Annotated in this window: 54 protein-coding genes, 2 pseudogenes and 1 other annotated feature (2 of these 57 running past the window's edge); of the genes and pseudogenes, 25 read left to right on the top strand and 31 right to left on the bottom strand. The window is 64.0% G+C overall.

The annotated features are described in order from the left end of the window. From JVX98_RS09815 to JVX98_RS09805, 3 genes are all read left to right on the top strand, one after another. Positions 1-334, top strand: the 3' portion of a protein-coding gene (locus tag JVX98_RS09815; RefSeq protein WP_205238461.1) for a GFA family protein. It extends 68 nt beyond the left edge of the window; 334 of the gene's 402 nt are visible here — the last part of the coding sequence; its start codon lies beyond the left edge, outside the window; its stop codon occupies positions 332-334. 146 nt (positions 335-480) lie between these two features. Further along, a complete protein-coding gene (locus tag JVX98_RS09810; RefSeq protein WP_205238460.1) occupies positions 481-1005 on the top strand; it encodes a hypothetical protein in 525 nt (174 codons plus the stop codon). Positions 1006-1092: 87 nt separating this feature from the next. Beyond that, positions 1093-1148, top strand: a sequence feature (sul1 is cis-regulatory element that is thought to sense ions involved in sulfur or methionine metabolism; They are found in Alphaproteobacteria). Between the two features lie 71 nt (positions 1149-1219). Further along, entirely contained in the window at positions 1220-2704 is a 1485-nt protein-coding gene (locus JVX98_RS09805) for a SulP family inorganic anion transporter (RefSeq protein ID WP_205238459.1), read from the top strand. A 33-nt stretch (positions 2705-2737) separates the two neighbouring features. On the opposite strand, the gene JVX98_RS09800 is transcribed toward JVX98_RS09805, so the two are convergent. Both JVX98_RS09800 and JVX98_RS09795 read right to left on the bottom strand, forming a co-directional pair. Continuing rightward, entirely contained in the window at positions 2738-3505 is a 768-nt protein-coding gene (locus JVX98_RS09800) for an adenylate/guanylate cyclase domain-containing protein (RefSeq protein ID WP_205238458.1), read from the bottom strand. Between the two features lie 109 nt (positions 3506-3614). Beyond that, positions 3615-4502 carry a LysR family transcriptional regulator gene (locus JVX98_RS09795; RefSeq protein WP_205238457.1) on the bottom strand — a complete coding sequence of 296 codons (888 nt, stop codon included), beginning with the start codon at positions 4500-4502 and terminating at the stop codon, positions 3615-3617. Positions 4503-4627: 125 nt separating this feature from the next. Between JVX98_RS09795 and JVX98_RS09790 the strand changes: the two genes are divergently transcribed. After that, entirely contained in the window at positions 4628-4972 is a 345-nt protein-coding gene (locus tag JVX98_RS09790) for an antibiotic biosynthesis monooxygenase (RefSeq protein ID WP_205238456.1), read from the top strand. A gap of 59 nt (positions 4973-5031) precedes the next feature. Here the strand turns inward: JVX98_RS09790 and JVX98_RS09785 are convergent, their stop codons facing one another. After that, a complete protein-coding gene (locus tag JVX98_RS09785) occupies positions 5032-6471 on the bottom strand; it encodes a DUF1254 domain-containing protein (protein ID WP_205238455.1) in 1440 nt (479 codons plus the stop codon). 321 nt (positions 6472-6792) lie between these two features. On the opposite strand from JVX98_RS09785, the gene JVX98_RS09780 reads away from it, so the two are divergent. After that, complete coding sequence (locus JVX98_RS09780) at positions 6793-8730, top strand: translation factor GTPase family protein (protein WP_205238454.1); 1938 nt, start codon at positions 6793-6795, stop codon at positions 8728-8730. A 69-nt stretch (positions 8731-8799) separates the two neighbouring features. On the opposite strand, the gene JVX98_RS09775 is transcribed toward JVX98_RS09780, so the two are convergent. The 8 genes from JVX98_RS09775 to napE all read right to left on the bottom strand — a co-directional run bounded on the left by JVX98_RS09775 (position 8800) and on the right by napE (position 15904). Then, positions 8800-9648, bottom strand: coding sequence for a hypothetical protein (locus tag JVX98_RS09775; RefSeq protein WP_205238453.1), 849 nt, complete (start codon positions 9646-9648; stop codon positions 8800-8802). 492 nt (positions 9649-10140) lie between these two features. Then, entirely contained in the window at positions 10141-10563 is a 423-nt protein-coding gene (locus tag JVX98_RS09770; RefSeq protein ID WP_192446578.1) for a YciI family protein, read from the bottom strand. Positions 10564-11161: 598 nt separating this feature from the next. Beyond that, a complete protein-coding gene (locus JVX98_RS09765) occupies positions 11162-11860 on the bottom strand; it encodes a NapC/NirT family cytochrome c (protein WP_043620248.1) in 699 nt (232 codons plus the stop codon). A 4-nt stretch (positions 11861-11864) separates the two neighbouring features. After that, entirely contained in the window at positions 11865-12320 is a 456-nt protein-coding gene (locus JVX98_RS09760; protein WP_192446579.1) for a nitrate reductase cytochrome c-type subunit, read from the bottom strand. A 104-nt stretch (positions 12321-12424) separates the two neighbouring features. Then, positions 12425-14932, bottom strand: coding sequence for a periplasmic nitrate reductase subunit alpha (gene napA, locus JVX98_RS09755; protein WP_205238452.1), 2508 nt, complete (start codon positions 14930-14932; stop codon positions 12425-12427). Continuing rightward, on the bottom strand, positions 14929-15213 hold the full coding sequence (locus JVX98_RS09750) for a chaperone NapD (protein WP_192446581.1): 285 nt from the start codon (positions 15211-15213) through the stop codon (positions 14929-14931). Before JVX98_RS09750 ends, napA begins: the two co-directional genes overlap by 4 nt. After that, positions 15206-15706: a ferredoxin-type protein NapF gene (napF, locus tag JVX98_RS09745; RefSeq protein ID WP_205238451.1), complete on the bottom strand. Its 501-nt coding sequence runs from the start codon at positions 15704-15706 to the stop codon at positions 15206-15208. Before napF ends, JVX98_RS09750 begins: the two co-directional genes overlap by 8 nt. Before the next feature lie 9 nt (positions 15707-15715). Next, positions 15716-15904: a periplasmic nitrate reductase, NapE protein gene (gene napE, locus JVX98_RS09740; protein WP_192446583.1), complete on the bottom strand. Its 189-nt coding sequence runs from the start codon at positions 15902-15904 to the stop codon at positions 15716-15718. A 287-nt stretch (positions 15905-16191) separates the two neighbouring features. On the opposite strand from napE, the gene JVX98_RS09735 reads away from it, so the two are divergent. Both JVX98_RS09735 and JVX98_RS09730 read left to right on the top strand, forming a co-directional pair. After that, complete coding sequence (locus tag JVX98_RS09735; protein WP_246764990.1) at positions 16192-16668, top strand: DUF4180 domain-containing protein; 477 nt, start codon at positions 16192-16194, stop codon at positions 16666-16668. Between the two features lie 49 nt (positions 16669-16717). Next, positions 16718-17299, top strand: coding sequence for a GNAT family N-acetyltransferase (locus JVX98_RS09730; protein WP_205238450.1), 582 nt, complete (start codon positions 16718-16720; stop codon positions 17297-17299). A gap of 35 nt (positions 17300-17334) precedes the next feature. On the opposite strand, the gene JVX98_RS09725 is transcribed toward JVX98_RS09730, so the two are convergent. Continuing rightward, on the bottom strand, positions 17335-18786 hold the full coding sequence (locus JVX98_RS09725; protein WP_205238449.1) for an MFS transporter: 1452 nt from the start codon (positions 18784-18786) through the stop codon (positions 17335-17337). Between the two features lie 294 nt (positions 18787-19080). Here JVX98_RS09725 and JVX98_RS09720 point away from each other — a divergent pair, with 294 nt between their 5' ends. Both JVX98_RS09720 and JVX98_RS09715 read left to right on the top strand, forming a co-directional pair. After that, positions 19081-19971, top strand: a complete 891-nt coding sequence (locus tag JVX98_RS09720; RefSeq protein WP_205238448.1) for a LysR family transcriptional regulator — start codon at positions 19081-19083, stop codon at positions 19969-19971. Positions 19972-20145: 174 nt separating this feature from the next. Beyond that, positions 20146-20514: a VOC family protein gene (locus JVX98_RS09715; RefSeq protein WP_205238447.1), complete on the top strand. Its 369-nt coding sequence runs from the start codon at positions 20146-20148 to the stop codon at positions 20512-20514. A 126-nt stretch (positions 20515-20640) separates the two neighbouring features. Here the strand turns inward: JVX98_RS09715 and JVX98_RS09710 are convergent, their stop codons facing one another. The 3 genes and pseudogenes from JVX98_RS09710 to JVX98_RS09700 form a co-directional block, all read right to left on the bottom strand. Beyond that, positions 20641-20886 (bottom strand): cytoplasmic protein, encoded by a 246-nt coding sequence (locus tag JVX98_RS09710; protein WP_192446589.1) that lies wholly within the window; start codon positions 20884-20886, stop codon positions 20641-20643. 218 nt (positions 20887-21104) lie between these two features. Continuing rightward, positions 21105-21370: pseudogene (locus tag JVX98_RS32280) on the bottom strand (guanylyl cyclase); the annotation flags it as partial. Between the two features lie 73 nt (positions 21371-21443). Further along, complete coding sequence (locus tag JVX98_RS09700; protein WP_205238445.1) at positions 21444-23180, bottom strand: adenylate/guanylate cyclase domain-containing protein; 1737 nt, start codon at positions 23178-23180, stop codon at positions 21444-21446. Between the two features lie 241 nt (positions 23181-23421). Here JVX98_RS09700 and JVX98_RS09695 point away from each other — a divergent pair, with 241 nt between their 5' ends. Beyond that, entirely contained in the window at positions 23422-24345 is a 924-nt protein-coding gene (locus JVX98_RS09695) for a bifunctional helix-turn-helix transcriptional regulator/GNAT family N-acetyltransferase (RefSeq protein ID WP_205238444.1), read from the top strand. 80 nt (positions 24346-24425) lie between these two features. Here JVX98_RS09695 and JVX98_RS09690 read toward each other — a convergent pair. The 4 genes and pseudogenes from JVX98_RS09690 to JVX98_RS09675 all read right to left on the bottom strand — a co-directional run. Beyond that, positions 24426-24998, bottom strand: a pseudogene (locus JVX98_RS09690) (histidine phosphatase family protein); the annotation flags it as partial. 340 nt (positions 24999-25338) lie between these two features. Further along, positions 25339-26034: an SOS response-associated peptidase gene (locus JVX98_RS09685; protein ID WP_192446596.1), complete on the bottom strand. Its 696-nt coding sequence runs from the start codon at positions 26032-26034 to the stop codon at positions 25339-25341. 92 nt (positions 26035-26126) lie between these two features. Continuing rightward, a complete protein-coding gene (locus JVX98_RS09680) occupies positions 26127-27530 on the bottom strand; it encodes a DUF1254 domain-containing protein (RefSeq protein WP_205238442.1) in 1404 nt (467 codons plus the stop codon). A 33-nt stretch (positions 27531-27563) separates the two neighbouring features. Beyond that, on the bottom strand, positions 27564-29057 hold the full coding sequence (locus JVX98_RS09675; RefSeq protein WP_192446598.1) for a DUF1254 domain-containing protein: 1494 nt from the start codon (positions 29055-29057) through the stop codon (positions 27564-27566). 377 nt (positions 29058-29434) lie between these two features. Between JVX98_RS09675 and JVX98_RS09670 the strand changes: the two genes are divergently transcribed. The 11 genes from JVX98_RS09670 (at position 29435) to JVX98_RS09620 (ending at position 38091) form a co-directional block, all read left to right on the top strand. Further along, positions 29435-30010 carry a TetR/AcrR family transcriptional regulator gene (locus JVX98_RS09670; RefSeq protein WP_205238441.1) on the top strand — a complete coding sequence of 192 codons (576 nt, stop codon included), beginning with the start codon at positions 29435-29437 and terminating at the stop codon, positions 30008-30010. Next, the gene (locus tag JVX98_RS09665) at positions 30007-30966 is read left to right on the top strand and encodes a DMT family transporter (protein ID WP_192446600.1); all 960 of its coding nucleotides are present in this window, start codon (positions 30007-30009) and stop codon (positions 30964-30966) included. The genes JVX98_RS09670 and JVX98_RS09665 overlap by 4 nt, the downstream gene beginning before the upstream one ends. Positions 30967-30981: 15 nt before the next feature. Continuing rightward, positions 30982-31905, top strand: coding sequence for a DMT family transporter (locus tag JVX98_RS09660; RefSeq protein ID WP_205238440.1), 924 nt, complete (start codon positions 30982-30984; stop codon positions 31903-31905). Positions 31906-31981: 76 nt separating this feature from the next. Next, entirely contained in the window at positions 31982-32707 is a 726-nt protein-coding gene (locus tag JVX98_RS09655) for a hypothetical protein (protein WP_205238439.1), read from the top strand. A 221-nt stretch (positions 32708-32928) separates the two neighbouring features. Then, entirely contained in the window at positions 32929-33363 is a 435-nt protein-coding gene (locus JVX98_RS09650; RefSeq protein WP_205238438.1) for an Rrf2 family transcriptional regulator, read from the top strand. Positions 33364-33529: 166 nt separating this feature from the next. Next, positions 33530-34414: an NAD(P)/FAD-dependent oxidoreductase gene (locus JVX98_RS09645; RefSeq protein ID WP_205238437.1), complete on the top strand. Its 885-nt coding sequence runs from the start codon at positions 33530-33532 to the stop codon at positions 34412-34414. A gap of 143 nt (positions 34415-34557) precedes the next feature. Then, positions 34558-35376 carry an arginase family protein gene (locus JVX98_RS09640; protein ID WP_205238436.1) on the top strand — a complete coding sequence of 273 codons (819 nt, stop codon included), beginning with the start codon at positions 34558-34560 and terminating at the stop codon, positions 35374-35376. A gap of 136 nt (positions 35377-35512) precedes the next feature. Beyond that, on the top strand, positions 35513-36307 hold the full coding sequence (locus JVX98_RS09635; protein WP_205238435.1) for a DUF1194 domain-containing protein: 795 nt from the start codon (positions 35513-35515) through the stop codon (positions 36305-36307). A gap of 78 nt (positions 36308-36385) precedes the next feature. Continuing rightward, positions 36386-36910, top strand: a complete 525-nt coding sequence (locus JVX98_RS09630) for a MarR family winged helix-turn-helix transcriptional regulator (RefSeq protein ID WP_205238434.1) — start codon at positions 36386-36388, stop codon at positions 36908-36910. Beyond that, positions 36907-37701, top strand: a complete 795-nt coding sequence (locus tag JVX98_RS09625; RefSeq protein ID WP_205238433.1) for a DNA alkylation repair protein — start codon at positions 36907-36909, stop codon at positions 37699-37701. Before JVX98_RS09630 ends, JVX98_RS09625 begins: the two co-directional genes overlap by 4 nt. A gap of 48 nt (positions 37702-37749) precedes the next feature. Next, entirely contained in the window at positions 37750-38091 is a 342-nt protein-coding gene (locus JVX98_RS09620; protein WP_192446608.1) for a DUF6616 family protein, read from the top strand. Positions 38092-38384: 293 nt separating this feature from the next. On the opposite strand, the gene JVX98_RS09615 is transcribed toward JVX98_RS09620, so the two are convergent. From JVX98_RS09615 to JVX98_RS09605, 3 genes are all read right to left on the bottom strand, one after another. Beyond that, the gene (locus JVX98_RS09615) at positions 38385-38810 is read right to left on the bottom strand and encodes a GNAT family N-acetyltransferase (protein WP_192446609.1); all 426 of its coding nucleotides are present in this window, start codon (positions 38808-38810) and stop codon (positions 38385-38387) included. An 81-nt stretch (positions 38811-38891) separates the two neighbouring features. Beyond that, complete coding sequence (locus JVX98_RS09610; RefSeq protein ID WP_192446610.1) at positions 38892-39683, bottom strand: hypothetical protein; 792 nt, start codon at positions 39681-39683, stop codon at positions 38892-38894. Positions 39684-39879: 196 nt separating this feature from the next. Then, a complete protein-coding gene (locus tag JVX98_RS09605; RefSeq protein ID WP_246765041.1) occupies positions 39880-41541 on the bottom strand; it encodes an arylsulfatase in 1662 nt (553 codons plus the stop codon). Between the two features lie 328 nt (positions 41542-41869). On the opposite strand from JVX98_RS09605, the gene JVX98_RS09600 reads away from it, so the two are divergent. After that, positions 41870-42340 carry a group III truncated hemoglobin gene (locus JVX98_RS09600; RefSeq protein WP_192446611.1) on the top strand — a complete coding sequence of 157 codons (471 nt, stop codon included), beginning with the start codon at positions 41870-41872 and terminating at the stop codon, positions 42338-42340. 53 nt (positions 42341-42393) lie between these two features. Here the strand turns inward: JVX98_RS09600 and JVX98_RS09595 are convergent, their stop codons facing one another. The 5 genes from JVX98_RS09595 to JVX98_RS09575 all read right to left on the bottom strand — a co-directional run bounded on the left by JVX98_RS09595 (position 42394) and on the right by JVX98_RS09575 (position 47040). Further along, positions 42394-43314: a DMT family transporter gene (locus tag JVX98_RS09595; RefSeq protein ID WP_205238432.1), complete on the bottom strand. Its 921-nt coding sequence runs from the start codon at positions 43312-43314 to the stop codon at positions 42394-42396. Continuing rightward, on the bottom strand, positions 43311-43832 hold the full coding sequence (locus JVX98_RS09590; protein ID WP_192446612.1) for a MarR family winged helix-turn-helix transcriptional regulator: 522 nt from the start codon (positions 43830-43832) through the stop codon (positions 43311-43313). The genes JVX98_RS09595 and JVX98_RS09590 overlap by 4 nt, the downstream gene beginning before the upstream one ends. Positions 43833-43912: 80 nt before the next feature. Next, entirely contained in the window at positions 43913-44473 is a 561-nt protein-coding gene (gene recX / locus JVX98_RS09585; protein ID WP_043616341.1) for a recombination regulator RecX, read from the bottom strand. Between the two features lie 301 nt (positions 44474-44774). Then, on the bottom strand, positions 44775-45545 hold the full coding sequence (locus JVX98_RS09580) for a siderophore-interacting protein (protein WP_192446614.1): 771 nt from the start codon (positions 45543-45545) through the stop codon (positions 44775-44777). A gap of 265 nt (positions 45546-45810) precedes the next feature. Then, on the bottom strand, positions 45811-47040 hold the full coding sequence (locus JVX98_RS09575; protein ID WP_205238431.1) for a PLP-dependent aminotransferase family protein: 1230 nt from the start codon (positions 47038-47040) through the stop codon (positions 45811-45813). Positions 47041-47494: 454 nt separating this feature from the next. On the opposite strand from JVX98_RS09575, the gene JVX98_RS09570 reads away from it, so the two are divergent. Both JVX98_RS09570 and JVX98_RS09565 read left to right on the top strand, forming a co-directional pair. Further along, complete coding sequence (locus tag JVX98_RS09570; protein ID WP_205238430.1) at positions 47495-49132, top strand: arylsulfatase; 1638 nt, start codon at positions 47495-47497, stop codon at positions 49130-49132. Between the two features lie 401 nt (positions 49133-49533). Next, entirely contained in the window at positions 49534-50136 is a 603-nt protein-coding gene (locus JVX98_RS09565) for a bifunctional 2-polyprenyl-6-hydroxyphenol methylase/3-demethylubiquinol 3-O-methyltransferase UbiG (RefSeq protein WP_205238429.1), read from the top strand. Positions 50137-50173: 37 nt separating this feature from the next. On the opposite strand, the gene JVX98_RS09560 is transcribed toward JVX98_RS09565, so the two are convergent. Continuing rightward, positions 50174-51415, bottom strand: coding sequence for an RDD family protein (locus JVX98_RS09560; RefSeq protein ID WP_205238428.1), 1242 nt, complete (start codon positions 51413-51415; stop codon positions 50174-50176). Between the two features lie 631 nt (positions 51416-52046). Between JVX98_RS09560 and JVX98_RS09555 the strand changes: the two genes are divergently transcribed. Next, positions 52047-53567, top strand: coding sequence for an arylsulfatase (locus JVX98_RS09555; protein ID WP_205238427.1), 1521 nt, complete (start codon positions 52047-52049; stop codon positions 53565-53567). Between the two features lie 32 nt (positions 53568-53599). On the opposite strand, the gene JVX98_RS09550 is transcribed toward JVX98_RS09555, so the two are convergent. From JVX98_RS09550 to JVX98_RS09540, 3 genes are all read right to left on the bottom strand, one after another. Continuing rightward, a complete protein-coding gene (locus tag JVX98_RS09550; RefSeq protein WP_246764989.1) occupies positions 53600-53893 on the bottom strand; it encodes a hypothetical protein in 294 nt (97 codons plus the stop codon). A 182-nt stretch (positions 53894-54075) separates the two neighbouring features. Next, complete coding sequence (locus JVX98_RS09545; protein ID WP_205239419.1) at positions 54076-54735, bottom strand: L,D-transpeptidase; 660 nt, start codon at positions 54733-54735, stop codon at positions 54076-54078. Between the two features lie 44 nt (positions 54736-54779). Beyond that, on the bottom strand, positions 54780-55690 hold the 3' portion of the coding sequence (locus JVX98_RS09540; RefSeq protein ID WP_371826559.1) for a glycine betaine ABC transporter substrate-binding protein. It continues 25 nt past the right edge of the window; the window shows 911 of its 936 coding nt (coding positions 26-936); the start codon falls outside the window, past its right edge; the stop codon is at positions 54780-54782.

The raw sequence follows: 55690 nt of genomic DNA, 5'->3' as shown, positions 1-55690 counted from the left end.
CGCCTGCAACTGCACGCTCTGCCACCGCTACGGCACGCTCTGGGCCTATGACTACGAAGGCGAGCGCATCGCGGTCAGCGGCGATCTCAGCGCGTACACGCGGGCCGACGAGAAGGACCCGACGCTCGAAATCCTCTTCTGCCCGACCTGCGCCGGCGTCGTCGCCTGGCGCAGCCTCACGCTCGACCCGCAGGGCCGCCGACGCATCGCCGTCAACGTCAGGCTGGCCGCGCTGGAGCAGGTCGCCCATCTCCCGATCGACCATTTCGACGGCTTCGACACCTTCGAGGACCTGGCACCGGACGGCCGCTGCGTGCGCGACATGTGGGCGTAGGAGCTAGCACCACCACGAGATGGCAACCTCAGGCAAGAAGCAGTCAGACGGTTCCGACCTGCACTTCAGTTGTGAATAAAGTATAATCACCCCAATAAGTTGTGACGCATATGTTTGAACAAGCGAAGCCGACACGGGCTCCCAAAATGTCGGGCTACGTCTTCCTCTCATTTATCGGCATTGCTGTCTCGCCGGTTCTGCCGGAACTGTTAGGCCTTCCCTACGTCCCCACGCCCAGTTGGATCGCCTGGAGCGGTTCAGCGGCTATCGTGGTCGGCATTCTCGCGGCAGTCTATTTCTTATGGTTGATCACGCTAGGGGCTGCGCGTAATCGCTTTCAGCGCCTGGGTGCAAAGGCAGTCTTGCTGACTTTTGCCGCGCCATTTGTTGGCTTCTGGCTCGGATACCGGGTCGTGGTACTCGGCGCGCCGATGCTCGTTGCTCTCGCCATCGGAGGCGACATCGAACACACCTTCACAGTCGAGTCGACGGAATCGGCCTTCAGATGCTCGAATAGTATTACGGTCGCCGAACTGCCCTTACTGGCTAACAGGTTCTGCGGTCTTGCCAAGGAATTGGCAGGCTCGCTCGCCCCCGGATCACGGGTGTCAATCACAGGGCGGGGCTGGCGATGGGGTGTCTTTGCCAGCGATGTCAGACGGATCGATTGAGCCTCGACCGCTTTTCGCCAACGTACTTGCCTCTGCCGGCAGCGATTGTTGCGCGGCACCGGTTTCTCCGCTACGAAAGGCCATCCACAAGGACCCGGTGAAACTCCGGGTGGCTCTTCTGGCCGCCGATCCGCCAGACAACACAGCAACGCAACTTCTGTACCCACAGGACCGAGCCCCCTCGGCCCGTTGCATGCAACTGTGAAATTTTCCCATGCGCGCTTTTTCAAACTACCGTCAGGAGTGGTTCTCCAACATCCGTGGCGACATCCTCTCCGGCATCGTCGTCGCCCTCGCCCTCATTCCGGAAGCAATCGGCTTCTCGGTGATCGCCGGGGTCGACCCCAAGGTCGGTCTCTACGCCTCCTTTGCCATCGCCTGTGTCGCCGCCATCACCGGCGGCCGTCCGGGCATGATTTCGGCGGCGACCGCCGCAACCGCGGTTGTGATGGTCACGCTCGTCAAGGAACACGGGCTCCAGTATCTCTTTGCCGCCACGATCTTGATGGGCATCATCCAGATCGCAGCCGGCTTCCTGAAGCTCGGCCGGGTGATGCGCTTCGTATCGCGCTCGGTCATCACCGGCTTCGTCAATGCGCTAGCGATCCTCATCTTCATGGCACAGCTGCCGGAGCTGATCGGCGTCCCGGTCGAGACCTATGTCATGATCGCCGGCGGACTGGCGATCATCCATCTCTTCCCATACGTCACCCGGGCGGTGCCCTCGCCGCTCGTCTCCATCGCCGTGCTCACCCTCATCGCCTGGTGGACGGGCATGGACCTGCGCACGGTCGGCGACCTCGGCGAGCTTCCCTCGTCGCTGCCCGTCTTCATGCTGCCGCAGGTGCCGTTCACCTTTGAAACCCTTCAGATCATTCTGCCCTATTCGGTGACACTCGCGGCCGTCGGCCTGCTGGAATCGCTGCTGACGGCCCAGATCGTCGACGACATGACGGATACGCCGAGCAACAAGAGCCAGGAATGCATAGGCCAGGGTACCGGAAACATCGCTTCCGCCCTGATCGGCGGCATGGGCGGCTGCGCCATGATCGGCCAGTCCGTCATCAACGTTACCTCCGGCGGTCGCGGCCGGTTGTCGACCTTCGTTGCCGGAGCGTTTCTTTTGTTCCTGATCGTCGTTCTCAACGATCTCGTGCGCATCATTCCGATGGCGGCGCTCGTCGCCGTCATGATCATGGTGTCGATCGGCACCTTCTCCTGGCGTTCGATGCTCGATCTCAGGCGCAATCCGCTGCCGTCGTCCGTCGTCATGCTGGCAACGGTCGCAACCGTCGTCGCAACACATGACCTCGCCAAAGGCGTCATCACAGGCGTGCTTCTCTCCGGCATCTTCTTCGCCGGGAAGGTCGCCAAGCTCTTCAGCGTAACCAAAAGCGAGGAGACCGCCGGCACGACGATCTACCGCGTAACAGGACAGATCTTCTTCGCCTCGGCCGAAAGCTTCATCCAAGCCTTCGACTTCTCGGAAACTGACCCAAAAGTCGTGATCGATCTCAATGCGGCGCACCTCTGGGACATCACCGCCGTCGGCGCGCTCGACAAGGTGGTGATCAAGTTCCGCCGCCTCGGCACCGAGGTCGAGGTGCGCGGCTTCAATGAGGCGAGCGCCGACATGGTCGACCGCTTTGCATTGCACGATAAGGACGAACGGCAATCCGCAAGCGCCGCGCTGCATTGACCAACGACGGCGGCGATGGATGTTTGGGGGCCGTCAATGCGTCGCAATCACCCTCGCCTCCACCGGCTGGTCGATGCCCTTCAGAGCGAGCAGCCGTGTGCCGGCGCCCGCCGTCAGCGTTGCCGCCTCAAGAGCCGTTTCCGACGAGATCAGAATTTCCCCGGCTTCGGCCTGGGATTCGAGCCTTGCGGCCAGGTTGACCGTGCCGCCGATCGCGGTGAAATCGCTGCGGAACGTCGAGAACTCACCGATCTCGACCTCGCCGGTGTGAATGCCGACACCGACCCCGAGCGGCTGGTCGCCGAGGCCAACGAGATCGTGGCGGCCGAGGGCATCGGCGCAATGCCGCTGTATGTCGAGCGCGGCCCGGATAGCGGCTTCCGCATGGTCCTTGCGCAGGATCGGAAAATTGAAGATCGCCATAAGCCCGTCGCCCATGGTTTTGTTGACGATACCGTCATGCGCCCAGATGGCTTCAGCGCAGCGACCCTGAAACAGGCTGACGATCTCGCTGAGCCTGACCCGTTCGATCCGCTCCGAAAGATGGGTGAAGCCGCGGATATCGGCAAAGAGGATCGTGGCGCTTGCCGCGACGTGACTCTGCTTCTTCACGTAACGGAAGGAGCGCTCGCAGATCGTGCAGATGTTCGGGTTCATCTTGCTGCGGGTGATGCCGAAGGCGCGGAACGGCAGCGCCAGGGGTCCGCGGATCGGGATCGGCACATGCATCTGGTCCCAGCATCCCCGGCAGATGCGGGCATCATGGCTCGCGGCAGGCTGAATGGAAGAGGCGTCTCTCATGGTTGCTCTGGCTCGCATGACCCGAGGGCGTCAGCGAAGCTTCGGACATTTGCCGCACTTTAGCAACGACTGGATTGGCACGGGAACGACCGCCCGCGCCGCCCGACCGTCACCCGGCAAAGAGGTTCGCCGCCATGAAATCGACGAAGGCGCGCACCTTTGGCGAGAGATAGCGATTGGTCGGCCAGAGCACGCGGAATGTGCCGGTTTCGCGAAGGTAATCATCGAGCAGCGAGACCAGCTTGCCTTCCGCCAGTTCCGCCGAGACGGCAAAGGGCGGCAGGCAGGTGATACCGAAGGCGCGCTCCGCAAGAAAGATCAGCGGGTCGAGCGTGCTTGCAACCGTCGTCACTGGCAGATCGAGCTTCACCTCTCGCCCTTCACGATGAAGCGGCCAGGGTTCGAGGCGGCCGGAATTGGCATAACGATGATGCAGGCAACGATGCCCGAGCAGATCCTCCGGCACCTCCGGCCGGCCATTGGCTGCGAGATAGTCCGGCGACGCGACGATCCGGTGCCGGAAGGTCCCGAGCTTGCGGCTCATCAGGCGCGTATCCTTGACGTCGCCGGTGCGGATGACCGCGTCAAAACCCTCCTCGATCACGTCGACCAGCCGATCGGTGAAATCGAGGTCGAGATTGATCAGCTGATAGGCGCGCATGAAGTCCGAAATGGTCGGCATCAGCAGCATGCCGGCGAGTGGCAGGCTGACGCGCAACTGCCCGCGCGGCGTCGCATGAGAGCGCGACAGTTGCGCCTGGGCGGTTTCGAACTCGGACTGGATGCGCCGGCAGGTATCGAGAAAGAAGCTGCCGTCCTCGGTCAGCGCCATGCTTCTCGTCGACCGGTTGAAGAGGCGCACGCCCATCTCATCTTCGAGCCGCGCGATCGCCTTGCCGACGGCCGAGCCCGAAAGCCCGAGGCGATGGCCGGCGGCCACGAAACTGCCGGCCTCTGCCACCTGAATGAAAATGCTGAGCGTTCCGAGCTTGTCCATCGCGCGCCAATTGCGGAATTATTTTCCGAAGTGATGAGAATACGCGCTCGTTTATCCGCTATTTCTCTGCCGATATCCAGATGCCGTCGCGGCCGATGCGCTGCGACGTTCAAATGGAGAGAAGCATGACAACGATCCCTACCCCCACATTCTCGGCATCCCCCGCTCCGACGACCTTCGTCGTCAACGTCATTCACGCCCATCCAGGCAAACAGGAAGAAGCCTTCGCCGTCATCCAGGACGTCGTGCATTACGTTGCCGAACGGAAGGAAGGTTTTCTCTGGAGCACGCTGTCGAAGAGCACGGACGGCGAAACCGTCGTCAATGTCGAGGCGATCCAGGGCACCGGAAATGTCGACGAGTTCTTCTCCGATCCGGTGTTCGCGGAGAAGTTCCGCAAGCTGGACGAAGTCTCGCGCAGCGAGTTTCACATCTATACGGTCGGCGACCTCGTGCTGCCGAAGCGCTGAGCCGGCCTGATCGCGACACCCTGCGCCTTCAAACGAAGACGCAGGACCGATCGCTTCTGTCATCCCGCCTTCTTGACCGCCGGGATCACCCAGGATCCGTCGAGAATGGAGGGCGGGCTGTCGTCCGGCCAGTAAAGCCGCATCATCAGGATGAACTTATCCTTCGGCGCCGGCAGCCAGTTGTTTTCCTTGTCCTTGCCGGGTGATTCATTCTGGATGTAGATCTCCGTCGAACCATCCGGGTTCTCCTTGGGGCTCACGCGGGCGCTGATCGAATAGCGGTTCAGCGGATTGTCGACGAAGAAGTACTTGTCGTCGTACATGGTGATCGACCAGAAGCCGCGCACCGGCGGCAATTGCCCCTTCGGGAAGGTGATGACGTATTTGTTCGACCCGTGATAGGCGCGGGCGATGAGCCCGTCCTTGGATTTCAGCGAGGTCGGGTAGATCGCGTCCTGCGGACGATTGGCGCCGAGCCCGATCGCCGTAATCAGCGCGCGCTGCAGATAGTTCGTGCCGTAAATGCCTGTTTTGGTGGTAAAGCCCCAACCGTTGATGTTCTGCACGTCGCCATCGCTGAACTTGAAATGCAGCATGGTGCGGTGGAACGCCATGGGAGGAATGCGCGAGACGAAGGCGGCGTCGAGCTTGCTCTTGTCGAAATCCTGGCCCGGTACGATGCCGATCTCGGCAAACTTGGCGACCGCTTCGCCATCGGCCGCCGTCGGCGGATTGGTCTTCATCAGCTCGCAAAGCAGGGTGAAATATTCGACCGCATCCATGCGGTTGACCTGCTCGCGCACCGCCGTCTTCATGTCGATCGCCGGATCGACCTTGCCGGCCGGCGGCGTCCAGTCCTTGCCATAGGCACTGAGCGGGCAGAGCTTGCATTCGTCCTGCAGCGCATGCACCGCCGCATAATCCTCCGGCGTGCCGTCGCAATAGATGCGGCCGAGGATCCAGACGATGCCGGTTGAGGATTTGTATTCGGTCACGCCGTCGGGAAGGCTTCCCTGCCAGCCCGGCCCGGTAATGGCATAGGCCTGCGCCCCGCCGCCGGTCGTGCGCTTGCCCGGCACCTGAAACACCGTCGTCCAGCCGTCGAGCATCGGAAACAGGAAATAGCGATCCTTCATATCGGGGATCGACAGCACCCAGGGCTCCTTGCCCACGTCGACGAAAGCGGTCGTATAAAGCGTATCGGCATTCGGCGCCGTCACATCCTTGAACGACGCATCGGGATATTGACGCACCTTGATAATGTTGCCCATCGGGCCCCGGCTGCCTTCGGGCTTTGCCACATTGGTGAAGATCCGCCGGGTCAGCTCCGTCGTCACCAGCGGATAGCCGTAGATATAGGCCTCCACCGCCAGCCAGAATTCATCCACCCCTTCGACCGGATCGATCAACGGCGATTCCAGCGCATTTGCGTGCAGAAATGAAACCGATGTCAGCAGACCGGAACCGCCCAAAACGACGGCACGACGCGTCATATCCATGTTCGCCTCCCCCTTTTTCCCTTGGCGTCGGGAGTTTAGCACACACTAATAAATACGACCAGACATTGTGCTCGCAACATTCATCGCGCGCTCCGGTGAAGACGCCGCGCTTGAGCGCCCGCCCGCATCCAGCAAATCTGCAACACCGGCTCAGAGTTGTCGGGCGGCGCTTGACGCCCTTGACGTTGCGTCCTTAGATTTCACACGCGCTCCTCGCATGCCGCGGGTTGCGCCATCAGCAGTCAGTCCGTCTGGAGGCCCCAATGCGCCGAGTCCCGTCTCAAAAGAACCATTTCCGAAATTTTGAGAAGCTGATGGACTATGCGCACATTGAATCTGGGCATCCTCGCCCATGTGGATGCAGGAAAGACTAGCCTTACGGAGAGACTGCTTTTTGACACCGGCGCGATCGACAAGCTCGGCAGCGTCGACGGCGGCAACACCCAGACCGACAGCCTGGAACTCGAGCGGCAACGGGGCATCACCATCGCCGCCTCCGTCGTGTCGTTCAAGCTTGGCGATCTGGTCGTAAACCTCATCGACACCCCCGGGCATCCGGACTTCATCGCCGAGGTCGAGCGGGTGCTGCAGTCGCTCGATGCCGCCGTCGTGGTCGTCTCGGCCGTGGAAGGCGTACAGGCGCAGACCCGCGTGCTGGTGCGGGCGCTACGCCGTCTCGGCGTCCCCTTCCTGTTCTTCGTCAACAAGATCGATCGCCTGGGCGCCCGTCTCGCCGAAGTGATTGAGGAAATCGCCAGCCAACTCTCGGTCCGCCCCGTCGTCATGTCGGCGGCGGTCGAGGCCGGCAGCCGGCAGGCGAGAGCCGAGCCGGTCGACTTTGCGCAGGAACCGCATTTTTCGGCACTTTCGGAGGCGCTTGCCGCCAATGATGAAGCCTTGCTCGACGATTATGTGCTGGCACCGGAGCGTCTGACTGTCGAGCGGCTGCGGAAGGCCTTGGCGACGCAGCTTGCTGCCGGCCTTCTGCACCCGGTCTATTGCGGCATCGCCATGACCGGCGTCGGCGTGCCGGGCCTGATCGCCGCGATCGAGACGCTGTTGCCTGCGAAAACACCCGCCCCGGATGCACCGGTCGAAGGCCGGATCTTCAAGATCGAGCGCGGCTGGGGCGGTGAAAAGCTCGCCTTCCTCAACCTGACCTCGGGCACCGTCGCCACGCGCGACTATCTCGCCCTGCCCGGCGGCGCGGCAAAGGTCACCAGCATCCAGCTCTTCGACCAGGGCCACCTGCAGAAAGTCGAGCAGGTGACAGCCGGCCGCATCGCCAAGATCGGCGGTCTTGCCCAAGCCCGCATCGGCGATTGGGTCGGCGTCGGCGGCAGTGCTGCCGGGGCGTTTCACTTCGCGCCGCCGACGCTCGAAACCCTGGTGCGGCCGGTGCGCCCGTCGGACAACACGGCGCTCTGGCTTGCGCTCCAGCAACTGGCTGAACAGGACCCGTTCATCAACCTGCGCACCAGCGACGACGCCAGCGAGATGTTCGTTTCGCTCTATGGCGAGGTGCAGAAGGAGGTGATCGAGGCGACCCTGTCGGCCGATTTCGGTCTCGATGCGCAGTTCGAGGAAAGCACGGTTATCTGCGTCGAACGGCCCCTTGGCACCGGCACCGGCATCGAGGTCCTCTTCCGCGAGCCGAACCCCTTTCTCGCAACCGTCGGCCTCAGGATCGAACCGCGGCCGCCGGCAACGGGCAACAGTTTTGCCCTGGAGGTGGATGTCGGCCAGATGCCGGCAAGCTTCTACCGGGCGGTAGAAGAAGCCGTTGCCGAGACGCTGAAGGCGGGTCTCTTCGGCTGGCAGGTGATCGATTGCCACGTCGCCATGACGGCGGCGCGGCAGACATCGCCGGCGAGCACCGCCGTCGATTTTCGCCGGCTGACGCCGCTGGTGCTCGCCGAGGCGCTGTCTTCGGCCTGCACGGTCGTCTGCGAGCCGATCGACAGCTTCCGCCTCGAAGCGCCCGCGTCCGTGCTGACGGCTATCCACACGCTGCTCGCGAAATCAGGCGCATCGACGACGGATGCGGTGATCGAGGGTGGCGTCGCCCGGCTCACGGGGACGATGGCATCGGCCAACGTCCAGGGCGTCCAGCGGCAGTTGCCGGGGCTTGCCAGCGGCGCAGGCGTGCTTGAAAGCGCGTTCGACCACTACGCCCCGATCGCAGGCACACAACCCGCCCGGCCCCGGTTGGGCACGAACCCGTTCGATCGGGCTAACTATTTGAGAAGCCTGCGATAACATAGAACACCGCGCGTCTTTTCAGACGCGCGGTGCCTTTACTCTTTCCTGATGGTTGTATCTGGCCGATCAGAAGGCCAGACGATTGCTGGACCAGACCGGGCCGAGGCGCTCTTCTTCCTTGAGCGTCGTCGAACCGTAGGAGAAGCGCAGGCCACCGAAGAGGGTGCTGGTGTCGCCGGAAACCGAGGCGCTCAGCCCCGAAAGCTCTTCGTTGGTGTATTTGTAGCCGGCAAAGAGCGTGACCGGGAAAGCGTCCAGCCGGTAGTTGGCCGTCAGCTTCACGCTGCGCAGGTCGTAATCCAGATCGTTTTCGCTGATGCGATGCAGCGAGCCGTCGACGTCGAAGCGCAGGTTGTCGGTCGCGTAGATGCGGGCGCCGAGCGAACCCATGTAATGGTCGGCATCGATGTCCTCGAAGTCTTCGACGCTCGCCTGGCCGTAGCCGAGCGCGCCGTGCAGCGTCCAGGTATCGAGGAAGTAAGCCGCCTCGACACCACCCATGTAGTCGTTGAGGTCGACGCCGATACCCGGGTCGAGCCGTGCGCCCTGCACGAAGACGCCGGCCGCAAAGAGATCGTTGCGGTAATAGCCGTGCAGCGCGCCGTCATAGCTGTTGGTGTCGATATCCTCGAAGGAGGCGCGCGTGTAGCCGAGATCGACCTGCAGGTTCATGCCGGCGCCGGCGTCGAAGTTCACCGCGCCGCGCAGGTCCCATGCATCCGCATCGATATCGCCGGGCGAGTCCACGGCCGCGCCATAGGACGTCTCGACGTAGCCGACGATGCCGCCCGACGCCTGCTCCACCGGCACCTCATAGGCGTCCTGCGGCCCCACCAATGGCCCGTCGATATCGGCAGCCGCCGCAATCGAAACACTTGAAAGAAGAAAAATGACGAAACCGCTCGTCCTGACCATTGCCCCACTCCGGTTCAAACCCCGAAAATAAGGTAAACGAACACGGTTAATACAATCTCTACGGGAAGCAGATCAGACCTTCAGCCAACGTCGACACGATCCGGACATTGCGGCAGCCGTTCATCGCGCCGGCCGTTCGTCCCGCCCGCCGCGCAACACTTTGGAGCCGCACGGTATCAGCGGCTGCGCCCCTGCAGTGGGGACTTGTCTGATCCGCCCGGTGATCTGTCGGCCACCTTCTCCCTGCATGCGGGGAGGACGCGCGTGGAGCCCGCTCGCCTCGACAACAAGCGATGCATCTCCACGCCGGTCTCATTTTCGCTCTGGTCTCGTTGGCCTGCCTGAACCAAACGCCATTTGACGCTCGTTGCGACGGCATTCGAACCCCGCGATCAAGGCGCGTCCCCTCTCCCCGCCTGCGGGGAGAGGGTTAGTCCTCGGGTTAAACCCGAGGAGAGGTGCAAGGCCGCCCCAAGGTTCAGCAAGGAGCCCTTACTGGTTGGCGATCTTTTCGCGCAGGCGCTCGTCCTGGGCGGCGATCTCCGGCGTTACCAGGTCGCCGAAATCTTCCATCTCGAAGACCGGGCGGATTTCGATTTCGCTCGGACCCGGCATCGGGTTCGGGCAACGCTTCACCCAGGCGATCGCCTCGGCCATGTCCTTGACCGTCCAGATCCAGAAGCCAGCGACCAGTTCCTTGGTCTCGGCGAACGGACCGTCGATGACCATCCGGTCGGCGCCGTCAAAGGCGACGCGGGCGCCCCGCGACGAAGGCTGCAGCCCCTCGCCCGCCTGCATGATGCCGGCATTGACCAGTTCCTCGTTGTACTTGCCCATGGCTTCCAGGAGTTCGGTCGAGGGCATGTTGCCCGCTTCGCTGTCCTCGGTCGCCTTTACAAAAACCACTACGCGCATTGTCGATTCTCCTCTGTCACACCGGTCCCGGTCCTCGTGACCTCAGGGGTGCCGGCGTGGTGAAACCCAGATAGGTAGAGCAGGTTACGGGCGAAAGACCCGCGCGGATTTTTTTCCTATCCCGCTCCGATGAAGGAAGCCAGATTGCCTCCCTGCCTAAATGACGAACGGGAAATCACGGTGCCGACAGCGGTGTCGAAATTTTCCGAAAATAGATTGGCGCGGGGAAACGAAGAGAAAAATGCGCTGTTCGACGAGACCATCGACGCCGATCCGAATGTGTCCCATTGGCTCAAGCCCCACCCCCTTCCACCCTCATCTGGCGGCTTGGCACGACGCCAGCCGCACCCACCCTCATCTCCGTGCTCGTCACAGAGATCCAGCAGCCGTGCGTCGGCACGGCGGGAAATGCAGTCCTGGCACGTGAACGTCCGGCCTGGTGGGAAAAGTCCCTCGCGCCGCCGACGCGACGCGGCTGGTGACAAGCACAGGAATGAGCGGGCGATGTTGGCGCCGGTCACGAAAAAGGGCCACGCCGCGCCGGCATGGCCCTCTGTTAGCGCTGTGGTGTCTTGCCGAAAACCTCGGCCCCGCTCGCCTACTGCGCCTGCATATGCAGGTCCGCCATCGCCTGCCGCAGATCGTCGATCGGGGTCTGGCCCGCCATCTTCTTGCCTTCCAGTTCCGGCGGCATCTTCCAGCCGGGGTCGATGCCTTCCATGTTGGGCAGCTCGTGGGCGATGCCCTTGTGGCAGTCGATACAGGTGGCCTTGCCCGACAGCAGATAGCGGGTATGGATCTCGGCCGCGCGCTGCGTCTGCTTCTGCAGGTCCATGGCGACGGAGGAATGGCAGTTGCGGCATTCCAGGCTGTCGTTGGCCTTCATGCGCGCCCATTCGTGCTGCGCCAGTTCCAGCCGCTTTTCGAGGAACTTCGACCGGGTGTTGATCGTGCCGAAGATTTTGCCCCAGACCTCCTTGGAGGCCTGCATCTTGCGGGCGATCTTGTCGGTCCACTGGTGCGGCACGTGGCAGTCCGGACAGGTGGCGCGCACGCCCGAGCGGTTGGAGAAGTGGATGGTGCGCGTCAGTTCCTGGTAGACGTTGTCGTGCATCTCGTGACACGAGGTGCAGAACTTCTCGGTGTTGGTGAGCTCCAGCGCCGTGTTGAAGGCGCCCCAGAACATGACGCCGCCGACGAAGCCGCCGAGCGTGAGGAAGCCGAGGCCCAGCGTGCCCGCCGGCGTCTTCATGATGCCCCAGGCCCAGAGGATGATTGTCCTGATCCAACCGATCATATCGTCACTCGCTTCCGGCCGGCTTGAAGCCCAGTTCGCTCATGTCCTTGAAATTGCTCGGCACCAGCGGGCTGGTGTCGGCCTGCGGCACGTGGCAGGCGGTGCAGAAGTAGCGCCGCGGCGAAACGTCGGCGATCATCTGCCCGTCGCGCGTCATGTAGTGGGTGACGCTGATCATCGGCGCGCCCGAATCCTGGGTGAACTCGCGCTTGTGGCAGGACAGGCACCGGTTGGCATTGACCGAAAGCTCATAGCCCTCGATCGAATGCGGAATCACCGGCGGCTGGTCGGGATAGGCGCGCATCTTGCGCTTGTCGTCGACCACCCATTTCGGCAGCGGTGCCGCCGCCTCCGTCGCCATCTGCGGCGTCGGCCCTTCGAGCTGCGGCACCAGCTTTTCCGCGACCTGCGCGACCGCCGCCGTCGTGACGAACACCATCAGCCCGGCTGCAAGGGCCATCCAGGCGGGCCGGCGCCGGTCAAATCCGGCAGGAGCGCGATGCGGTTTTGCGTCCGGAGTTGCCGCACGAAAAAGCGACACGGCCCGGACCAGCCGTGACCACCCTAGAGGGTGACGGGAAGAATCTTGACCGCGCATTTTTTGAAATCCGTCTGTTTGGAGATGGGATCGGTGGCGTCGAGGGTAACCTTGTTGATCAGCTGGCTGGCGTCGAACCAGGGTACGAAGACGACGCCGGGCGGCATGCGGTTGCGGCCGCGGATGTCGACGCGCGAGCGAATCTCGCCGCGCCGCGAGACGATGCGCACTTCCATGCCCTGGTTGATGCCGCGCTTGCGGGCATCCTCCGCGTTCATGAAGACGCGCGCGCCCGGAAACGCCTTGTAGAGTTCCGGCACCCGCATGGTCATCGAGCCCGAGTGCCAGTGTTCGAGCACGCGACCGGTCACCAGCCAGGTATCGTATTCGTCGTCAGGAGATTCGGCAGGCGGCTCGTAAGGCACCGCAAGGATGATCGCCTTGCCGTCCTTGTTGCCGTAGAACTTCACGCCCTCGCCCGGCTTCACATAGGGGTCGAAGCCCTCGCGGTAGCGCCAGCGCGTCTCCTGGCCGTTGACGACAGGCCAGCGCAGCCCGCGCACCTCGTGATAGGTGTCGTAAGGCGCCAGATCATGGCCATGGCCGCGGCCGAAAGTGGCATATTCCTCGAACAGCCCTTTCTGAATGTAGAAGCCGAAGTCCTTGGCCTCGTTGTTGTCGTATTCGGCGCTGACGTCGGTGATCGGGAAGCGATCGACTTCGCCGTTCTTGAACAGAACCTCGAACAGCGTCTTGCCGCGATATTCGGGGCTGGCGTCGAGGATTTCCTTGGGCCACACCTCGTCGGTGGTAAAGCGCTTGGAGAACTCCACCATCTGCCAGAGATCCGAGCGCGCCTCGCCGCGCGCCTGCACCAGTTGGTGCCAGACATGGGTGCGCCGCTCGGCATTGCCGTAAGCCCCTTCCTTCTCCACCCACATGGCGGCGGGCAGGATCAGGTCGGCGCTCATCGCGGTGATCGTCGGATAGGCATCGGAAACGACGATGAAATTATCCGGGTTGCGATAGCCCTGCCAGGTCTCGTTGGCGGTGTTCGGGCCTGCCTGGACGTTGTTGTTGACCTGCACCCAGTAGAAATTGAGCTTGCCGTCCTTCAGCATCCGGTCCTGCTGCACGGCGTGATAGCCGGGCTTTTCCGGGATGATGCCGTGCGGAATGCGCCAGATTTCTTCGGCATGCTTGCGGTGCTCGGGATTGGTCACCACCATGTCGGCCGGCAGGCGATGGGCGAAGGTGCCGACCTCGCGCGCCGTGCCGCAGGCGGACGGCTGGCCGGTCAGCGAGAACGGGCTGTTGCCGGGCTCGGAGATCTTTCCGGTCAGAAGATGCAGATTGTAGACCATCTGGTTGGCCCACACACCACGCACATGCTGGTTGAAGCCCATGGTCCAGAGCGACATCACCTTGCGGCTCGGGTCGGCATAAAGCTCGGCCAGCTGCTCCAGGAACTCCGGATCGACGCCGGTCATCTCGGCGGTCTTCTTCAGCGTGTATTCGGAAACGAATTCCTTGAACGCCTCGAAATCCATCGGCTCGGTCTTGCCGGGGTCCTTCGAGTTGGCGGCATTGACCTCGACCGGATTGTCGGGCCGCAGGCCATAGCCGATGTCGGTGACTCCGCGCGCAAACTTCGTGTGCTTTTTGACGAAGTCCTCGTTGACCTTGCCGGTCGTGATGATGTGGTTGGCGATGTAGTTGAGAATGACGAGGTCGGTACCGGGCTTGAAAACGATCGGTATGTCGGCCAGGTCCATGCTGCGATGGGTGAAGGTCGAAAGCACCGCGACGCGCACATGCGGCTGGCCGAGACGCCGGTCGGCGACGCGGGTCCAGAGGATCGGGTGCATCTCCGCCATGTTCGAGCCCCAGAGCACGAAGGCATCGGCGTTCTCGAAGTCGTCGTAGCAGCCCATCGGCTCGTCCATGCCGAAGGTGCGCATGAAGGCGACGGCGGCCGACGCCATGCAGTGGCGGGCGTTGGGGTCGAGGTTGTTGGAGCGGAAGCCCGCCCGCATCAGCTTGGTCGCCGCATAGCCCTCGAAGATCGTCCATTGGCCGGAGCCGAACATGCCGAGCGCCGTCGGCCCCTTCTCCTTCAGCACCTTCTTTGCCTGCTCGGCCATGACGTTGAAGGCCTCGTCCCAGCTGACGGGCTCGAACTCGCCGTCCTTGGCGTAGGCGCCGCCACGCTTCCTCAGGAGCGGCGTCGTCAGCCGGTCGTTGCCGTACATGATCTTGGAGAGGAAGTAGCCCTTGATGCAGTTGAGGCCGCGGTTGACCTCCGCCTGCATGTCGCCGTGGGTGGCGACCACCTGGCCTTCCTTCACGCCGACCATGACGCCGCAGCCCGTGCCGCAGAAGCGACAGGGCGCCTTCGACCACTTGATCTCCAGCGCGTTGACGCCGCCCGGCACCGGCTGTGCGGCGGCAGGCAGCGCAATGCCGGCCGTGGCGGCGGCGATGCCGGCCGCATGGGCCTTCAGAATGTCACGCCGCGTCAGTTCTCCGCTCATGGCTCCTGCCCTTCCTCTTCCATTTCCACATGCTCGAAAACCATGTTGGCCGAGATCACCCCGTCGAGCAGCGAGATCTGCGTCAGCCGTTCGCCGAGCGCACCTGTGCTTCTGCCTTCGATGACGACGACGATCTTGCCGCCGCCATGGCCATGGATTTCGACGTTTTCCATTCCCGCGAGCGTCGCCAGGATCGCTTCGGTGCTCTGCGGCATCGTGGCGACCACGGCGCTCGATATGTGATAGGGCGTGCCCGCCTTTGCCGTTGCGGCCTCAGACATGAGCCACCTCCAATTCCAATGCCTTCACCGCAATCGCACTCACCGGGCAGCCGCTGATACAGGCGCCGCAGCCGGTGCATTTCGCCTCGTTGATCTCAGGCTGGAACGGCCCGCCGATGCGCGGGCGAAAACGGATCGCCTGCTCCGGACAGCTTTCGCCGCAGGACTGGCAGGCAACGTAGCGGCGCGCGAGACAGCTGTCAGTAACAGCGGCGACATGCGGAAAACGCCGCACGTCCATCGCCTCGAACACAGGCTCCGGGCAGGCTTGCGCGCAGGCGCCACAGAAGGTGCATTCGCCACCCGAAAAGTCGACGAAGGGAAGACCGTCCGAAAGACGGATTATGGCGGTGGGACATCGTTCCACGCAGGCGCCGCAACCGGTGCAAGAGGCAAGGCTCAGCTCCGAAACACCCGGCGGACGGACACGGACCGGCTTTGCGGCAGCGCGGCCGGTAAAAAGTTCACGGCGTGAAAGAGGTTCGACCTTCATGGATCGACCTCAATGCCCGGGCGGGCCCGGTGGGCCGAAGATGATTTGCAGCATCCAGACGAGGAAACCATAGCCGCCGACGATGCCGACGGCGACGATCGGCCAGATGCCGAAGGCGAGCACGAAGAAGGTGATCAGCTCCGCGCGTCGCGAGCGCGGCGGCTTTTCGACCGGCTGTGCCTGAACGACTTCCGGCATTCCTGCGTCCCCCAACACAATCCAAGGTAAGATGCGCCACCGGAAATAAAAATCAATCCCGTGACCGGCCGATGACAGATTTTCACCGGACCTCAGAGTAAATGCGAAACAGAAGGGGTCTTTGATCTGTGTCAAATCGACAGGAAACAGGCGCCGGCTTCGCCAGAAATTCTCAAGCGCCGCTTCGGCGTAACTTGCGGACGGCAATCAGCTTTTATGCAGACCGATATATTTCTAGGAAAATATCGCTTCTCGCCCGATCACCAAGGCCCACCGGATCCTGCAAATTGAACGGCTATCTTGCCCGCGGCAAAGGCAGCCAGCCCCGGCGGCAGGACGAGAGACGCCCGCCCTTGCAACCCTGGGCTTTGCAGCCTACTTCTTGGCGCATGACACAGCTGATCGAAATCGGAACCGCGCGCGTCCTGCACTGCGCTGACAATGGCCCCCTGCTTGCAGCCCCGGGCGACGCCAATGATTTTCTGGGCGATGGCTGGGCGCATGAGGCCGACTTGCTGGCGGTCCCGGTGGAGCGGCTGGGCCCCGATTTTCTCGATCTCTCGAGCCGCGTCGCCGGCGAAGTGTTCCAGAAATTCGTCAACTATCGCATGCGGCTCGCCATTGTCGGCGATATCAGCGCCCGGCTCGAAGCCAGCATGGCGCTGACCGATTTCGTGCGCGAGGCGAACAAGGGGACATCCATCTGGTTCGTGCCGGATTTCGAAACGCTTCGCGCCCGGCTCGAGCGCTTGCCGGCCGCCTGAACGCGGTAAGGTCTGGCGACCAGCCCAGATCGATGGGAGGCCCACGACGATGACGCCAGGCCCACCGTACACCGGAAATCGCCCGTCGGTCACGCTGGCGACCGATCGCCTCCTCCTGCGCCCGACAACGCCGGCCGACGCTGAGCGCGCCTTCGAGATCCAGTCGGATTGGGATGTCACGCGCATGCTGCGCATGGCGCAGTTCCCGCCCGATCTCGAAGACATGACCGGCTGGTTCGCCGAGCACCCGCAGGAGTGGATCGCCGGCACGGCCTTTCGATTTGCCGTCGAACGCAATGCCCGCATGATCGGCCTGGTCGATCTTGACGGGATCGACGGTGAGCAAGGCGAACTCGGCTATTGGCTGGAAAAGCCGAGCTGGGACCAGGGCTACGCCTTCGAGGCGGCAAAGAAGGTGGTGGCCTTCGCCTTCGAGCAACTCGGGCTCGCGAGGTTGAAAACAGGCCACGCGGCCGACAATCCCGCCTCCGGCAAGGTGCTGCTCAAGCTCGGCTTTCGCCCGCAGCAGGCCATGCGGAAGACCTCCCGCTCAAGGGGCGAAGAGATCCTGCACCAGAGCTACAGCCTCACCTCGGACGAATGGCGCAATCTGCCGGGTTTCGATCGCTGAGCGGCGCCGTTGCCGATTTCGCCCGACCGGCGGGATCACCGCTCTCCCGCGGGCCCCGCGGCCGCGGCCTGTTCTGCGCGCACTCCGCGTAGCGCCCTGCCCGCAATGGCGATCGCCAGCGCAGCCACGGTCAACAGCCCGGCGACTGCAAAGGTTACCTCCATGCCCCGGGCGACCGCCGCCGGTGCGGCCCCGGCCATGTCGCTTGCCGCAACCGCTGCGGCGAAGACAGCGCCCATGACCGATGCGCCAGTGACGAGGCCGAGATTGCGCGAAAGGTTGAGCAGGCCGGAAACGACGCCGCGCCGGTCCGCGCTGACATCCGCCATGACCGCCGTGTTGTTGGCCGCCTGGAACAGCTGGTAGCCGGGCGTCAGAACCGCGATCGCCGCAACATAGCCGGCAACGCCAAAGAGCCACGGCAGCAGCACGAGCGCGGCGCAGCCCGAAACCATCGCCGCCAGCCCGACCGTAATCACGGAGCCCGCGCCCAGGCGATCGACGATGCGACCGGCAACAACGCCCCCGAGGGCCGAGATGACCGGCCCGACCGACAGCACGAGCCCGACCATCGCCGCATCGAGGCCGAGCCCGCGCGACAGATAAAACGGCCCGACCACCAGCGTTGCCATCATCACGGTCGAGACCAGCGCATTGGTCGAGAGCCCTCGGCTCAAAACCGGATCGCGCAACATCGCCGGCCGGATCAGCGGTGAGGCTACCCTGGCCTCGACCAGCAGGAACAGCGCAAGCCCCACGGCAGCGACAGAAAGCAGCGCGACGTTGAGCGTCCCGAAGCTGCCCCGCCCCACCGTCATCGCCAGCGCATAGGCGCCGAGCGAAAACGCAAGCAGCAAGGTGCCGGCGACATCGAAGCGTGGGCGCTCCCCGCCATCGAGGTTTCGGTCTGCGGGAAGATACCGATGGGCGAGCACGAGCGCCACGAACCCCAGCGGCACATTGACGAAGAAGATCGCCCGCCAGCCGGGGCCGGCGAGCAGCGCACCGCCGAGCGACGGCCCGAGCGCCGTGCCGATGGCCGACATGGTGCCGAGCATACCCATGGCGCTGCCGGTCCTTTCCTTCGCCACCGCCTCGCCGACAAAGGCCATGGTCAGCGCCATCATGATCGCAGCGCCGATGCCCTGCGCGGCCCGCGCGGCGACCAGCAGCGCAAAGCCCGGCGTCAGACTGCAAAGAGCCGAGGCTGTCGTAAAGAGCGCGATGCCGGCAACAAGCAGCCGCCGCCGGCCGACGATATCGCCGAGCCGCCCGACGCTGACGATCAGCGTGGTGATGGCAAGCAGATAGGCAAGCACCACCCATTGCACCGCCTGGAACGAGACACCGAAGGCGTCCGCCAGCGCCGGCAGCGCGACATTGGCGCTGCTGGTGCCAAGCGAGGAGAGCAGCATCGACAGCGACAGGCTGGCGATCACCCAGCGAACCGGCGCGCCGGAAGCCTTGGCAGGCCCGATAGCGCTCATCGGCCACCTCCCGCGAGCGAAGCCTTGCGTCGTCCATTTGCAGCGCGGGAAATCGCAAGGAAACAGGGCGGTAGCGCGCTTTCATGATTCAAAATATGCGGCAACGACTTTGGGTCAGACCGGGAAATCAGGGATTGGGCAGCGGGCATTAGCGGGCATGGCGTCATCGGAAAACCCTCCAAATTCGGTTCTCCGAAAAATTAGACCTTAGCCTCATATGGCGGAAGGCGCAGCATTTGCACTTCATTCGTGCGTTTAACGCCACATCTCACAGAGCTCGTGTTATGAAGGGTGATGACCAGACCGGATCTCAACCTGCTCGTGACCCTCGATGTGCTGCTTGCCGAAGGCAGCGTCGCCCGCGCCGCAAGGCGCCTGCGGCTCAGCCCCTCAGCCATGAGCCGGGCGCTGGCAAGACTGCGCGAGGCGACCGGCGACCCGCTGCTGGTGCGCGCCGGCCGCGGCCTTGTTCCGACCCCAAGGGCGGTGGAGCTGCGCGCGCGCACCGGCCCCATCGTCGAAGCGGCCGAAGCCTGCCTTCGCCCGGCCGAGAGCCTGGACCTGAAGACACTCACCCGCACCTTCACCCTCAGGAACCGCGAGGGTTTCGTCGAAAACTTCGGCGCAGCGCTGATTGCCCGTCTCGCGCGCGAGGCGCCCGGCGTGCGCCTGCGTTTCGTGCAGAAGCTGGACCGGGAAAGCAGTCCGCTTCGCGAGGGCGGCATCGACCTCGAAACCGGCGTTGTCGGTGAGAACACAGGCCCGGAGCTTCGCGCCCAAGCCCTCTTTCATGATCGTTTCGTCGGCGTGGTTCGCCCGGGGCACCCCTTAACCACGGGCGAAATCACGCCGGCCCGCTACGCTGCAGCCCACCACATCCATGTCTCGCGCCGCGGCAACGACACCGGCCCGATCGACGACGCCCTTGAGGCGGCCGGACTCAGCCGGCCGATCGCCGCCTCCGTCGGCAGCTTCTCCGAGGCATTGGCGCTCGCCCGCGCCACGGATCTCGTCGCCAGCGTGCCCGAACGCTATACGGGGACGCTGCGCCAGGATCTCGCCACCTTTGCCCTGCCCGTCGCCCTGCCCGAAATCACCATCTCGCTGCTCTGGCACCCCCGCCTGGATGCGGATCCGGCGCACCGGTGGTTAAGGGCGTGCGTGCGGGAGGTGTGCACCGCATAGGCCGCGAAAGACGCCAGCCACGCAAGCGGATGCGCAGCGACATCGGCGATGCGTTGTGATGGGTCGGGACCGCCAGCCGCGGTTGCCTACAACAGGCCATCGCGCTATCAGCGCAAGTCCGGCCGCGAAGCGCTGCCTCGCCAGCACACGTCAAAACCCGCACAGGAGAACGCGATGTTCGACCACGTCAAATTCGGTGTCCGCGACTATCCGGCAAGCCTCGACTTCTACCTGAAGGCGCTCGAACCGCTCGGCGTCGCCGTGGTCGATCACGGCGCCCATGGTGTCGAAATGAGCACGGACGACAAGTCGTCGCTTTGCCTCTACCAGACCGAGGAAACGCCGGCGCACCTTCACCTGGCCTTCGTGGCCGAGACCCGCCAGCAGGTCGACGCCTTCTACCACGCAGCCCTTGCGGCCGGCGGCAAGGACAACGGCGCCCCCGGCCTGCGCCCGCGCTACCACGCCAACTACTACGCCGCCTTCGTCCTCGATCCGGACGGCCACAACATCGAGGCGGTCTGCCACGCGGCCGAATCCTGATCGGACCAGGCTAGCCGAGATTCCTAGGGTTTGTAGGGATCCGGCGTTCCGGCCTTGATCGGCGGGTATCTGGCAAGCGTCGCCTCGAACGAGGCCGGCCCGGCCCCGGGACAGATGGACCGACGCTTAAAACCAATAGCGCCGCATCCGCGCCAGGAATTCGACGGTCACGGGAAAGCCCGAGGCGCTGCCGAGGACGGAATCGATGCCGCAGCGGGGGCAGACCGCCGTGCTGTCGTCGTCGATCCATTCCGTGATCTCGGCCGGCTGGTAGATCTCGCAGCAATAGAAGCAGCCGCAGGATGGGCTTGCTTCGAGTTCCGCGCGGTGGTTGGCGCTATGCTTGTGCGCCCGAATGATCGTCTCGTCCATGCCGCAATCATTGTCGTATGCACGACAGGTTGTCCAGCGGCCGTCGCCCGCAACGCACGGGCGAAGTTCAACGACATATGCGGGCCGCCTTGATGACCTTTGGCAGCGAATGATGTGACGGCGCAGCCAACGCCCGGCCGAACGCCCAGCCAATGGCCATGATTTTTGACAGAGGCGCTCTTGAGCCACATCCGGTTGAGGCTAAGCTGCCCCGCAGCGACCGGACGGGCGGCGAGCTTGCTCTGCGACGCGACCGCACACGAGACGGCGTCGACCACGGAGCCGAATTCCACGATCGCGCCGTCGCCCATGAGCTTGACGATGCGCCCGTAAAAATCGTTCAGAAGCGGATCGAAAATTTCGGATCGCCACGTCTTGATGGCGGCCAGCGTGCTCGCCTCGTCGGCTCTATCAATCGCGAATAGCCAACGATGTCGACGGCAAGAATGGCGACCAGCCGACGTTCTGCGCGAAATGCTTCCATGACCACCTCTCCCGAAGGTGCCGAAGTCCTCGCTGCTGCCTGTTGCCTTGTTTTACCGCGCGCGGACCGGCCGTCACCCCGCCCCCGCCTTCTGTAGCCCCTCGCGCAGGTGCTCGCTGTCCGCCTCCTGCGCATAATGCATCGTCGCCAGAAACGCCTCGACGTCAAACGATGGACACAGCGCCCTGACCTTGGCGATATGCGCGCCCGCCGCGATCGCATCGCCGCGCCAGCCGTGGCAGGCGGCGACGAAGGCGTGCTGGGTTTCGTCCATCGAGGTCAGGTGCATGAAGGCCTCGATCGCCTCGCCATATCGGCGCGCAGCAAAGTGAGCCTTGCCGAGGTGGCTCCAGAAGCGCTCGGGATGATGGGGGTTGAGGCGCATCGCCTTCAGGATCCATTCCGCCCCCTCCTCCGGCCGGCCGAGCCAGGTCAGGAGTTCGCCCTGCTGCACCACGACGAGGTCGTAATTGGGGTTGAGGAACAGCGCCCGCTCCTGGTGATAGCGCGCCGTCGTCAGCGCGTTGGTGTTGACGTTGACGGCGGCAAGGATGCGATGCACGTCGGCGTCGTTGTCGTCGAGCGCAAGCGCCCGTTCCAGCTCGGCATTGACCTCGGCCCAGGTCGCCTCCTTGTCCGCACACCAGCCATACACCCAGGATTGCCCGAGGATGCAGGCGCGCCAGGCATGGGCATGGGCATAGCCGGGGTCGAGCGAAACGGCCCGGTCGATCAGCGCCTGCGCCTGCCTGTTGTCCTCGGCGCTGCTGCGGTGGTGCAGCACCTTGGCGGCGAGCGCACATTCGTAAGCCGCCATGTTGGCCGGCTTGGTGCGCGAAAGCTGGTCGCGCTGGGCGGCCTCCAGCCGGCCGGGCACGGTCGCGGCGATCGCCGCCGTCACCTCGTCCTGAATGGCGAAGATGTCATCGAGCTGCCGGTCGTATTTGTCGGCCCAGATATGCGCGTCGTTGACCGCGTCGATGAGCTGCACGGTGACGCGCACCCGCTCGCCGATCTTGCGCACGCTGCCTTCCACCAGATATTGCGCCCCGAGGCTGGCGGCCACTTCGCGCACGTTCACCGACTGGTTCTTGTAAACGAAGGAGGAGTTGCGCGAGATCACGAAGAGCTCGTGCCGTCGCGAAAGCTCGGTGATGATATCCTCGGTCAGCCCGTCGGCGAAGAACTCCTGGTCCGGATCGCCGCTCATATTGTCGAAGGGCAGCACCACGATCGTCGGTTTGCAAACACCCGTCTTCGCCTCGCCGTCCCCCGTGGAAGCTGTGAGCCCCAGGCTCTCGAGCCCGATGCGGTAGAGGCGCACCGGGCGGCTGATGTTCTTCAAGGTCTTCTCGCCAAGATCGTCGATCGGCAGTTCCAGCCGGTCGGCCACCTGCGTTGCCACCGCCGCCGTCACGCAGATGCCGCCGACTTCGGCCAGTTGCTCGGCGCGCGCGGCGATGTTGACGCCGTCGCCGAAGATATCGTCGTCCTCGAAGATGATGTCGCCGAGATTGATCCCGATGCGAAACTCGATCCGCCGGTCCGCCGGCACGTCGGAGTTCCGCCTCTTCATGCGCTGCTGGATCTCGACCGCGCATTTGACCGCATCGGTCACGCTCTGGAATTCCACCAGCAGCCCGTCGCCGGTGGTCTTGATCAGCCGTCCCTTGTTCTTGGCGATCGCGGGATCGATAAGCTCGATGCGATGGGTGCGAAGCCGCGCAAGCGTGCCTGCTTCATCGGCCTCCATCAGCCTGGAGTAGCCGGCCATATCGGCCGCCAGCACTGCAGCTAATCTCTGCTCCATGGGCTTGCCAACACGTTGAAAAGCGGCCCGTTCCGGTCTTCCGGACCAAGGAGATATCCGGTCCGATATTATCGCAGCACGAAACGATCTCCTATCTAAATTAGCAAATGCAAACTGAAAGGGGTCCATATGCGCCGGCTCTCAGCAGCCGGCCGCCGGTAGGCCTCAGCGCATTGCGACTTGACAATAATTGCCTTAGGCAACTAATTACCTGATTAAAGCAAATTCATAAGGACATCCCATGTCTCCGCAGCACATCGACGACCGCGCCCAGACGGTGCGGCGCTTCAACCGTTTTTACACCCGGCTGATGGGCCTGCTGCACGAACATCTTCTCGCCAGCGCCTTTTCGCTGACGGAGGTCCGTATCCTCTATGAGCTGGCGCACCGCTCCGGTCTGACCGCGAGCGACCTCTGCCGCGAACTCGGCCTCGACGCTGGGTATCTGAGCCGCGTCATTGCCGGCTTCGAGAAGAAGGGGTTGATCGAAAAGAGCCGTTCGCCGGACGACGGCCGGGTCACGCAGCTCACGCTGACGGATGCAGGCCGCGCGATCTTCCAGCCGCTGGAGGATGCGTCCCAGCGCGAAGTGGTCGCCATGCTGCAAAAACTCTCGGTGCCGGAACAACGGCAGCTGGTGGGCGCCATGGGCGAGATCGAGAGCCTGCTTGCCGACGAGCGCACGCCGGGCTTCATCCTGCGCGATCCGCAGCCGGGCGACATGGGCTGGGTGATCCACCGCCAGGGCGCGCTTTATGCGCAGGAATATGGCTGGACCACCGCGTTCGAGGCGCTGGTCGCCGAGATCGTCGTCAAATACATGCACGACTACGATGCGAAGTCGGACCGCTGCTGGATCGCCGAAAAGGACGGCAAGGTCGTCGGCTCGGTGTTTCTCGTCCGCCATGACGAGACGACGGCGAAGCTGCGCCTGCTCTACGTCGAGCCGAGCGCCCGAGGCCTCGGCATCGGCCGCCGGCTGGTCGAGGAATGCATGCGCCACGCCCGTCTTCTCGGCTACATCAGGATGGTTCTCTGGACCAATGCCGGCCTCGATGCCGCCCGCCACATCTATGAAAAAGCCGGCTTCGCGCTGATCGAGGAAGAACAGCACCACAGCTTCGGCAAGGATCTCACCGGCCAGATTTTCGCGCGGGATCTGTAGAAACGGCCGGCAACGCATCGCCGCCCCGGGGGGGCGCAGCTATTGCGGGAACCGATGGCGGACGCCAGTTGCCGGCCGGTCGATACGGTGACGAGGTTGAACGCCCCGTCACTGAGACGATAGAACCCATCCTGCGGCACCGGCAATTCCAGCATTTCCCGCCTGGAGAGGCCGGCATAGACGCCGCGCAGCAGCCGGCCGAACAGCCCATGGGAAATCGCGACCGTCGGCCGCCGGATATCCGCAAGCCAGCTTTTCGCTCGTGCGCAGGCGGCATCAAAACTCTCTCCGTCCGGCGAGCGGAAATACCAGTCGAAGACATCGGAGCCGTCGAGCAGACCCGGATACTCCATGTCGATCTCGAACTTGGTCATCCCATCCCAGCAGCCGACCGAAACCTCCATCAACCGCGCATCCTCGCGGCGCGCCAGCGGCAGCACCCGCTGAACCCTTTCAGCGGTTTCGCGGGTCCGTCCGAGCGGGCTGACATGCATCTCGATCGACTGCACATCTTCACCGATCTCGGCGCCCAGGAGGTGGGCGACGGCGTCCGCCTGCGCGACGCCAAGCCTCGTCAGCGGCGAATCCAGCTGCCCCTGGAAGCGACCGAGCGTATTCCAGACGGTTTCGCCGTGGCGCAGAAGATAGATCAAGACCTGGCCTTCCTTCAAAACTTGTGGCTATCGATCGCTGTCGTTCGAACCGGCGTTCACAGATGCCTCCCACTCCGGCTCCGGCGATGGCACGCATCATCACTGGATGATGCAGGTTCCCGGCCAATCCCGGCAGGAGTTCCGCGCGCAGCTTCCCAGAGACATCCCGGCAATCAGTACGCAGACGATGACGGCAATCTTTCGCGACATTACGCTACCTCAAGTTTCGGTCCCTCGTTTCTCACCCGTTCCGATCATCGCGTCAACGCGTTTCCCCAGCGGGAAAAAGGAGAAAGGCCATGAAAGTGCTGAGGCCACCCTTCGCGATGCCGTGTCGCCCTCAATCCACCGGATCCAGAATGTCCGGCGTATCGTTCTTCGGCGAGCCGACCTTGCTGCCGATCTTCCACATGGTCATCATTTCAGGCGGAAACGGCTTCATCAGGTCAGGCGCCTCCGGCTCGGGCGAGAGCCAGCGCTCGTAATCGTCGGGGTGGAGGATGACAGGCATGCGGTCGTGGATGTCGGCCATCAGCGCGTTGGCGTCGGTGGTGACGATAGCGAAGGTGCGGATGTCCTCGTCGGTTGCAGGGTTGCGCCAGCTCTCCCAGATGCCGGCAAGGCAGAAGGGTTCGCCCGTCTTCATCGCGATCGCATAGGGCTGCTTGTCCTTGCCGGTGCCGTGAATGTCCTTCCACTCGAAAAAGCCGTCGATCGGCACAAGGCAACGGCGGCGCTGATAGGACGAGCGGAATTTCGTCGCGATCGTGTCGGAGCGCACATTGACCAGCGGCCTGCCCGCCTTCGGGTCCTTCGTCCAGCTCGGGATCAGCCCCCAGCGCGCCGAAACGAAGACCGGGCCGAAGAGATCGGGATCGCGGATCACGTCGCGGATGATGATCGGATAGATCAGCGTCGGCGCACCGTTATAGCGCGGAAACTGGTTGGCGATCGTCTCGATGCTGCCACGCTCGGCAAAGCCAAAGGCGCGCAGCAGCCCCTCGAGATTGGTCTTCAGATAGACGCGTCCGCACATGGTGGCTCCTTCCGCCCGCGGCTGCATGCATAGCTATGGCTCCGCCGGAATGCGTCAACACCGTCACTTTGCAAGTACGGCATTTGCAAGCGCTACGGCATCTTCTCCACGTCGGGCAGCTTCCAGCTTTTCTCAAACAGCGGCTTTTCCGGCCCGTAGAGCCGGAAGAGCAGCTCGAATTTCCCCTTGGGATCGACCGGAACCCAATTGGCTTCCTTGCCGGCGGGCGCCTTGGCGCCGAAATAGACATCCACCGAGCCGTCGGCGTTTTTCGCGACACCCTTGCCGATCGAGGCGACGCTGGCCTTGTCCAGGTTGCGCACCAGCGCATGGGTCTCGCGGTCGTAAACCGTCACCGACCAGTATTGCTTGACCGGCGCATCCTTCGGCACGACGAGCTTGTAATTGGCCGCCCCGTCAAAGGCATTGCCGTCCTTGTCCTTGTTGGCCATCAGGTAGAACTGCGCCGTGCCGATGCGCTTGATGCCGGTAAAGCCGAGCGTGTAGGTCACGCCGCGGGCATCCACCGGATAGGCATCAGGATCGTCGTAGCCGCCCTGCGCCGCCTTCACCATGTCGGCCATCGCCGCCGGGAACCAGCGGATGCCCTCGTTGATGACCGGGAAGCCCTGGTCGTAGCGCTGCGACAGGATCGCATGCGCCTCGCGGGCGGATGCGTCGAAGATCGCCGTGGTCTCCGGCTTCGGCTGGTAGGGCTTGCCCTTCTCGATGCCGAGCGTCTTCAGCTGGTCGATCATCACCCGGTCGCGCTCGAGCCAGGGCTCGGTCTGCACGACGCGATTGAGGTTCTCGAAGAAGCTCGCATCATAGCGAATGGTGGCGTCGAACAGCACATCATAGGCATCGGTGAAAACCGTCGCCGGCGGGTTGTCGGTCACCGGCATCGGGTAGATCTTGATCTTCTTGCCATAGGCGACCGACTTTTCGACATCGGCCACATCGTGGCTCTTGAGGTTGGAGCGCAGCAGCGCAAAACCGGTGAAGGTATCGGAGCGCAGCGGAATGTAGCCCTCCGGCACCTCGCCCATATAATCAGGCGGCAGGATCAGGTACTTGCCGCCCTTGCCCTCGTCCGCCCCTTCGGGCCCCGCATCTTCGAGCGGCATCTGCCAGGCGTTGACGATGTTGCCGGCGATCGACCCGCCTTCGGCCGGCGGGATCTCGATGACGATGGGCCCGTCCTTCACGTTCCAGAACGACATGAAGTAGATCGAGTCCGGGTTGGGCGTCAGCGTCTGGTTCTTCCAGTTGACCGGCTTCGACCAGTAGACGATCTCGTTGACCTTGGCCTTCGTCGTCGAAAGCATCGCCTGCAGCATCAGGTCGGCATTGACCGCCGGCATCCCCCAGATGACCGCCTCCACCGCCCGACGCTCGATCGCGCGCTTTTCGAGGTTTTCGGGCGAAAGGTCCTGGGCTGCAAGGCTGATGGTTCCGGCAACGAGCGCAAGGGCCGTGAGCGAAACGCGGAGCATCTGTTTTCTCCTATTGCTGGTTGGCGCGCCGGGTCACTTGACCTCGACGAAATCCTCGAGCTTCCACGACTGGTCGAACCAGGGCGTCAGCGGGCCATAGAGCCGGAAGATGGTGAACCAGCTTTTGCCCGGGATCGTCTGGATCCAGTTCGGATTGTCGGCCGGCTTCGTCGGCGAGAAGATGATGTCGGTCGAGCCGTCGGCATTCTGCTTCAGGTTCTTTTCGCTGGAAAGGCTCGGAAACTGCTGGTCCGTCTGCAGCATGGAGCGTGTCTGGGTGTCGTAGACCACTACCGACCAGAAATCCTTGGCCGGCGCATTGGCGGGCACGTGCAGCCGGTAGGTCTTGGCGCCGTCGAAGGGCTTGCCGTACCTGTCGAAATTGGTCGCCGCATATTGCGAGCCGATGCCGGGCATGGCGACCGCCATCGCCGGCGTGTTGATCGTCGCGGCATAGAAGAACAGGGTGCGCGCATCGAAATTGCGCCCGCCGTCCTTCAGCCATTCGTAGCTGCCGCCGATGAAGGGCGTCGTCCATTTGCGGTCGGGATAGATCAGCACAGCCGGATCGCGCGGGCGGAAATCGATGGCGCGCGCCGTCGCGTTGCCGACGGCAACCGCATCGGTCAGGATCTTCTCCATGCGCCCATCGGGCTTGAAGGGCTTGCCCTTCTCCATGCCGATCGCCGTATAAATGCCGGTCATGTCGGGCCCGTAGGCGCCGGCCGGTTCCTCCTGGATGATCTGGTTGACCTCCTCGAAGAACTTCATGGTGTTGGCGTGAACCGTGTTCATCGCCTTGCCGGAGAGGTTGATGAAGGTGGTCTCCGGCGGCTGATCCTTCTTCTCATAGGGATAGACCCGCAGGTTCTTCTTCAGGCTCGCGACACCCGGCGCCGGATCGCCGTCCTTCATGAAGGCGCGGCCGAAGAGCAGGTTGCCGTAGGTCGGGCTTTCGAAGACGAAATAGCCCTCGGGCTTTTCGCCCTTCCAGCCCGGCGGCACGAAGAGATATTTGCCGCCCTTGCCCTTGTCGGGCCCGGCATTGCCGAGGTCGGTCACGTAGCGGAACCAGAAATCGTCGACGACGCCGAGAATGCCGGGCGGGCTTTCGACGACGACGGGGCCGTCCTTCAGGTCCATCCAGTTCCAGAAATAGACCGTCTCGGTGTTCGGCGTCAGGTAGAGCGATTTCGAATCCATCAGCGTTTCGAAGACGCCGATCGTGCTGTTGACCGCCCCCACTTCGCGAAGCCCGGTGCGGATCGCCACCATCGAGGCGCCGGGAATGCCATTGAGAAACGCTTCGATGCCGCGGCTGAAATCGAGCTGGTCCCAAACCTTGCTCGCCGTCTCCGCCGTCGGCACGCCGTCGTCGAAGGTCAGCGTGCCGATGCGCGTCTCGACGCTGCCCGGTGTCAGGATCTCCTCGGGTATGTCGGTCGTCATCTTGAAGCTGTCGGCAAGAGCCGGAGCCGCCAGCAAAACGGCGCTGCTGAGGAGGATGGCACGCAAGGCAAGGGTCATCTGTGTCTCCAACGATCAGGATCGGATCGGGCTGGGACAGCGCCCCAAACCCTCTGGCATCGGCCCGTTCCGCGGCGTTTCGGCCTGCCGGCGGCATCGTTCCAGCCTTGCCGGAGTAGACCCTTCGCGCCCCCGTGCCGGAAGTACGTAACAGTTACGTCGGGTGGCGAGCGCCGGTTGCAGCGGCAGCCACTTAAGGCCCCGGATCAACGCTCCGGTTTGGCCTCCTCCTCCGCCCCTTCGCTGAGCCCGGAACAGGCCATCCGGCAGGCGCGATCAGCAACGACTATCCCGCCCTCTCGCCCGCGCCCTTGGCGCGATACTTGACAATCCCCCCAAATAGGTAGATCGGTCTACCTAGAAATGTGGAGAAAGCCATGAGCGAGAAAGCACCGGCGCGCGAGCGCCTGCTGAAGGCGGCAGCGGAACTCTTCTATCGGGATGGAGTCAGTGCCACCGGCATCGATGCGATCACCGCCCATGCGGGCGTCGCCAAGATGAGCCTTTACAACAACTTCTCGTCCAAGACCGATCTGGTGAACGCCTATATCGAGGCGCGCCACCGGGAATGGCAGGACCTTTATCGTGAGCGCCTGGCCCATGCGGCAACGCCGAGAGACCGTGTATTGGCGATCTTCGACAGCTATGTCGACCACGCCGAAATGGCCTATTCCTGGGGTTTCCGCGGCTGCGGGCTCCTGAATGCCGCAGCCGAGCTTTCGGTCGGCGATCCCGCCCGCGACATCGTCGCCTCGCAGAAGGACGAGGTGGAAACGCTCTTCAAACAATATCTCGCCGAGATGAAGCCCGACGCGGGTGCCGCCATCGACGAGACGGCGGAGCACCTCTCCTTCCTGCTCGAAGGCGCCATGTCGCGCGCCGGGCTCGACGGTCATGACGCCCGGCTGAAGACCGCGCGCCGGATCGCCATCTCGATCATGGACCAGCTATGACCTCCCGAAATTCCGCTTCTCTCGTCGGCTTTGCCTGCGTACTCACCGCCTCCGCGCTCTGGGGCACGACCGGCACCACCGCCACCTTTGCCAGTGGTGTCAGCCCGCTCGGCATCGGCGCCGTCGCCATGGGCCTTGGCGGCCTGCTGCTCGCGCTGACGGCGCTGCGCTCGATCGTGAAAAGCAGGGCAAAGCTCACCGCGCAATGGCCGATGCTGTTGCTCGGCTCGCTGTCGGTCGCGATCTATCCGCTCGCCTTCTACTCCTCCATGCATCTGGCCGGTGTCGCCATCGGCACCGTCATTTCCATCGGCTCGGCGCCGCTCGCCGCCTCGCTGATCGAGCGTTTCTTCGACGGTCAGAAGCTGACCACCCGCTGGCTGCTGGGTGCTGCCGCCGGCCTTGCCGGCGCCGTGCTTCTGACCCTCTCGGAAAGCCACGGCAGCCGCGGTGCCGCCGACCCGACGGCTGTGCTCTACGGCATCCTGCTCGGCCTCGTCTCCGGCCTGCTTTATGCCCTCTATTCCTGGGTGGCACGGCGGCTGATGCAGGCGGGCATTCCACCGCGCGCCGCCATGGGCTCGATCTTCGGCGTCGGCGGCACCTTGCTGCTGCCGGTTCTCGCCGTCACCGGCGCGCCGCTGCTTGCCTCCACGACCAACATCGCCGTCGGCATCTACATGGCGCTGGTGCCGGTGCTGGTGGCCTACGTGCTCTTTGCCTATGGCCTCGCCCGCGTGTCGGCCACCATGGCGACCACCCTGTCGCTGCTCGAGCCGGTCATTGCCGCCGTCCTTGCCGTCGTCATCGTCGGCGAGCGCCTGCCGGCCGAGGGCTGGGCGGGCATCGGGCTCATCGTCGGCTCGCTCTTCATTCTCACCCTGCCGATACCGGGCCGCCGCCGCCGAACCAGGTCATCCGCCGCCGCGGTCGATGCGGCCCTTTCCACCCGCTGACGCCGGACCCTTGCCATGAGCGACGTCGCCGCGCTGCCCTCCCGCCGTCCAAACCGGGTGTGGGCGGTTTCGATCCTGATCCTGCTCGAGGCAGCACTTGTCATCTCCTGGAGCGCCGGTTTCGTCGGCATCCGCTTTGCCATCGATCATGCGCCGCTCTTCCTGATCCTTCTCTGGCGCAGCCTCGTCTCCGGCCTCATCCTCCTGCCCTTCGCCCTGACGATCGGGCCGAAGATCCGCATGAAGAACGCCGTACCGCAGATGCTCTTCGGCGCGCTTGCCATGTCCGGCTATCTCGCGGGCTTTGCGCTGGCGATCTCCCATGGCGTGCCGACCGGCCTGGTGGCGCTGATCACCGACATGCTGCCGCTTGCCGTCGCCATCCTCTCCTGGCCGGTCCTCGGCCAGGCCTTGACCGCCCGCCAGTGGCTCGGCTCCTTCATCGGCCTCACCGGTGTCCTGATCGCGTCCGGCTGGTCGCTCGATGTCGGCAACGTGCCGCTCTGGGCCTATGGCCTGCCGGTTCTCGGCACCCTGTCACTGGCGCTGGCGACACTGCTGCAGAAGCGTAGTGCGGCGGGCGCCATACCGGTGCATCAGAGCCTCTGCATCCAGTGCCTCTCGGCATCCGCCATCTTCGCGCTCCTTGCCTGGCACGAGGGCAGCGTGCTGCCGGTTCTCGATCCGGGCTTCGTCGGCGGCATTCTCTGGTTGGTCTTCATCGCCACTTTCGGCGCCTGGAGCCTCTATTATCTCGCGCTCAAAAAATCCTCGCCCGCCCGCGTCACCGCCATCCTTTATCTGAGCCCGCCCGTGACGATGATCTGGGCCTTTATCATGTTCGGCGAACCCCTCTCCTGGGCCATGGCCGCCGGCCTCGTCGTGTCGCTCGCCGGCATCGTCATCGTCGCACGGGGGCAGAGCCAAACGCACGTTTAGGAAAGCTATCCACTGACCGCTTGCATCTTGCGGTGGTGTCTGCGACAGCTTCGCTCCAGACCACTGGGAAGCAGCCATGAGTTTTTCCGAAGTCAAGCCACGTCACGTGCTCTGCCTGCTCGGCGGAGACCGCCCCTTCTCCGAACTTCGCGAGGTGATCCAGTCGGCGATCGAGAGTTTCGCGCCGGGCTTCGAGATCGACGACACCTTTTCCGAGGACGCGCCTGACGATCGCATGTCGATGTCCTTCGAGGTCTGCCGGGATCGCGTCCACAAGGGTGCCTGGAGCGAAGCGGACGAAGAGGCCGTCGACGACCATCGCTCGGTCATCTATGTGCTCGGCCCGCCGATGACGGCAGAGGATGCCGTCAAACATTCAGCCATCGCACTTCGGCTGGTCGCCCACACCCTCGATAACGGCATCGTCGCCGCCAAGGGCGAGAGCGCCGGCGTCGCGCACGGCGTTGAGAGATGGAAAGCGCTGGCCCAGGACGCGGAAGGCCAGACGGGCGCTGCGCTTGCCCGCCCCTGCCGCCTCGCCTTTGCCAAGCGGCCGATCGGCACGGACGAACATCTCTACAGCGTCGGCTTCCACCTGGTCGGCATACCCGAAGTCTACGCGCCGAAGACCCTCTCCGACGACGAACTGGCCCTGAGCGCGTTGATCGACACCGTTGCCGACGAGGTCGTCACCGACGGCGTCGATCAGGTGCTCAAGCGCCGCGGCGCCAGATTGCTGCCCGTCGACGCCTACGGCGAGGACGAGTTCAAATACAATCCCTACGGCGCCATCCATCTCTAGTCAGGACGGCGGACCACCCCCTGTGTCACAGAGATTCAGCAGCGCTGCGTCCGCGGTGCGAAAGAGCCCTTCAGCCCAAGTCCTTGGGCTGGCTGGATTCACGTGACAGGCACAGGAATGAGGGCTGCGGAGATGGCTTGCACACCCCGTGACTTGCAATAGCGAGCCACCGCCCACCACGCCCCTTGCATCACACCTCGATTCGTAATAATTGAAGTTACATGAAAAAAGACAGCCGCCTTTCTTCCGTCCTGCACGCGCTCCTGCACATGGCCGAGCGCGGCGAACCCTTGACCTCGGACGAGCTTGCCATGTGCATGCGCACCAATCCGGTCGTTGTCCGCCGCACCATGGGCTTCCTGCGCGATGCCGGCATCGTTTCCTCCGCCCGCGGCCATGCCGGCGGCTGGGCGATCACCGCCGATCTCAAGACCGTGACGCTTCGGCAATTGCACGAAACGCTCGGCGAGCCTGCGATCTTTGCCATCGGCAACCGGCAGGAAATGCCGGAATGCCTTGTCGAGCAGGCGGTCAACGCTGCGCTCGACACCGCCTTTGCCGAGGCCGAAGCGCTGCTGCTCGAGCGTTTCGCCCAGGTAACCCTTGCCGACCTCGCCGAGGACTTTGCGCGGCGGCACCGGCTCCGATCGCAATGAAAGCAGCCGGTCGATCCGTCCTGACGTGATCGATCCCGATACATCCTTCCGCCCCGGAACCGCGTAAGCGGTTTTCGGCCGGAACCCTATTGCCCAAAGCTCGGGTCGACACACTGGTTGAAGAAACCGGTGGGCTCGCCCGCGCCCAACCGAAAGGACTATCCCCATGCAACAGGACGTCATCATCATCGGCGGCAGCTATGCCGGCATGGCCGCCGCCCTTCAGCTTCTGCGCGCCCGCCGCCGCGTGACGATCATCGACGAGGGCATTCGCCGCAACCGCTTCGCCAGCCACTCCCACGGCTTTCTCGGCCAGGACGGCATCGACCCCGGCGAGATTGCCGCGACCGCGCGCAAACAATTGCTCGCCTACCCCACACTCACGTGGATCGACGGCCGCGCCGTGACCGCAAGCGGCAAGATCGACGGTTTCGTCGTCACCACAGCCGATGGCGCATCCTTCGAAGGCAGGCGCCTGCTCTTTGCCACCGGCGTCAAGGATGGCCTGCCTGACATCGAAGGGCTGACGGAACGCTGGGGCAAGAGCGCCTTCCATTGCCCCTATTGCCACGGCTACGAGCTGAACGAGGGTGAAATCGCAGTCATCGCCGCAAGCCCGATGTCGATCCACCAGGCCCAGCTCATCCCCGAATGGGGCAAGGTCACCTTCTTCACCAACGGTGCGATCACGCTCGACGCCGAAGGCCGTGCCGACCTCATCCGGCGCGGCGTCACCATCGACGAAACCACGGTCGCACGGCTCGAAGGCCATGCCGACGTGGTACTGACGGATGGCCGACGCCTGCCCTTCGCAGGCCTCTTCGTCGCCACCCGCACCACGCCCGCAAGCGACATCGCCGAACGCTTCGGCTGCGAGATCGAGGAGACCCCGATGGGCCTGCAGATCCGGGCGACGGCCGCCAAGGAAACCACCGTTCCCGGCGCCTATGCCTGCGGCGACGTCGGCCGCGTTCCCCATTCCGTCTCGCTCGCCGTCGGCGACGGCGCCTGGGCCGGCGCGCAACTGCACCGCTCGCTGGTGTTCGGTTAAGCCACCGGCACTGGCCGGCGCCACGCAGTGGCCTGACGGGAACCGAACGGACGCAACCGCTTTGCACCGTTCGGCTCCCGGCCTTGCCAAATCGTCGGCGTCCGTGCTTCGCTCCGTCCCAAACCGAGTTGGAGCCCGCACCAATGCCCCTTGCCCTCACCTGCTTCCAGGGTCGCGCCGGCGATCACAACGACCTCGGCATTCCCGGCGCGAAGTCCGTTGCCGCCCATCTCGCCCGAAAGCTCGGCCTCGAAACCGTCACGATCGGTGAACCGGAACCGGCGCTGAACGGCCACTGGACGGTCGAGCTCGAAGCGGCGATGCCGACGCTCCGGCGCATGCGTGATCGGTTCGAAACGATCTACGCCGACGGATCGGTCTCGCTGGCCGCGACCAGCCGTTGCGCCGTCTCGTTGGCAACGCTGCCTTCCGTCACCAGGCACCACGGCGATGCGGTCGTCGTCTGGTTCGATGCCCATGGCGACCTGAACACGCCCGAGGCCAGCAGCACCGGCTATCTCGGCGGGCTGGCGTTGTCGGGGCCCTGCGGCCTCTGGCAGTCCGGCCTCGGTGATGGGCTCGCAATCGAAAATATCGTGCTCGTCGGCCAGCGCGACCTCGATCCTTTCGAAGCCGAACTGATCGCGGCGAAGCGCATCCCGCATATCCGCCCCGGCGCCGACCTGCCGCAAAGGCTGACGGAGGCCGTCGCCGGCCGGCCGGTCTACATTCACCTCGACTGCGACGTGCTGAACCCCGGTATCGTGCCCACCGACTACCAGCACAAGGACGGCCTGTCGCTCGATGACCTGCACGCGGCCTGCGTGGTTCTTGCCAAGAGCAAGGTCGTCGGGCTGGAGATCGCCGAGTTTCAGGATGTCTGGGAGGACGGCGGCGAGCCGGTATCACCCGAACCGCTCATCGAAGCGCTGGACCCGCTCTTGCAGAAGCTGCACCGCTGACCCGACCAGAGATTGGCGGCCTGCTGCCTGACCGCAGGGCGCCCGGTCGGCGTTGATCCATCGACATTACCCCGCATTGCACGCAACCGGTTTGGGCGTAGCATGGATATCCCGCTCGCCTTCGGTATCGGCTGCCATGAAGCTCGGTTCGATCCTTCTCGCCTGCGCCTGCCTGGTCTGCCGAAGCGCCTCCGCCGAGCCGCTCCCGGTCGATCTCGAACTGGTGCTCGCCGTCGACGTCTCCTATTCCATGGAGCTCGACGAGCAGCGCCTGCAGCGGCAGGGTTATGTCGCCGCCTTTCTGGAGCCCGCCCTCATCGAGGCGATCGAGAACGGCCCATTCGGCCGCATCGCCGTCACCTATGTCGAATGGGGCGGCTCGGCGGTGCAGGTCACGCCCTGGACGCTGATCGACGGGCGCGGCACTGCCGCGCAATATTCCGAGCTGCTGCGGCGCCAGCCGATCCGGCGCATCGCCTTCACCTCGATCTCCAACGCGCTGGCCTTCACCCGGCGGCTGTTCGATTACAGCCCTTTCCAGGGCAGCCGCCGCGTCATCGACATCTCCGGCGATGGTCCCAACAACTCCGGTGTGCCCGCCCCCGTCGCCCGCAACTCCACCGTCGCCCGCGGCATCACCATCGACGGCCTGCCGATCATGCTGAAGACCCACGCCGCCCGGGACTCTGCCGCAATCCCCGACCTCGACGCCTATTACCGCGAATGCGTGATCGGCGGCGACGGCGCCTTTCTCGTCAAGGTGGAGGATAGCGGCGAGTTCGCCCGCGCCATCCTGCGCAAGCTGGTCACAGAAATCTCCGGCCTGGAGATAAGCCGCCTGTCGCCCGCCGTCGTGCGCCCCGCCCGGTTCGGCGAGGGCTACAATTGCTTCATCGGCGAGGAGATGCAGGAGCGGATGATCGGGCGTTAGCGCAAGTCTGCCGCCTATCCACAGGCAATAGCCAACACGCCGTTGACTCCAGTTAGGCACCTTATTATCTGTCACCTTATGACAATGCTGGAACAAAAACACCGGGCCCTGCTGCAGGAAGCCAAGCGTCGGGCAGTCGCCGAAACCGGCAACATGCGCGCCTGCTTCGAACTGCTCGCGCTCACAGGCGCGATCGACCGGGACTGCGCCGCAAGACTGGCACCCCACCGGCTTTCGGAAGGCAAGTTCGTTATTCTCTTCCTGCTCAACGATCAACCCGAGGGCCTGTCGCCGCACGAACTTGCCGATCGCGCCGGCGTGACGCGCGCCACCATCACCGGACTCATCGACGGGCTGGAGCGCGACGGCTTCGTCGAGCGCCGCTCGGGCCTTAATGACCGCAGGAAGATCGCGGTCGTGCTCACCGAAACCGGCCGCAAGACTGCCGGCGATCTGCTCGGTGAACACAGCGCCTGGATCGCTTCGCTCTTTGCCGGCTTCAGTGCCGATGAACACCAGACGTTCCACACGCTGCTTCAGCGCATCTGGTGCAATCTCGAGGCCGGCGCCAAGCGCAGGAACACGCCGGAAACACAGGCGTGAGCGGGAGCAGGACCAAGGAACGCGGCGTCAGCGGCATTGGTGCCGAGCGCCTGGCGCAGCTGAACGCCGGAGCGGAAGCGACGACCCTGACCGAATGTCTGGCTGTCGATTTTGCGGCGCTGATGGAGAGCATCATTCCCGGCATCGGCTGCGATGCCCTGGCCGAAATGAAAGCAGCCGGCCCGGCCGGCATCTCCCGGCGCATGCCGCTTGCGGCAAGGCTGATCGCGGATCGCCTCGGCCCCTCCGCCTTGGAGACGCTCGCGCATCATTCCTCGGACACGGCGCGTGGCTGGGCCTGTTTCATGGTCGCGGCCGCGGCTGACATGTCCCTCGCCGAGCGGCTGACCGCGATCCGCCCGCTCGCTGACGACAGCCATTTCGGTGTGCGCGAATGGGCCTGGATCGCCGTTCGCCCGCATCTCGCGGCAAATCTGGATCAGGCGATCGCCTTGCTTGCGGCCGGCTGGACGCCGGATCCATCCGAACGCATCCGCCGGTTCGCCTCGGAATCCATCCGCCCGCGCGGCGTCTGGTGCGCCCATATCCAAGAGCTCAAGAAGGAGCCCGAACGCGCGCTGCCCGTGCTCGAACCGTTGCGTGCCGATCCCTCGCCTTATGTGCAGGATTCAGTCGGCAACTGGCTGAATGATGCCGCCAAGGATCGGCCGGAGTGGGTCCAGGCGCTCTGCGCGCGCTGGCCCGCCGAAAGCGCGGGGCCTGCAACAGCCCGCATCTGCCGCCGCGCGCTTCGGTCCATCGCCACGAAATCCAGTTCCGGAAACGCTTGAGAGCGCCCGGAACTGCATAACCTCAGACTGACAACAAGAAAGCAGACCATGCCTCACTACCTGACCGAACTTTACAGCGCCAAGCCGGCTTGGCTCGCCCTTCCCCGCCAGGGGCGCCAGCAGTTCCTGGCCGCGATCGGCTCCGCCATGCCGGGCCTGTCGGCGCTCGGCGTCGAGCTCATCACCTTCGGCAAGGTCGACCAATCGAAGCTGCATGCGGCATCGCAGACCTTTTTCGCCGTCTGGCGCTGCCCGGATGCGACCGCACTCGAAGCCCTCGTCGTCGGCATCGCCCAGTCCGGCTGGCACGAATATTTCGACACGATCAATGCCGCCGGCCGCGGCACCGACCTCGCCGGCCACCTCGCCGAACTCGGCGCCGCCGCTTGAGGCAATTACGGTAAAAATCCGACACGATCTCCCGTTCGCTACACCCAGGTTCTCCAACCTGCCACCTAAGCGCACGGGGGATCGCCAAAACACCTGGGTCCGCCTGATGCTGCGGGCCGGCAACAAAATTTCACGAACAACATTTGCGCCAATATCGATGCGCCGGATGGCGAGGCGGCGCTGATCCACGCGGCACTGGCGATGGCCTATCCGGTCGACCAATTCAGCGATTGCGTCTGTACGGAAGTCGCGTAGGGAAGGCTCGGCGGTCGGCTCTTGCCGGCCATTTCAGATCACGACCGGCTTAAGGGGCTGTAGAACACGATCTCCGGATCGTTCTCGTCGAGATTGTCGATATAGCCGCTGGGCCGGAACCCGGCCTTGACCAAGAGGTCCTGCATCGGGTGGTTCGACATGTTGGTCGAACTGAAGAGCTTCGTGCCTGACGACATCGACTGGAAATGCGCAATCAGTGCGGCCCCCAGACCACGCCGGCGCCAGGACGCGCCGACCATCAGCATCTCGATAAAGGCGTGGCCGAAGAAGTGCCGGGTCAGCACGCCATAGGCGGCGACCTCGCCATCGATCTCGATGAGATGGCAGCAGCCCGTCTCGATCCAGCGGGCGATATCGGCGCGTCGCTGCGGGTCTTCCGCCGCGATCGTGTCGATCGCGCAGAGCGCCGGATGGTCGTGGCCGACCGCCAACCGAATTCGCATGGTGCAACTCCCCCAGGGTTGCGCGGGAAACTAGGGGGAGATGCCGGCCGGCGCAAGCAACGGATTGGGGCGCTTGCACTCTCACTGCGGTGCGCTTGAAAAGCCCTGCCGGGTCCACTGATAGACCGAGATATCGGTGCGAAAGTTGCCGATACGGGGCGACGCGAGATCGAGGATGTTGACGATGATCGCCGTCCAGACGAGCGTCAGAAGCACGATCAGCATGCGCACCGGCCGGCCCTTGAGGCCGAACTGGTAGCCGAGCGCGCCCATGCTCAGGATCATGACGCCGAGCAGCAGCCAGAAGATCTGCGATGGCAGGCGGATGCCGAGCGCATAGCGTTCCGCCGTGCTTGCATCGAAGGTGTCGTTGACCGCCGCCATCAGCGATGCCGAGATCGGATCGGGATCCTGCTGTATGATCGTCGTCACCCGCCGCCAGATCTGCTGCTGCAGCTTCGACGTGTCGTCGTTTGCCTTGGCGAGCGCTTCGTCGTTGCGCCCGGCGCGCACGAAGTCCTCGCGCGCCCTGGTATAGTCTTCAAGCATCTTGGCGACATCGAGCGCCTCCGGCGTGCCGATCGCCTTGGCGCGCAGCCAGGCGGTACCGATGGCATTGGCCTCGGCAAGCGTGCCCTGCCGCCGCTCGGTGAAGCGCGTGGTAGAGAACGAAAGCGTCAGCGCCAGCACGAAGGCGAGCAGGCCCAGCATGCCGGCTACGACGACGCCGACATTCTCGATCTGGCCACCGGCCCGCTCCTTGCTGCGCACGCCTAAGCGATAGCCGATCTCATGGGCGGCGAGCTGGCCGACAAGGAGAACGGCGGCGAAACCAATGACACTGATTTCAGCAAGCGATACCAGAAAATCCATGAAACCCCTCGGGTTCAGCCGCGCGCACGAATGGGGTCAAACGGCGCACCGACGGCAATACTGTCTTGGGAAAGACTGGGCCAACGCGGGCCGGAAGACCGCGCGACCAGATTGCTCCGCCTGGCTGGAAAGCCGGGCGCAAGCAATCCGCAAGGAGGCCCGCCGCCGGCTGAAGCCGGCGGCGGGGCTTTTCTCGTCAGCGTGGAGCAAGGCTTTCCAGCTCGCCGAGCCGCTTCATCGCGGCCTGCTGCGCCAGCCAGCCGTAGTTGATGCCGCTGGCGTTCAGCGTGCTTCCGGCCTGGTACGGATAATCGTTGAAGTCTTGGAAGAACTCCTTGATCTTCGCCTGTATCGGCACCAGCAGCCACATGTTGCGGGCCAGGAACTCGATCGCTCCGCCGCCGTCCTCCATGCCGCGTTCATAGGGATCCATGCGCAGGTTGGCGATGACCGCCCAGCTCGTGACCTCGCGCTGCGCGGTGGCGATGTTGCCGTGGCTCGCCTGGGCAAAGCTCAGCTTCCAGTCGTTCCAGCGCAGCGCGTTGAGGTTGCCGCCCTGGTCGAAGTAGTAGACGGTCTCGCGCGCCGGCTGCTTGGCCTCACCTTTGAGGGTATCGGTCAAGTCGTAGCCGTCGAGATGCACCTTGAAGGTCTTCGAGGTGCCCTTGAAGCCTTTCTTCATCTCTTCCTTGACGTCGCCGACGCCGGCAGCCGTCGCGAATGTCGGCAACCAATCCATCAGCGTCACAGGGTCGTTGATCTGCGTGCCCGGCTTCACCACACCCGGCCAGCGCACCATCATCGGAATGCGGAAGCCGCCTTCCCAGGTCGTGCCCTTTTCTCCGTGGAACATCGTCTGCGCGCCATCCGGCCACAGCGCCAGTTCGGCACCGTTGTCGGTGGTGTAGAGCACGATGGTGTTGTCGGCGATGCCGAGATCGTCGAGCTGCTTCAGGAGCTGGCCGACATGACCGTCATGTTCCACCATGCCGTCGGCATGGATGCCCTTGCCGGTCTTGCCCATCGAGTCCGGCTTCAGGTGCGTGAAGACGTGCATGCGGGTCGAGTTGAACCAGCAGAAGAACGGCTTGTCGGCCTTGACCTGCCGGTCGATGTAGTCCTTGGCGGCTGTCAGGAACTCCTCGTCGATCGTTTCCATGCGCTTGGTGTTGAGCGCGCCGGTGTCCTCGATCTTGCCGTCGGCGCTCGACTTGATGACGCCGCGCGGGCCGAACTTCTTCTTGAACTCCGGATCCTTCGGATAGAAGTAGCCTTCCGGCTCCTCCTCGGCGTTCAGGTGGTAGAGGTTGCCGAAGAATTCGTCGAAGCCGTGGGCGGTCGGCAGGTGCTCGTCACGGTCGCCGAGGTGGTTCTTGCCGAACTGGCCGGTCGAATAGCCCTTGGTCTTCAGGACATCGGCGATCGTCGGCATCCAGTCCTGGATGCCATGCGGGTCGCCCGGCATGCCGATCGTCAAGAGCCCGGTGCGGAACGGCTCCTGGCCGAGGATGAACGAGGCGCGTCCCGCCGTGCAGCTGTTCTGGCCGTAGCTGTCGGTGAAGATTGCACCCTCGGCGGCAATGCGGTCGATATTGGGCGTGCGATAGCCCATCAGGCCCATCGTATAGGCGCTGATCTGCGGAATGCCGATATCGTCGCCGAAGATGACGAGGATGTTCGGCGGCTTGCCGCTTGCGGCGGTGGAGGACGACTGCGCCTTTGCCGGGCTCACCGAAGCTCCGGAAGCAACCAGCGATGCCGCCGCAAAGATCGTTCCGCTCAAAAGCAGGTCACGGCGACTGACGTCCGTTACCCCGTTCTCGGCCATATCAGGATTGGCCTTGTTACCGTCGCGCATGCTCATCGTATTCTCCCTGTTAAGGCGATCGGAAATGCACTGCTGTCGAGGACCGGGCGAATGATGCGCTTGAGGGGGCGGGTGTCCAAGTACGTAACAGTTACGATGTGCCGCTCCGCAACCGTTACTGCGCCGCGCACTGCAGGCAATCCGTTGCAAGGCCGGGGTGAGCAGCCGGCGAGCAGCCCTTGGAGAATTCGACCGGTGCCACCCTGACAGATTGCCGCAACCGCCCCTTTCGCCTCTGGCGCGACACCCCCGCATGCCTATATGCAAGACGCCAAATACAAGCCCGCAGCCGCAAGGCTATTTAGACAGGGACATCGGGATGGACGACAACGACTTGCAGGGCCGCGCCGCCCATGTCGCAGCGATCCGCGAGCGAGCGGAAGCCGAGATGAAGGCGATCGGCATCGATGCGGCCTTCATCGACCGTCTCGTCGAGACCTTTTATGCCCGGGTGCTTGCCCATCCCGAGCTCGGCCCCGTCTTCGACGCCAGGCTTTCCGGCCGCTGGCCGGAGCATATGGAAAAGATGAAGAGCTTCTGGTCGGCCGTGGCCTTTCGCAACGGCGCCTATGGCGGCAAGCCGGTGCAGGCCCATGTCGGCGTCGCCAATATGACGCCGGATCTCTTCCCGAAATGGCTGGATCTCTTTTCCACGACGCTCGACGACATCGCCCCGAACGGCGAGGCCAAGGCCTGGTTCATGGCCACGGCCGAGCGCATCGCCCGCAGCCTGACGCTGTCGCTGTTCTACAATCCGGCGATGGACGATCCGGCGCTGAAGCGCGGATAGTCGCGGCCGCTCTTGCGCCGTCGATCCCCGTGACCCCCGCGCTTGCATCGGTGTCACCTGCGCGAGACCTGCGATGCGACGGCGACCGAGGCGATGATGACGAGCGTGCCGATCGCCTGCCACAGCGTCACCGCTTCGCCGAGGAAAAATGCCGCGCCGCCGATGCCGAAGACCGGCGTCAGGGTCAGGAACAGCGCGGCAGTGCTCGCGGGCAGGCGCTTGAGACCGATCAGGTAAAGCCAGAAGGCAAGCGCGTATTGGACAATGCCGGATATTAGCGCCAGCGCCAGCATTCCCGCCTCCGCGGCAGCAAGGTCCTTGCCGATCGCCTGAGGCGAGACCCAGGCGAACAGGAAGGCAAGCACGAAGATGAGACCGACCGACTGCTGCAGCGCCGCGAGCACCAGCGGATCGACCTTGGCGACGAGCCGGCTGCTAACCACCACGTAGAGCGCCGCAAACACCGTGCCGAGAATGACGAGGAGATCGCCGGCCGGGCTGAAGCCGCTTTCGGCGCCGTGCGCCCCCGTGACGATCGCAACACCGGCCATCGCCGCAAGGATCGCAAGCAGGGTCGGCAGGCCGACCTTCTCGCGAAACAGGAGCCAGGCGAGCAGCGCGATCAGCAGCGGTTCGGTTGTGGCGATCAGCGAGGCGTTGCCGGCTGTCGTCAGAAGCAGGCCGAAGGTGCCGAAGACATAGGCGAGCCCCGGTTCGAGCACGCCGCTCAGCGCCGCCAGCCGCGTATGGCGATCGAAGCGCAGTCTTTGCCGGGAAACGCCGACGGCGCTCCAGAGAAAGGCGACGCTGGCGCCGAGCTGCAGGCTGACCAGCAACGGCGGCGAAAAAGCCGAAAGCGCGCCCTTCGACATGACGGTGGCAAAGCCCCAGCAGGCGGCGGAAAGCACCATGGCGGCAACCGCAGCCCCAAGCCCGAGCTTACCGGCAACCGCCTCCTGCCCGTGCCCGGTCACGGCCCGGCCTCTCGGGCGACCGCAACGCGCTCGACCGGACAGGTCTCCGGCGTGCAGACGGTCTCGTCGCAAAGCCGACAGATATGGTCGGCGCTGTGGCGGTCCGCGGTTAGCGCCGCCAGCATTTTCTCCACCATCGGTTCTAGATCGACCTGCTGCCACGGATCGAGTGCTGCGACCGCCTTTTCGACCGCCCTTCGGCGGGCATCAAGAATGTCGCTGCGCAGGGCCATGCCGGCTGCCGTGAGCGATAGCGCGACTTGGCGCTTGTCCTCGCCCCGCCCCCGCTCGATCAGCCCCTGGGCCACCAGCCGATCGACCGAGCGCACGGCGGCCGATTGCGTAAAGCCGATGATCGGCGCCAGCGCGCCGACGGACATTCCCTGGTGATAACCGACCGTGATCAGGGCAGCGGCGTCGCTCGGAACGACGCCGAGCTTTTCGCAGGCGCTGACCTGGGCATCGGCGAGAGCCGTGCCGAGTGCCGCGACCAGATTGACGAAACGAGTCGATGCCATATTAAATGAATGACTCATTCATATGTTTATTTTTGGGCGCGGTCGTTCGCGGCTCTGACGGCAGGAACTGACCCTTAAGGTCAGAGCGAGCGACCCGAAAACAGGATATCCTCGGCTTCGTCGATCGACATCGCAAAGACCCGCTTGCCCAGTTCGAAGCCGAAGCCGCCCCGAGCAAAGGCCGAAAGCTCCTTGGCCGTGCGCTTTTCGTCGAGCGCCGCCTTGCGGAACGGCCCGAAGGCGCGCTTTCGCGCCAAGACGACGGCCGCATAGAGATCGTCGGCTTCCGCAACCGCCGCAGCGACGGCATCCCGCGCGACGCCCTTTTCCGACAGCTTCTGCGCGATCGCCCGCTTCGACTTGCCGCCACGCATGGCCGAGCGGGTCTTGATCTCGGCGTAAGCTTTGTCGTTGAGCGCGCCGTTGTCATAGGCAAAGGTCACGGCGGCAGCGGCCAGCAGTTCCACCTGGTTGACGCTGATATCCTCGAACTTCTCCCGCGCCTTGCGCGAGATGGCGTCGAAGAGTTGCTTTTCCGTCAGCATCTGCCGCGCCAGCCGATAGGCAGCCGAATTGCGCGCCCAGGCATACATGCGCGGCGTCGGCTGATCGGATTGCGCTTGATCGTCGATGAGGTCCAAGCCTGCCCTGCCCTCGAAGTGAACCACGGGTGGCAGCCGTCGTTCCACAGGATCGGATCGACGTCGCCCAAGCAAGCGAAATGAGCTGACTCTCCGCGACAAGGCAACCGCGCACCCGGGCAACCGCGCGTTTTTCCCGGCCTTGTTCTGCCGGCCCTGCTCTATCGGCATCAGTGCGGCAGGCGCCCCTTCGGAAAGGCGCGCCTGAGGCAACCGCGGGAGACGCGCGCGGATCTTGCGATCCGCCGGCCGAGCGTTCCCGTCGCGATGCCCTGACAAGGGCACCGGAGCGCGGGATGGTCTATTCGAACTTCTCGGTGCTGTCGGCCTTGCCCTTCACCCAGTAGCCCGAGGCTTTCAGCCAGGTGAGCGGCAGGCCGCGCTCCTCGACGAAGTGGGCGCGGATCGCCCGGGTGACCGCGGCTTCGGCCGCGATCCAGACGAAGGTGCCCGGCTCGAGTGGAACCTGGCGCACCACGGCAAGCAGCGCCGCCGGGTCATGTGCCGCGTCGAGCGGGCGATAGGCCCAATGGGTTTCAAGCGCCGCTTCGGTGCGGAAATCCTGCCGCTCCTGCGGCCCGGTGACGACCGCGATGCTGGTGACCTGATGGCCCGCCGGTATTTCCTCGATCCGTCGGCCGATCGCCGGCAGCGCCGTCTCGTCGCCAATCAGCAGCCAGCGCTTGAAGTCTCCCGAGACGACCGCCGAGCCCCGCGGCCCGCCGATTTCGAGATGATCGCCGACCGCGGCATTCATCGCCCAGGCCGTCACCGGCCCCGCCTCGTGCAGCGCGAAGTCGAGCACCAGCGTGCAGGCGTCGGTGTCGTAGCGCCGCGGCGTGTAATCCCGGTGCTCCACCGTGCCATCGGCGCCGGGCACGAAGATCTTGATATGGTCATCCGCCCCGAGACTGACGAAGTCGCCGAGATCGTCGCCGGAAAGCGTGATCCGCAGCATGCCGGGCGTGACCCGCTCGATGGCGGAAACGACAAGCGATCGGCGCTTCAGCTCGTGGCGAACACGTTCGATACGCGGCGTCGGGAGATGGGAATAGGCGGGAAAATTGTCCATTTGCATCCTTTGGGGGCCTTGAAAGCTCGATCCGCAGGACACAGTCGCGCAGATCGAAGCCGCTTCTGGCCGTTCGATCATACGCGTTGAGTGACGTTAACGCTTACGTGGCCGGGCGTGCCCGGTCATGTCCGTCCTGTCTATCGGAAGGCCCCGCTTCGATCAATGCGTCATCTTGACTAAAAGAAGAAGGTTTTACCAGCCAAAAGAAAAACGCGCCGGCGAAGCAAGCGCGTTTCTCGAAATCAAGAAGAGCTGAAGAGCCTTAGGCGGCCAGCGCCGCGACTTCGCCACGGATAAGGTCGCCGAGACGGCGGATGCCCTCGTCGATCATCTGGTCGTTGGCGCAGGAGAAGGAGACGCGCAGCGTGTTCTCGCCCGAGCCATCGGCAAAGAAGGCACGACCGGGAACGAAGGCGACCTTGGCCGTCTCGATCGACTTTGCCAGCAGTGCGGCGCCATCCATGCCCTTCGGCAGCGTCACCCAGACGAACATGCCGCCTTCCGGCTTCGTCCAGGACACGCCCTCGGGCATGTACTTTTCAAGCGCTGCGAGCATGGCGTTGCGGCGCTGCTTGTAGACCCGGTGGATCTTGGCCACCTGGTGGTCGAAGCCGCGCTCGGCAACGGTGCAGATCGCCATCTGGTTGATGGTCGAGGAATGAAGGTCTGCGGCCTGCTTCAAGAGCACCAGCTTGCGGATGACCTTCTCAGACGCGCAGACCCAGCCGACGCGAAGGCCGGGAGCGAGCGTCTTGGAGAACGAGCCGCAATAGATCGTGCGGGTGTTGTTGATGTCGCCCTTCTTGGCGATTTCGAGCGCGAGGATCGGCGGCACCGGCTCGCCGTCATAACGCAGCGACTGATAGGCAGCGTCTTCGATGACGGCGATATCGAGGTCTTCGGCCAGCTGAAGCACGCGCTCGCGCCCGGCGCGGTCGACGGTCTCGCCGGTCGGGTTGGCGAAGTCAGCCGAGAGATAGGCGAACTTCACACGGCCGCCGGCATCGGTTGCCGCCTGGCGGTAGGCTTCCGGCGTGCGGTTGCCGTTGGGGTTCAGCTGGTCGTAGGTCGGCTCGTAGGCGTTGAACGCCTGCAGCGCGCCGAGATAGGTCGGCCAGGTGACGAGCGCCGTATCGTTCGGCGACAGGAACAGCTTGCCGAGATAATCGAGGCCCTGCTGCGAGCCCGACGTGATGAAGATGTTGTCGGCGCCGGCGGGAATGCCGAGATCGGCCATCTGCTTGGCAAGCCATTCGCGCAGCGGCTTGTAGCCTTCGCTGACCGAATACTGCAGCGCGGCACTCACGGCCGGACCGGAAAAGATCTCCGCATAAGCGTCCTTGAATTCCGCATCCGGAAACAGCGCGGGATCGGGAATGCCACCGGCAAACGAGATGATGTCGGGGCGATCGAGCAGCTTCAACAGTTCGCGGATTTCCGAAGCGCGCATACGGCTAGAGCGCGTCGCGAAGATATGTTCCCAATCCAGCATGGGGTGTTTCCTCAAGAAGATTATTGCGGAAAGCGGTTCTCCGCTTTCTCCACGGGTTTTAGAGCGCCATGCGTTATCACGAACGCGCAAGGGACGCTCTAGCCTTTTCGTTCTAAAACACCTTTCCGCTTCAAGCGATCCCGCTTGCTTGCGGAAGACGGTGAAGCGACAGGATCATGGCCGCCAATTTATGTCAACATTATTGACCTAAATTCGTGCGATTTTCGCCCCTTTCAGCGCATTGAACCTAACGTCGAATGACTGACGCTACCTCAGTTCGCGGCAATCGCGAGCGGGCTCCGCGCGATGCCCATCAGAGCGTAACCGTTACATGCTTGCCGCTTGCCGGAAGCGGGCGCAGAGTCGCGCCGACCGATTGTCTTTCATCAGCTCAAGTCCCGATAGCCCGAGTTTCCTTGCGTCTCGAACCCCTGACGATATGGAGCGACATGTCATGAGCAAGCATCCGGTATCCGATCATTCCCGAAAGACCGACCTGCCCCAGAACGACCAATCCTTGAGCGTCAGCCGGCGCGATCTCCTACTCGGCGGCAGCGCGCTCGCCGCAGCCGCCCTCACCGTTTCGGCCCCCGCCGTGCACGCCCAGCAATCGAGCACGCCGGCCACGGGCGGCGGCGGCAAGCCCAACATCCTGATGATCATGGGCGACGATATCGGCTGGTTCAATCCGAGCATCTACCATCGTGGCCTCATGGGCTACCGCACGCCCAACATCGACCGCATCGGCAACGAGGGCGCGCTCTTTACGGACTGGTATGGTGAGCAGAGCTGCACGGCCGGCCGCGCGGCCTTCATCACCGGCCAGTCGCCGATCCGAACCGGCCTGACGAAAGTCGGCCTGCCTGGCGCCGATCTCGGCCTGCAGGCAGAAGACCCAACCGTTGCCGAACTCCTGAAGGCGCAGGGTTACGCAACCGGCCAGTTCGGCAAGAACCATCTGGGCGACAAGGACGAATTCCTGCCGACCAATCACGGCTTCGACGAGTTCTTCGGCAACCTCTACCACCTCAATGCCGAAGAAGAACCGGAAAACCCCGACTATCCGAAGAACCCGGAATTCGCCAAGCGCTTCGGCCCGCGCGGCGTCATCCATTCCTATGCCGATGGCCGGATCGAAGACACCGGCGCGCTGACGAAGAAGCGCATGGAAACGGTGGACGCCGAATTCCTGGCCGCCGCACTCGATTTCATCGACCGGCAGAACGGCGCCCAGAAACCCTGGTTCTGCTACTTCAACTCCACCCGCATGCACGTCAACACCCACCTGAAACCGGAGTCCGAAGGCAAGACCGGCAAGGGCATCTATGCGGACGGCATGGTCGAGCATGACGGAATGGTCGGAGAACTGCTGAAGAAGCTCGACGATCTCGGTCTCGCCGAAAACACCATCGTCATCTACACCACCGACAACGGCGCCGAGGTGATGACCTGGCCGGATGGCGGCAACACCCCCTTCCGCGGCGAGAAGGCCACCAACTGGGAAGGCGGCTACCGCGTGCCGACCTGCATCCGCTGGCCGGGTGTGATCAAGCCGAACACCATCTACAACGAGATGTTCTCGCACTACGATTTCATCCCGACATTCTGCGCGGCCGCCGGCGAGCCGGATATCGTCGACAAATGCAAGACCGGCTATCAGGCCGGCAGCAAGACCTTCAAGGTGCATCTCGACGGCAACAATCTCATGCCCTTCTTCCGCGGCGAGGTGAAGGACGGGCCACGGCGCGAATTCCTCTACTGGAACGACGACGGCGAACTGGTCGCGGTGCGCTTCCAGGACTGGAAAGTCGTGTTCAAGGCACAAGAAAGCACCGGCATCGGCGTATGGAGGGATCAGTTCACCACCTTGCGTACACCCAAGCTGTTCAACCTCAGGGCCGATCCGTTCGAACGCGGCGATGAATCGATCGAGTACGAGAAGTGGTTCTTCGACCGGGCCTTCGTCGTGGTGCCGTCGCAGGCGATCGTGGCGAAATGGCTGGAAAGCTTCAAGGAGTTCCCGATCCGCCAGAAGCCGGCAAGCTTCAACCTCGACGAGGTGATGGACAAGCTGTCGAACACGAAACAATAGGCCACCACGCTTACAGGCGGGCTCTTCCGCAGGTCAGCGCACCCGCGGGAGGGCTTTGCCTGTCGCGTGACCGTGAGGCAAAGTCCGGCCTGCCCGAAGGCAGATCGACACCTATGGCGGTTGCCGGGCACCGACACGTCCCCGACGCACGTCAATTGTCCTCGTTGAAAGCGCTGACGTTGCCGCATGCAGAAGGCCCGGCATTGCAGCCGCTCGCCATGCGCCAAGAGTCGAGCGTCTGGTAGGTTCCACGAGAGATCCCCTTCCCGTGCCCACAGGTCCGACGCAATCGTGGCCGAAGCTTTTTTTCGAGGCGCATACCCGAGACCGCTGGCGGCTGCCCGCCTTTGCGCTAAACCATCGAACCGTAGCCGCGCACCGATGACCACGCAGGAAACCCCATGGCAAATCGCGATCCAGACGACACCCTCGCCTTCTATCGACACAACGCCGCGGCCTATGCGGCGCGCGAGCGCCAGCCACCGACTGCACGCCTCGCCGCCTTCATCGGCCGGTTGCCTCCGGGTGCTGCGGTGCTCGATCTCGGTTGCGGTGGCGGGCACGACAGCCTTGTGCTGTTGGAACAGGGTTTCGACGTCACCGCTTGCGACGGCTCGGCAGAACTGGCGGCGGAGGCGCAAACGCGGATCGGTCGAACAGTCGAGGTGGTCAGGTTTCAGGAGATCGACTGGCACGACCGCTTCGATGGGATCTGGGCCGAAGCGTCGCTCCTGCATGTGCCGCGCGCAGAGCTTGGCGATGTGCTGGCGCGCGTTTTGCGGGCGCTGAAGCCAGGCGGCTTCCTGCAGGCGAGCTTCAAGGCCGGCGACAAGGAAGGCCACGACCGCTTCGGCCGCTACTTCAACTACCCGTCGGAGCCGTGGCTGCGCGCCTGTTTCGAGCAAGCGGGCTGGTCAGAGTTTGCCATCAGCAAGGCCGATGGCGGTGGCTATGACGGCGAACCGACGCGCTGGCTGCATGTCGCGGCGAACCGCGCGGACTGAAGCACATTCAGAGAGCCGCCCTCGCCGCCGAACTCCGCTACTTCGTCGTCGCAAACATGGCGTCGACAAACCGTCTCTTCTCCGCCTCCTGCTCAGCGGAATTGCCGCGGGTGTAAACCAGCGTTCTCCACGCATCGCGACCGCTGACGGCGACCGTCACTTCAACAGACGTGTCCTCGGCGCTCACTGCCTTACCCGTTGCCCTTAGGCCTGCCTGAAGGCCCGCCATGTCAAAAATAGTGACGGGCTGCCACCCGGTGGTGATATCGACCTCCTCGCGGAGCACTTTCTCGAGCGCCTCCGCATAGAGGTCCGCTCCAATGCCATCCGAAGGCAACTGTTCGTGCCCGAAAAGCGCCTCGGAGAGAAGCTCATCGGAAACGAAGTAGAAAACCCGACCGCTATTGGTCTCAAGCTCCTCTGGCTTCCAGGACCTCCCGATCGTCGCCACGCGCTGGGTCATCGGGTTGGACCAGCTCTGAGTGGTCTTTAGATCGCTCTCCATGGCCCGCTCCTCCGCTTGCAGCGCGAAACTACCGATGAGGAGAGCGGCCGCCACGACCAGGGTCACCCCGAACCGAAACTGCGAGGGATCGGCGACAACGACGGGGTTCCCGCTGTCGTAGCTTGCGGGTTGCCCAAGAGAGACGCGGCGGTGCTGTCGGATCTGGGTGAAGAGCGCGATGATCGGAATGCCCAGCCCGAGGCCGATAACCCATACCCTGAACTCCCTTACGAGGAAGAACAGGGCACGGTTGCGACCCGCAGGCACCGGGACGCGCACACCCGCGATCGCCTTGCCCGGCGTCGTCCCCGTGATCATCATGCTGAGCGCCAGCATCAGGGCAACCAGCGGTAACAACATCAAGCCAAAAAGAACGCCGTTTATGGAGACAATTTGCAGGTAAATGCTCGGCGCGTACAAAACGGCCCATAGCCCGATACCGAACCCGAGCAGCGGGGTGAATAGAAAATTGTCGATGAGGCGCGCCCAGAACCGGGGCCAGGGCCGGGAATTGCGGATCAGTCCGGGCTGAACGGCTGGTTCCTCGACGATGGGTTCGGCGGCATCCGCCTCGGCTGCGGTCGCCGGGATGGGTGGCGGCACAAAGGCATCGACAAGGTCTGGATGGGATCCGGCCGCCTGCCGTTCCTCCAGACCTTCGCGCCACACAATGGTTTCTTGCGTGATCCTGCCATTCCGAACAAGCGCTCGGAGATCGTCGTCATCGACAGGACCGAGTTGATCCGGTCCGGTCAAATAGTACCAAACTGCCATGCTGCTACCCCTCGACTGAGCGGCTCAGGTAGCAAACGCCTTCACAGCCGTAAAGTTGTGCAAATAGAAAATGAAAAGAGCCAGGAGTTGTCGCCGTTCGGAGGCGCCACGACGGCTGGCGCGACGCGCATGCCTGGCGTTTTCCGACCGCTCCGGGTCGGCAATCAACCCGCCTTCGCGACCGCGCCCCTCAGGCCTCGCGGCTGAAGTAACTCAGGATCAGAAGCGTGCAGATCGCCGCAACGATCACGGCGTCGAAAAGTGCAAAGTGCTCGAAGAACGAGGGCATGGCATTTCCTCCTTCCAACTAAACCTATGAGAGCACAGATTTCCAAAACTTGGAAGAAGTTTTGGAAAATATACTGATCAAACAATGCGATTGGTCAAAATACTATTTGCATCGCAGCATTATTTATTTGCACTGCACAAAGCTCAATCCCATGAAAATTATCGGCCTCAGTGCCACGACAGCCCATTGATGCAGCCGTCGATAGGCCGTCCGAGACGCGGCATTTCGCCCCTTCGCCACCACAACAATGTTAATTGACGGCGCTACCGGAAGATGCAGATATTAGCAATATCGAATAAAATGATCCGCCGTCCGGCCGGGTCGCATTTCCAGGGGGTGCGCATGTCTGAACTGCAAGCGAATAACGCCCGTGCAAACGCATGCGGCGGCAAGAGCGCTGGCGCGGATCCGGAAGCGGGCCCGACCCGGCGCGACGTTCTCATGAGCGGTGCGGCACTTGCCCTTGCCGCCGGCATGCCGGCGGGCCTTGTGGCTCTTGCCCCGGATGCGGCGCAAGCAGCCGGCACGACGGCGCCGAACATCGTCTACATCATCGCCGACGATCTCGGCTGGGGCGATGTCGGCTTCCGCGGTTCGGACATCAGGACGCCCAATCTCGACCGGCTGGCGGCGACCGGGGTAACCTTCGACCAGTTCTACACCCAGCCGATGTGCACGCCGACGCGCGCCGCCTTCCTTACCGGCCGTTACCCGTTGCGCTATGGCCTGCAGACGGGCGTGATCCCCTCGCCCGGCTCCTACGGACTGGCGCTCGACGAGTATCTGCTTTCCCAGGTGATGAAGGACGCCGGCTACCGGACGGCGCTCGTCGGCAAGTGGCATCTCGGCCATGCCAAGCCGGAATATTGGCCGAAGCAACGCGGCTTCGACACCTTCTACGGCGCGCTGGTCGGCGAGATCGACCACTTCAAGCACTCTTCCCATGGGGTGAAGGACTGGTACAGGGGCAACAGGCCGATCGAGGAGACCGGCTTCGACAACACGCTGATCGGCGACGAGGCGGCTCGGGTGGTCGAAAGCCACGATCCCGCAAGCCCGCTCTTCCTCTATCTCGCCTTCACCGCACCGCACACGCCCTTCCAGGCGCCGGACGACGCACTCGACCACTACAAGCACATCGCGGACAAGAACCGCCGGGCCTATGCGGCGATGGTCTCCGTGCTCGACGACGGCATCGGCAAACTGCTGGCCTCGCTCGAAAAACGCGGCATGCGCGACAACACGCTGATCGTCTTTCACAGCGACAATGGCGGCGTGACGAGTTCGCTCTTTGCCGGAGACAGCAAGGTGAGCGGCGAACTGCCGGCCGACAACGGCCATTACCGCGACGGCAAGGGCACGCTCTACGAGGGCGGCACCCGCGTGGTGGCGCTTGCCAACTGGCCGAAGAAGATCAAGCCCGGCAAGGTCGCAGGCATGGTCCACGTGGTCGACATGTATCCGACGCTGGCCGCGATCGTCGGCGCGACGCTCGACAAGAACCAGCCGCTCGACGGCATCAACCTGTGGCCCTCCTTGAGCGAGAGCAAGCCGACGCCGCGCACCGAGGTGGTCTACAACGTCGATCCCATGGGGGGCGCCGTGCGAAGGGACAACTGGAAGCTCGTCTGGAAGGCGACGCTGCCGCAAAAGGTCGAACTCTTCGACCTTGGCGCCGACCCGTCCGAGGCACATGACCTTTCGGCCGACTACGCCGACCGGGTGCGCGACTTCCAGGACTGGATCACCAGCCTTGCAGTCGAGATGGACCAGCCGCTGCTGCTGATGGAAGCGGCGCGCCTGACGTTCTACGCGCCGCCCGTCGTTGCCGATCCCTCGACGCTGTTCAATCTTGGCGATTGATGACCTGCGGGATGGCCGCGGCCGGGTTGTCGCTAGACCGGCGTTACCGATTTCACGCTGCCGGCGGTATCGACTATGCAAGTGAACTTGCGGCCGGCCGCGTCGAGGTCGACGCTGTAGGAAGCGGCATCGAGCGCGCGCGAACTGGTCGGCAGTACCTTCGTGCTGTCGACCTGGGCGGCGCCGGCCGCGGCATGGGCGCAGAGCAGTTGCAGGTCGGCCGGCGCCGTCTGCAGGCTGGTGCGGGCCATGTCCTCGGGCTTGGGCGCGGACTGGCAGCCGCTGATCGCGGCCGTGGCCGCCAGTGCCAGAACAAGGCCCTTCATACGCAATATCCCCTCGCTCACCACGTATCCTCCCCTTCGGATCTTCTGTCCCTGTTCCTTCGCGCGATCGGCCACGCGTGTCCCCGGCGGCCGATCGGTTCCATCCTGGCGCCCGCAAGGCGTCTGCACCTGCAATATCCCTGCGCCGGCGCGCCGCTCTCAAGCGGCCCGCCTTGCTCTGCTCAAACGCCCTTGTAGAGCGCCGCCCCCTGCATGAGCACGATCACCTTGGCGCCGATCTCGATGCGCGAATGCAGGTCGATGACGTCGTCATTGTTCATGCGGATACAGCCGGAGGAAACGTCGAGCCCGATCGTCCAGGGCTCGACCGTGCCGTGGATGCGGTAGATCGTGTCCTGGTCGTCCTCGTAGAGATAGAGCGCGCGGGCGCCGAGCGGATTGTCCGGCCCGCCGGGCATGCCGGCCGCCCATTTCGCCGCATTCGGGTCGCGCGCCACCATTTCGGCTGGCGGCGTCCAGGTCGGCCATTCGGCCGTGCGCCCGACGCGCACGATGCCGGCCCAGCCGAAGCCCTCGCGGCCGACGCCGATGCCGTAGCGGATCGCCTGCCCGCCGGGCTGGACGAGATAGAGGAAATGCTGGTTGCCGTCGATGATGATCGTGCCCGGCTTTTCCGCCGTGCGGAAGGTCACCACCTGGCGGCGGAAGGCCTCCGGCAGCTGGTTGTTGCGAGCGAAATACTGCCGCGCTTTCGTCTTGTCGTAGTTGACCCATTTCTTGGTACGGGCGTCGTAGATCTGCGTCTGCGCCCAGGCGGCAAGCGGCCCGAGCGTCAGGGCAGCGGCAAGCACCGCTATGCCGAACCTGCGCCGCGTCCACATCGGCCGTTCCTTGCCGGCAGGGCGATTGTCGTCAAAACGTCCGCTCATGGCTTGGCCCACCCGTCGATGCGCGCCGCGTTGTCTTCGGCCCATTTCTTGGCGTAGTCGGCCGGCGCCTGCCGCTCGACCTCCAGCGCGTAGCTCATCTTGGTCACTTCCTCCGGCGAGAAATCCACCTTCTCCAGGAACTTCGCCACGTCGGGGTGTTTCTTGCCGAAGGCGGTGGCATAGGCGATCTGGAAATGCGCCGCCTGCCAGGCGGTCGAAGCGCTGGATTTCGACACCCAGAGCGGATCGCTCGGCGGCAGGATCTTCCACTTGGCGGCATCGTGCGGCGGCTCTTCGAGCCGTGCGATCTGGTGCAGCTCGAAGACGTGATGCGGCGCGTAGCAGTAGAACACCATCGGCCGCTCTGTCGCGACGGCCGCGTCGACGGCCGCCATCGCCACCTCCTCTTCGGCCTCGAACAGCGTTAGCGTCTTGTCGTAGCCGTAGCCGGCCGCCCGCGCCCGCTCGATGCCGGTCGAAAGCCAGGTGGCGGCGCCGATCCACATCTCGCCCTTGCCGTCGCCGTCGGTGTCGAGGATCTTCGTCTTTTCCGGGTCGCTGAGATCGGCGGCCGACTTGATCGTCTTTGCCGCTTTCGGCGTGGCGCAAAGCCCCTGCCAGGCCGGCACGCTGCGCTCGGTCAGCTGGCCGACCTTCTTGTCGGTCACGTATTTGCGCACGACGTCTTCGAAGTTCGGCCGCCAGACTTCCGGCTGGATGTCGACCGTGCCCGCTTCGAAACCGACGAAGGCATTGAGCGTGCCGAGTTCCTTGACCTCGGCGTCGAGCCCGAACTTCTTGGCGATGCCCACTTTCAGGATATTGGCCGTCGCCTGGCCCGACGGCCAGTTGGGCATGGCGATCACCAGATCGGCGGCAGTGGCAGGCAGCGCCACGGATGCGGCGA

This window comes from Ensifer sp. PDNC004, assembly GCF_016919405.1.
Lineage (GTDB): Bacteria > Pseudomonadota > Alphaproteobacteria > Rhizobiales > Rhizobiaceae > Ensifer.
Note: the sequence above shows the minus strand (reverse complement) of the source record. Positions and strands in the feature narration are given on the sequence as shown.

Coding starts and splice junctions, on each gene's coding strand:
- napF (WP_205238451.1), bottom strand. CDS start 15,706: ATGAAGGTCGAACCTCTTTCACGCCGTGAACTTTTTACCGGCCGCGCT.
- JVX98_RS09720 (WP_205238448.1), top strand. CDS start 19,081: ATGACCAGACCGGATCTCAACCTGCTCGTGACCCTCGATGTGCTGCTT.
- JVX98_RS09685 (WP_192446596.1), bottom strand. CDS start 26,034: ATGTGCGGACGCGTCTATCTGAAGACCAATCTCGAGGGGCTGCTGCGC.
- JVX98_RS09630 (WP_205238434.1), top strand. CDS start 36,386: ATGACAATGCTGGAACAAAAACACCGGGCCCTGCTGCAGGAAGCCAAG.
- JVX98_RS09775 (WP_205238453.1), bottom strand. CDS start 9,648: ATGGTCAGGACGAGCGGTTTCGTCATTTTTCTTCTTTCAAGTGTTTCG.
- JVX98_RS09730 (WP_205238450.1), top strand. CDS start 16,718: ATGACGCCAGGCCCACCGTACACCGGAAATCGCCCGTCGGTCACGCTG.
- JVX98_RS09700 (WP_205238445.1), bottom strand. CDS start 23,180: ATGGAGCAGAGATTAGCTGCAGTGCTGGCGGCCGATATGGCCGGCTAC.
- JVX98_RS09610 (WP_192446610.1), bottom strand. CDS start 39,683: ATGGATTTTCTGGTATCGCTTGCTGAAATCAGTGTCATTGGTTTCGCC.
- JVX98_RS09695 (WP_205238444.1), top strand. CDS start 23,422: ATGTCTCCGCAGCACATCGACGACCGCGCCCAGACGGTGCGGCGCTTC.
- JVX98_RS09645 (WP_205238437.1), top strand. CDS start 33,530: ATGCAACAGGACGTCATCATCATCGGCGGCAGCTATGCCGGCATGGCC.
- JVX98_RS09795 (WP_205238457.1), bottom strand. CDS start 4,502: ATGGACAAGCTCGGAACGCTCAGCATTTTCATTCAGGTGGCAGAGGCC.
- JVX98_RS09765 (WP_043620248.1), bottom strand. CDS start 11,860: ATGATCGGTTGGATCAGGACAATCATCCTCTGGGCCTGGGGCATCATG.
- JVX98_RS09675 (WP_192446598.1), bottom strand. CDS start 29,057: ATGACCCTTGCCTTGCGTGCCATCCTCCTCAGCAGCGCCGTTTTGCTG.
- napE (WP_192446583.1), bottom strand. CDS start 15,904: ATGCCGGAAGTCGTTCAGGCACAGCCGGTCGAAAAGCCGCCGCGCTCG.
- JVX98_RS09600 (WP_192446611.1), top strand. CDS start 41,870: ATGGACGACAACGACTTGCAGGGCCGCGCCGCCCATGTCGCAGCGATC.
- JVX98_RS09545 (WP_205239419.1), bottom strand. CDS start 54,735: ATGTGGACGCGGCGCAGGTTCGGCATAGCGGTGCTTGCCGCTGCCCTG.
- JVX98_RS09770 (WP_192446578.1), bottom strand. CDS start 10,563: ATGCGCGTAGTGGTTTTTGTAAAGGCGACCGAGGACAGCGAAGCGGGC.
- JVX98_RS09805 (WP_205238459.1), top strand. CDS start 1,220: ATGCGCGCTTTTTCAAACTACCGTCAGGAGTGGTTCTCCAACATCCGT.
- JVX98_RS09620 (WP_192446608.1), top strand. CDS start 37,750: ATGCCTCACTACCTGACCGAACTTTACAGCGCCAAGCCGGCTTGGCTC.
- JVX98_RS09555 (WP_205238427.1), top strand. CDS start 52,047: ATGTCTGAACTGCAAGCGAATAACGCCCGTGCAAACGCATGCGGCGGC.
- JVX98_RS09655 (WP_205238439.1), top strand. CDS start 31,982: ATGAGTTTTTCCGAAGTCAAGCCACGTCACGTGCTCTGCCTGCTCGGC.
- JVX98_RS09560 (WP_205238428.1), bottom strand. CDS start 51,415: ATGGCAGTTTGGTACTATTTGACCGGACCGGATCAACTCGGTCCTGTC.
- JVX98_RS09725 (WP_205238449.1), bottom strand. CDS start 18,786: ATGAGCGCTATCGGGCCTGCCAAGGCTTCCGGCGCGCCGGTTCGCTGG.
- JVX98_RS09760 (WP_192446579.1), bottom strand. CDS start 12,320: ATGGCCCTTGCAGCCGGGCTGATGGTGTTCGTCACGACGGCGGCGGTC.
- JVX98_RS09790 (WP_205238456.1), top strand. CDS start 4,628: ATGACAACGATCCCTACCCCCACATTCTCGGCATCCCCCGCTCCGACG.
- JVX98_RS09710 (WP_192446589.1), bottom strand. CDS start 20,886: ATGGACGAGACGATCATTCGGGCGCACAAGCATAGCGCCAACCACCGC.
- JVX98_RS09810 (WP_205238460.1), top strand. CDS start 481: ATGTCGGGCTACGTCTTCCTCTCATTTATCGGCATTGCTGTCTCGCCG.
- JVX98_RS09565 (WP_205238429.1), top strand. CDS start 49,534: ATGGCAAATCGCGATCCAGACGACACCCTCGCCTTCTATCGACACAAC.
- JVX98_RS09680 (WP_205238442.1), bottom strand. CDS start 27,530: ATGCTCCGCGTTTCGCTCACGGCCCTTGCGCTCGTTGCCGGAACCATC.
- JVX98_RS09800 (WP_205238458.1), bottom strand. CDS start 3,505: ATGAGAGACGCCTCTTCCATTCAGCCTGCCGCGAGCCATGATGCCCGC.
- JVX98_RS09580 (WP_192446614.1), bottom strand. CDS start 45,545: ATGGACAATTTTCCCGCCTATTCCCATCTCCCGACGCCGCGTATCGAA.
- JVX98_RS09605 (WP_246765041.1), bottom strand. CDS start 41,541: ATGCGCGACGGTAACAAGGCCAATCCTGATATGGCCGAGAACGGGGTA.
- napA (WP_205238452.1), bottom strand. CDS start 14,932: ATGAGCGGAGAACTGACGCGGCGTGACATTCTGAAGGCCCATGCGGCC.
- JVX98_RS09665 (WP_192446600.1), top strand. CDS start 30,007: ATGACCTCCCGAAATTCCGCTTCTCTCGTCGGCTTTGCCTGCGTACTC.
- JVX98_RS09615 (WP_192446609.1), bottom strand. CDS start 38,810: ATGCGAATTCGGTTGGCGGTCGGCCACGACCATCCGGCGCTCTGCGCG.
- JVX98_RS09650 (WP_205238438.1), top strand. CDS start 32,929: ATGAAAAAAGACAGCCGCCTTTCTTCCGTCCTGCACGCGCTCCTGCAC.
- JVX98_RS09575 (WP_205238431.1), bottom strand. CDS start 47,040: ATGCTGGATTGGGAACATATCTTCGCGACGCGCTCTAGCCGTATGCGC.
- JVX98_RS09750 (WP_192446581.1), bottom strand. CDS start 15,213: ATGTCTGAGGCCGCAACGGCAAAGGCGGGCACGCCCTATCACATATCG.
- JVX98_RS09785 (WP_205238455.1), bottom strand. CDS start 6,471: ATGGATATGACGCGTCGTGCCGTCGTTTTGGGCGGTTCCGGTCTGCTG.
- JVX98_RS09670 (WP_205238441.1), top strand. CDS start 29,435: ATGAGCGAGAAAGCACCGGCGCGCGAGCGCCTGCTGAAGGCGGCAGCG.
- JVX98_RS09780 (WP_205238454.1), top strand. CDS start 6,793: ATGCGCACATTGAATCTGGGCATCCTCGCCCATGTGGATGCAGGAAAG.
- JVX98_RS09640 (WP_205238436.1), top strand. CDS start 34,558: ATGCCCCTTGCCCTCACCTGCTTCCAGGGTCGCGCCGGCGATCACAAC.
- JVX98_RS09715 (WP_205238447.1), top strand. CDS start 20,146: ATGTTCGACCACGTCAAATTCGGTGTCCGCGACTATCCGGCAAGCCTC.
- JVX98_RS09660 (WP_205238440.1), top strand. CDS start 30,982: ATGAGCGACGTCGCCGCGCTGCCCTCCCGCCGTCCAAACCGGGTGTGG.
- JVX98_RS09550 (WP_246764989.1), bottom strand. CDS start 53,893: ATGAAGGGCCTTGTTCTGGCACTGGCGGCCACGGCCGCGATCAGCGGC.
- JVX98_RS09635 (WP_205238435.1), top strand. CDS start 35,513: ATGAAGCTCGGTTCGATCCTTCTCGCCTGCGCCTGCCTGGTCTGCCGA.
- JVX98_RS09570 (WP_205238430.1), top strand. CDS start 47,495: ATGAGCAAGCATCCGGTATCCGATCATTCCCGAAAGACCGACCTGCCC.
- JVX98_RS09590 (WP_192446612.1), bottom strand. CDS start 43,832: ATGGCATCGACTCGTTTCGTCAATCTGGTCGCGGCACTCGGCACGGCT.